Raw genomic sequence first — 54,740 nt, 5'->3', positions numbered from 1 at the left:
CGCGGGGGCTCAGGGCCAGGCCGTCGGTCTCGCCGTCGATGACAAGGGTGGCGGTCCGGGGCCGCTGGAGGCGCGCGAGCGTGCGCAGCAGCGTCGACTTCCCGCTGCCGTTCGGACCGACCAGCACGGTCACCTCGCCCGGGCGCAGCGTCATCGCGGCGTCGTGGACGACGTCGACGCCTTCGTACGCCACGGTGACACCCGTGGCCGACAGTTCATGACCCTGGGGGCGCGTGGCCTCGGCGGTCTCTTCACCAACATGCACGCGTCAGAGGTTAGCCTAACCTAACCGTTCCGCGAAACGGGGGGTGGCATCTCGTCGCCTCGCCTTAGCAAGTCGAAATTCGGCCAGGCTCAGGCGTTTTCCGCGTCCTTGGGGTGGTGGCGGGCGATGTTCCGTTCCAGGAGCCGGGTCGAGGCGGCGACTCCGATGCCGCGGACGGGGTCGACGGACGGCAACCTGCCGTCGGCCCGCTTCAGTTCGGTGAGCGCGGCCTCCATCGCCTCGTGCGCGGCGAAGAGGCAGGGCGTGCTGTAGATGGCGACGTCCATGCCGAGATCAGTGAGTTCGGCGAGCGAGAGCCGCGGGGACTTGCCGCCGGCGATCTGGTTGAACAGCAGGGGTTTGCCGTCGACCACCTCGCGGATCCGGCGGATGCCCTCCACGTCGCGTACGCCGTCCACCAGGACCACGTCAGCGTCGGTGGCCGCCAGACACCTGGCGCGCTCCATGATGTCGGCCTCGTCCGTCGCGTCGGTCCGGGCCACCACGACCATGTCCCTGCGGGTCCGCAGCACCATTTCCAGCTTGGTCAGGTACTCGTCGAGCGGCAGCACCTGCTTGCCGTCCGCGTGCCCGCAGCGGCGGGGCCGCTTCTGGTCCTCCAGGATCACTCCGGAAGCCCCGATCCGCTCCAGGCTCTCCACCACGTGACAGGCCACTTCGGGATCGGCGTACCCGTCGTCGATGTCCACGAGCAGGTGGTGCCCCGGGAACGCGCCCCGCAGCCGCTGCGTGAACGCCACCATGTCCGGCCAGGCGATGAAGCCGATGTCGGGCAGCCCGTAGTACGAGGCCGCGAAGCCGAAGCCGGACACGAACATCCCGTCGTAGTGACCGGCGGCGACGGACGCGGAGTACATGTCGTACACGCCGATCAGAGGAGTCGTGCCCGGCGTGGCGATCCGGTCCCGCAACTTCGTTCCGTGCTTCAACGCCTGGCTCCTGATCGTGGGGGAGATTCGCGTGGGGGCTTCAGGTGGAGGGATTCAGGTGGGGGATGCCGGGACAGGATCATCTCGGCGTCGAGAGCGGAACTCCCCGACCCGCGCTACTCTCACCCTCCCGGTGCAGCACATTCACCACAGAAACGTCACTGCCGGACAGGTACGGCGGCCGTACACTCGGCCACATGGGCCACACGGGTTGCACGAGGCAGGGCCGGCGGTCGGCCGCCTCTGAACCGCGCCCCGGCGCCGGACGGCCGGTTGCCGCGGCGGGCCTCCGGACGCCCGGGGCCCGGCGTATCGCCCTGCACGACCACGGCTAGCGAATCTCGCACCGGCTCGCCGCTCCTCCGGTGGCGTGCGCCGGATCTTCTCCCTCGGGTCCATCGGCGCCGGACGCTCTCCGTTTCCGGACGTCACCTCTCGCCCCCAGCTGCGACCGCACGCGCGGGCCGCGCCACTTCGAAGGGATCATCGTGAAGCTGAACGAGTTGTTGGCCGGACACCCACACCACGCACTGCGGGGCGACCCGGGAGCGACCGCGATCACCGGTGGTGTGACTTTCGATGTCGACCGGGTGCTGCCTGGTTCCGTTTTCGTCGCCGTACCCGGTCACCAGGAGGGCGGGCCGGGTTCCGTGGCCGACGCGTTCGCCCGCGGGGCCGCCGCCGTCATCGTCGAGGGGGATGATCCGACGCTGCCTGCGATGCCGTGGCCCGCGGACGGGTGTGTCGTGCGGGTGGCGGACACGCGACGGGCGGCCGCGGTGGTGGCCGCCCGGTACTTCGGCGAACCGGGGCGGCGGATGGACATGGTGGCGATCACCGGCACCAACGGCAAGACGTCCGTCTCGTACATGATCGAATCCGCCCTGCGGATCTCCGCCGGAGCGAAGGTGGGGGTCATCGGGACGGCCGGCAGCCGGATCGGCGACGAACAGATCCGCATGCCGCACTCGGTGCTCTCCACGCCGGAATCGCCCGACCTCCAGTACCTGTTGGGATACATGCGCGACCACGCGGCCAGCAGTGTGGTCCTGGAGGCCACCTCCATGGCCCTGCTGACACACCGGGTGGACCGGACGTTCATCGACGTCGGCGTGTTCACCAATCTGACGCAGGATCACCTGGACGACCACGGGACGATGGCCGACTACCGGGATGCCAAACTCCGGCTCTTCCAGGGCTTGTGCCGGCACGCGGTGGTCAACGCCGACGACCCGGTGGGGGCCGGGATCGCGGCCATGATGCCCGGCGCGGTGACCACTTACGCTCTCGACGCACCGGCGGACTACCGCGCGACCGACCTCGTGGTGAGTGCCTCGGGTACGCGGTTCACCCTGCACCACGAGGGGCGGGCGTATCCGGCGGCGATACCGTTCCCGGGCCGGTACTCGGTGGCCAACTCCCTTGCGACGCTCGCCGCCTGCCACGTACTGGGGCACGACCTGGACGCCCTCGTCGGCGCGCTCGCACAGCTTCCGCCCGTCCCCGGGCGGTTCGAACGCTTCGAGACCCCTGAGGGCGCCACCGTGATCGTGGACTACGCCCACTCCCCCGACTCCCTGGACAAGGTTCTGACCACCATCCGCGGCTACGCACCCGGCCGGGTGATCACTGTCTTCGGCTGCGGCGGCGACCGAGACACCACGAAGCGGGCCGAGATGGGGAGCATCGCGGGCACCCACTCGGATCTGTGCGTCCTGACCTGCGACAACCCTCGCTTCGAGGACCCTGAGGCGATCTTGGACCAGATCACCCCGGGCCTCGCGGCCACCGGCACGCCGTTCGAGCGGCTCGCCGACCGTCGTGAGGCGATCGCCTTCGCGCTGTCCTCGGCCGGTCCCGGGGACACCGTCCTCATAGCCGGCAAGGGCAGCGAACCGCACCAGGCCGTCCGCGGTGAACTGCTCCCGTTCAGCGACATGGAGACCGCGCGGGAACTCGTCCTCGCGCAAGCAGCCGTCCGCCCTTCCGTGCTTCGACCTGTCGATTCGCTGAGCGGGTGAGCGTGATGGCCGGGGGCGGCACGGAGCCGTCTCGGTTCCAGCCGCGCATCCATTCCTCGGTGCCCTCGCACTCGTCGTCGGTGATCATCACGAAGTTCCGCCCGGCGTGGCGGGCCTGATCCAGCAGCGCCGGGGCGCACGCCATGGCCGCGCCGCGCGGCCGAACACCGCACTCTGCTCGGGCAGGCCGAGGCCGGCGGGCTCGGAGGGGGCCACGCGGGAGAGGTCGCCGAGTGTGACGCCGACCAGTTCCCCTTGGTGTTCTCGACCTTGCGGGCGCGCTCACCCTCGGCCATCTGACGGAAGCGGCCGATCAGCTCCGCCCACTGGGCGAGGCGACTGGTGCGCAGCCGTTCGGCGAACCGGGCGCGCCGGTCGAACGGCCTCCGCTCCAGCTCGCCGGGGCCGTGTCCCCAGGCCCGCATCAGCGCGGCCTCCCCGCACACGGCCGCGGCCGCCTTCGCCGTCGCCTTGCGCACGCCGGCGCCGAGTTCGGGGGCCGCCGCCGTGAGGATCCGCGCGGCGGATTCGGCGGACTCGGCGGCAGTCATGAACCCATTACCCGGTGGCCGCGTGACGAGCCGCTGGCTGGGGTCGGCGTGATCTGGCGCGGTGGTGAGCAGGTGAGGAGTCGTGGTGATCACGTGGCGGAGGGTGACCGAGGGAGACCTCGGGTTGGTGCGGCAGTGGCTCATGCAACCGCACGTGGCCCGCTGGTGGAGCCACGACACCTCCGTGGAGGCGGTCGCGCGGGACTTCGGGCCGGCGACGCGCGGCGAGGAGCCGTCCGAGGATCTTCTGGTCATGCTGGACGGCGCGCCCGTCGCTCTGGTCCAACGGTGTCGATTCGCGGACTACCCCAACTACCTGGCGGAGATGACCGACCAGGTCGAACTCCCCGAAACGGCGGTCACGATCGACTACCTGCTCGGCGACCCCGCACGGGTGGGGCAGGGACTTGGCCCCCGCATCATCCGGGAGATCGTGGCGGCCACATGGACCGACCACGCGGACGCGTCCGCCGTCGTCGTCCCGGTCCACGCGGCGAACCGCGCGTCATGGCGGGCCCTGGAGAAGGCCGGACTGCTCAGGATCGGTACCGCCGAACTGACCCCTGACAATCCGGACGACGACCGCACCCATTACGTCTACCGCATCGACAGACCCGTCAGCGAAACCCGAAACGACAGCCCTGGCTGACCAGGGTTTCGTGACGAACCACCGGTCGGCCCGTTGGGCACCCACGTCACGTTCACGTTGCCGATCCCGGCTGGCGGCCGGTCGCAGACAGGCGGAGGTCCCCGGCCCAGCTCTCACAACGGACGCCGCCGGTGGGGAAGGAGAGCTCCAGGGCGACGCGACCGGCGTTCGACACGTGGTCTTCCCGCACCGCCAGAACACTCTCCCCGATGTGGTCCGCGAACGGTGTCTCCTGCCGGCTCGCTCCCACCGTGACGAGCCCCGAGTCGCCCATGTCGTAGCCCGCGTGCGGCTCCGACTCCTCTGCGATCAGGCACCAATCCGATCCGGTCGTGATGCGAACGGCGACACCTCGGCCATCGATCAGCCACACCTCCAGCGGGCCCGCCGGGTCATCGCCGGGGTATACGTGCCACGACGCGACGACCTTCACGACCCGGCGGCCCACCAAGCTCTGCCCGCTCACCCCGGCACCGTGAAGCGGGCACGCGCTCGACTCGTCAGACGCCATCGGCCGACAGTACCGCCCATTGACATCGAGGTTCACGGCGGAGGAGCAGCGCCTGCACGGCGAGACACAGGTGCGTGCGCCATCAGCGGGACATAGCCCCCGGGCGTACGCCCACGGGCTACCGCCCAGCCCGCAGATGTGGCCGCCCGGCCGATGCCCTGGTCGCCCTGTGCGCGGCAGATTCGGACCGTGATCGAAGTACATGAACTGACCAAGCGCTATGGCGACACCACCGCGGTGAACGCCCTGAGTTTCACGGTGCGCCCGGGGCGCGTGACAGGCTTCCTCGGACCGAACGGCGCCGGCAAGACCACCACGCTGCGCATGCTGCTCGGCCTGGTGAGTCCCACCGGCGGTAGCGCCACCATCGGAGGACGGCCGTTCCGCGACCGACCGCGCGGCCTGCGCCACGTCGGCGTGCTGCTCGACGCGGGCGACGTACACGTCGGACGCAGCGGATGGGACCACCTGGCCGCACTCGCCCGCGGCAACGGAATCCCGCGTCACCGGGTCGCCGAGGTCCTGGCCGAGGTAGGCCTCACCGAGGCGGCGCGGCGACGCGTGTCCGGCTACTCGCTCGGCATGAGGCAGCGGCTCGGCATCGCCGCCGCGCTGCTCGGCGACCCGCCGGTCCTCCTCTTCGACGAGCCGCTCAACGGGCTTGACCCGGAAGGTGTGTCGTGGATGCGCGGGCTCTTCCGGCGGCTCGCCGGCGAGGGGCGCACGGTCTTCGTCTCCAGCCACCAGATGGGCGAGATGGAGGACACCGCCGAGCACCTCGTCGTGATCGGCCGCGGGGAGCTGATCGCCGCCGAAAGCGTCGCCCGGTTCGCGGCCCGTGCGTCCCGGCCCGACGTGTCCGTGCGGACGCCCGACGCCGCCGGGCTCGCGACCGTCCTGACCGACGAGGGTGCCGCGGTCCTTGCGGACGGCGAGGGGCTGCTCACCGTCACCGGCCTGCCGGCGGCCCGCATCGGCGAACTGGCATGCGCCCACCGGATCCCGCTGCACGAACTCGCCTCCGGTGGCCGCTCCTTGGAGAAGGCGTTCATGGAACTCACCGCCGACCGCGTGGACTACCTCACAGGGGCGTCCCGCAGCCCAACAGAGAAGCACGAGGAGCACGGGCAGCTCCTCGCGGAAGGAACACGATGAGTACGCCCACCGCGGAGGCCCGGGGCCAAGCGGGCACCACCACGCCCCGCGCCCGCTTCACCGACCTCCTCGCCGCCGAGTGGATCAAACTCCGCTCGCTGCGTTCCACGTACTGGGTGCTCGGCGGTGGCGCCCTCGTCGTGATCGCGATCAATGCGAACTCCGCCTGGTCCAACGCCCGTCGGCTCGCGGGCATGCCCCAGCCTCCGGCCGGGACCGAGCGGCACTTCCGGTTCGACCCGCTGCACACCGCCTTCGTCGAACCGGCCTGGCAGCTCTGGATGGTCATCGCGGCCACTGTGGGGGCGCTCTGCGTCTTCGGCGAGTACACCAGCGGCCTGGTCCGTACGACGTTCACGGCCGTGCCGGACCGCCGTGCGGTGATCGCGGCGAAGACGGCCGTTGTCGCGGCGGTGCTGTGCGCGCTCGGCGTGGTCGTCGCGGGGGTTTCTTTCGGTATGACGCAGGCGCTGCTCCGCGAGGAGGGCGGCCTGTCGGTCGGCGACCCCGGAGCGGTGCGCGCCATCGCGGCCTCCGCGCTGCTCGCTCCGGTGTGCGCGCTGGTCGGCATGGCGCTCGGCGCGGCCATTCGCCATGCCGCGGGCACGGTCGTGGCGGTGGTCGGCACACTTCTGCTGCTGCCTGCGGTCTTGCAGGGCGACACATACCGGTGGGTCAAGGAGATCGGCAACGCGATGCTGCTCTCCGCCTGGCGGCGCCTGGTGGAGAACCCTGCCGTGCCGGGCTCGGCGGAGAAGTATCCGGTGACGCCCGCCGAGGCGTGGACGGTCTTCGCGGTGTGGCCGCTGGTGGCGGTGGCCGTGACGGTGACCGTGGTGTGCCGCCGGGACGTGTGAGCGGCGCCCGCGACAGGCGGAGGTGGACCTGATACGTTCCCTTTCAGTACTCAAGCCTCCCCGGCCGGGCTCCGCCTCCGCGTCCGCCAGGGAGGCTTTTTCATGTCCACAACGAGGGAGACTGATGACCGACGTATCCGCGCGCCTGGCCGATGTGACCGACCAACCCGTGCTGGAGCGCCTCTGGTTGCTCTTCGGGCATGACATGTCGGAGTTCAGCGGCGCTCTGCCCAACCCCGACGGGACCTTCCGGAGTGATCGGCTGCAAGCCGCCTTTGCGCAGGCCGACTGGGCGCCCTACCTCTTGTCCAGTGGCCCCTCCCCCGTCGGTCTCGCTCTCGTCCGCGACCTGACTGCTCCGACACGCGTCCTGAACAGCTTCTTCGTTGTTCGTGGGGCACGCCGGACGGGGATCGGACTGCGCGCCGTTCAAGAGGTCGTGTCGAAACACCCGGGGCCGTGGGAAGTCGCCTTCCAGGATCGCAACGTCGCCGCGGTCGGATTCTGGCGGCGCGTTGCCATCGAGATCGCCGGTGACGCGTGGACCGAGGAACGCAGGCCCGTTCCGGGGCGTCCAGACCTGCCGCCCGATACCTGGATCACGTTCGACGCCCCGGCCGAGGCACATCCGCTGGGGTAATGGCGCCGAGATTTTCCTGACGGGTCGTACCGGTGGGGCGGATCAGTGGCGACCGCGAGTTGAACCCGACCTCCCGGACCGGCACGCCAACGCGAGCGCAGCCCTTGGTCGCTAGTCGATGCCTTCCAGGAACGGGATGAGCTCGTCGATGAAGGGCTCGTTCCGGTCGCCGACCACCATGTGCCCGGCGTCGCCCACATCGACGTACCGCGCGTCGGGGACCTTGTCGCAGAACTCCACGGCGATGTCCTCGCGCACCACGTCGCTGAGCCCGCCGCGGATGAGCAGGATCGGCACGTCGGCGTGGCGGGCGGCGTCGAGAAGACGCTCCGCCATGCCGGGCGGGTCGGTCCGGCCCTCGAAGCCGGCCAGCATCCGGGGGTCCCAGTGCCAGACCCAGCGATCACCGTGGCGTCGCAGATTGTTCCGCAGCCGCTCCGGGTCGTACGGTCGCGTGCGGTGCGGAAGGTAGGCGGCGACCGCGGCGACCGCCTCCTCGACGCTCGCGAAGCCGTCCGGTCGATGGCGCATGAACTCGACGATCCGGCGTACCCCGCGCGGATCCGGCCGGTGGGCGACGTCGACGAGCACCAGAGCGCGAATCGCCGCCCGGGGTGCCTCTCCGGCGGCGAGCAGCGAGCTCAGACCGCCGAGCGAGGCCCCTACGAGCACCGGCCGGTCGCCGAGTTCGGCGACGAGTGCCCGCACGTCATCGGCGAACAGGTCGAGGTCGTAGTCACCGTCGGCTGACCACTGGCTGGTGCCGTGCCCGCGCAGGTCCGGAGCGATGACCCGCCATCCCAGCTCGGCCAGCCGAGGGCCGGTCTGGTCCCAGGCGTGTCGTGTCTGGCCGCCGCCGTGCAGCAGAAGGAGAGGGGGCGAGGACGCTGCACCCCACGTGTTTGCCGCGAGCCGGATCCCGCCCCCGCCCGCGAAGCTTCGGGGCCGTGAGAGTGCGTCGGCCGTCATGACGTGCCTCGTGTCCGCAGCGGTGCCAGCAGTCGGTCTCGGTGGGGGTCGGCGGCCGCCGCGGCGAGCACGACGTCCAGTGCGAACAGAGCGCGCGCGAGGAACCGGTCGTCGTCGATCAGGGCAGCGACCCACTGGTGCAGGGCGCCCACGCACGAGGTGCCGACGGCGGCGGCCAACGCGTCAGTGCGGATGTCGGCGCGCAGGATGCCCTGTGTCTGCGCCTCGGCCATCGCGCGGCGAAGCTGGGTGAGCGGACTGCGGTCGAGTACGAGGCCGCTCTTCGCCCACTCACGCACCAGGCGCCGCGACACGACCGGGTCCTCTACGAACAGTCGTACGGTCGATCGGACGACCTCCCGTGGATCACCGGCCCCCAGTAGGGCCAGGCGGCGTTCGAGTTCGTCCATGAACCCGGCGGCGAGCGCCTCCCAGATCTTCTCGCGCGGTCCGATCAGGTTGTACACGGTGGCCGGGGCGACCTCCGCTCGCTCGGCGATCCGCTCGGTACTGAGCACCGACTCCGGGCTGTCCCGCAGGAGTTCCCGGGTCGCGTCGAGGATCCGAGCTCGCCGCTGGGCCTTGTGCTGCTCACGTAGTCCCCCTTCGGCCGTCTGCATCGCACGCACCCCACCCTTCGCCGAACTTTAGAGAGCACACTAAATTTAGAGGGCAGTACAGGGAATGGGCAAGGGCACGTTCAGCCCGCCTGTGCGTGCCCCGTGAAGAAGCTGACGAGGCTGTGCGGGGCGTTGTCGTCGAGGCACAGCTCGTGGACGCGGAAAGCCTCGGCGGCAGCGGCGGCGCTGCGCGGGAACAGGGCGTTCTCGTACGCGGTGAGTGCGGCTTCGACGTCGCCCGGGTGCGCGGCGAGGGCCTTGCCCAGCTCCGCGCCGTCGTACATGGCGAGGTTCGCTCCCTCGCCCGACGGGGCCATCAGGTGGGCCGCGTCGCCGAGCAGCGTCACGCCGGGCACGCGGTCCCAACGGTGGTCGACCGGCAGGGCGTGGATGGCGCGTGGAACCGGGGCGGTCTCGCCGTCCGTGAGCAGGGCGGTGAGTTCCGGGGCCCAGTCGTGGAACTCCGCGGCGACACGGGCCGTGGCCGCGCCCGCGTCGGAGAAATCGATGGCGTCCATCCACTCCTGCGGCTTGGTGAGTGTCACGTAGGCGTGCAGGACGCCGTCCGGCTCACGGTGGGCGGATATCCCCTGACCGGGGGCGAGCGCGAAGAGCGAGCCGTCACCGACGGCCCGGGCGCAGGCCGGGTGGCGGGTGTCCGCGTCGAACAGGTAGGCCTCGATCAAGGACGTCCCGACATACTCGGGCCTGGCGTCGGACAGCAGGGGGCGGACCCGGGACCATGCGCCGTCCGCGCCGACCAGCAGGCCGGTCGTCACGGTCGTCCCGTCCGCGAACGTCACCTCATGCCGGCCATCCCCGAGGGTGCGGGCCGCGGCGACCTTGTGCCCCCAACGAACCGTGCCGGCGGGCAGCGAGTCGAGCAGGATCTGCCGGAGGGCTCCGCGGGGCACCTCCGGCCGCCCGCCGGTGCCGTCGTCACGCTCTTCCAGCAGGACCTTTCCCTTCTTGTCGAGGACGCGGGACGCCTCGGCGCCCTGGTGGACGATGCCGAGGAATTCCTCGAACAACCCGGCCGCCCGGAGCGCGAGCTGCCCATTGTGGACGTGGATGTCGAGCAGGCCGCCCTGGGTGCGAGCCGATGGTGACGTCTCCGCTTCGTAGACCGTCGCCTCGATGCCGTGTACGTGAAGGACGCGTGCGAGCGTCAGGCCCGCGAGCCCTCCGCCGATGATCGTGACCGGAGTGGTCATGGTCTTTTCCTTTCTGATCGCGGACCGGTGGGCGAACACGGAGCAGCCTCAGGGCACCGGGCACCGGGCACCGGGCACCGGGCACCGGGCACCGGGCACCGGATCGCTCAGCAGGACACCCGCCTGGAACGCCGTTCCAGACACCACACTGGAACGGCGTTCCAGAGATTGTCAAGATGGAACGGCGTTCCACAGCGTCTAAAGTGAAGGCATGGCAACCAGCCCGAGCCGTCCCGAACGACGACAGGAACCGCTCTCACGGGAGCGCATCGTCAGCGCCGCCGTGGAACTCCTCGACACGGCGGGCGAGGGCGGACTCACCTTCCGCGCCCTGGCCAAGCACCTCGCCACCGGCCCCGGAGCGATCTACTGGCACATCACGGGCAGGAGCGAACTCCTCGGCGCCGCCATCGACGCCGTCATGACCACCACCATCCCCGGTGACGACACCGACGCGACGCCGCAGGAAGCGATCCGCGCCTTGGCACTCGGCGTGTTCGATGCCATCGATACCCACCCCTGGGTCGGTACACAGCTCGCCCGCACCCCGTCGCAGTCACCGATGCTGCGAGTCTTCGAACGCATCGGACGCCAGATCCAGGCGCTCGGCGTGCCCGCGGCCGCCCAATTCACCGCCGCGTCCGCGTTGATGAGCTACATCCTCGGAGTGGCGGGCCAGAACGCCGCCAACACCCGGGCGCTCCAGCGGGACACGGACCGGACCGAGTTCCTCGACTCCGTGGCGGCCGCATGGGCGGAACTCGACCCCGACGAGTACGCGTTCACCCGGAGCGTCGCCGGTCAACTGCGCGAGCACGACGACCGGGAGGAGTTCCTCGCCGGCATCGACCTCATCCTGTCCGGGATCACCGCGCGTCGGCAGTCGGCCGGTTGACCCGGCGCTGTCGCCGTGGTCAGCCAGGGTTCGACTCCAACCGCGAGGGCTTACGCTCAACTCCCGCTGCCGGAGGGTATTTCGACGCCGGCGTCCGGGATGTCATGCCGCGTGTACGCCCACAACGCGAGGCCCAGACAGCTGAACGCGGCGCCCAGCACGCAGACGGCGCCCCAACCGGCCACCGCGTAGAGGGAGGTCGCGGCGATGGCGCCGGTGGCGCTGCCGAGCGAGTAGAAGACCATGTATCCGCCGATCAGCCGGCTGCCCGCGTCCGGGTGCAGCGCGTAGATCAGGGTCTGGTTGGTGACATGGACCGCCTGCACGGCGAGGTCGAGAAGGATCACCCCGACGAACAGCGCCCAGAGCGAGCTGCGGGTGAACGCCAAGGGCAGCCACGAGGCGGCGAGCAGCGCCAGGGCGATGCCGGTGGTCCGCCGGGAATGCCCGCGGTCGTTCAGGCGGCCCGCCAGGGTCGCGGCCAGCGCGCCGACGACACCGATCAGACCCAGCGCTCCGATCTCGCTGTGGGACAGGGAGTACGGGGCCTCACTGAGCGGCAGCGCGACGCTGCTCCACAGGGTGCTGAAAGCAGCGAAGATCAGCAGTCCGAACGCGGCCCGGAGCCGCAGCAGTCGTTCCCGTGCGAAGAGAGTGAGAGTGGAGCGCAGGAGCTGTCCGTAGCGCAGGGTGGCCGGTGAAGCGTCGGTGCGGTGTGGCAGTACGCGGTACAGGACCAGGGCGAGCAGAGCGGTGAGCGTGGCCGAGGCGAGGTAGACGGAACGCCAGCCAGCGAGATCCGCCATGAGCCCTGATGCGGTACGGGCGAGCAGGATTCCGATGACCACGCCGCTGGTGACCAGACCGACGACCCGTCCGCGCCCGGCGGGAGGGGCGAGCGAGGCCGCGAAGGCCACCAACGTCTGCGTGACGACCGCGAGAAGCCCGGTCGCGGCCATGCCCACGAGCAGGATCGCCGCCGTGTGGGCGGTGGCTACGACGGTCAACGCCACCACCAGGAGCAGCAATTGGGCGACGACGAGCCGTCTGCGGTCGGCCATGTCGCCCAGCGGTACGAGGAAGAAGAGGCCCAGCCCGTATCCGACATGCGTAAGGGTGACCACGCTGCCGACGAGTGCCGGGCTCATGGCGAGGTCGTGGCCCATGGTCACCAGGAGCGGCTGGGAGAAGTAGACGTTCGCCACCGCGGCCCCGCAGGCGACGGCGAACAGGATGACGACACCACGGGTCAGGGCTGACGACGCGGCACTCTCTTCGCTGCGGACGTCGCCCCTGGTCCGCCCTGTCCGCCCTGTCTGCCCTCTCCGTCCCGTCTCTCCTGTCCGTCCCGTCTCTCCTGTCCGCCCTGTCCGTCCCGTCCGTCCCGTCCGTCCTGTTGCAGCCTCGCCGTTGCCGGACATCAGCCCTCCTCCGCACTTCTGGTTTCATCTTGCTACCACTGCGGTGACGGTAACTTTTTTGGTAGCATGTTGCAACCAATGTTGGGAGTGAGGGAAGCCATGGTGACCAGGACGCGCTTCGACGACAGCGAATGTCCCGTCGCCCGGTCGGTGGACGCGATCGGCGACTGGTGGTCCCTGTTGATCGTGCGGGACGCCTTCGACGGAAGCCGGCGCTTCGGGGAGTTCCAGCGGAGCCTTGGCGTGGCGAAGAACATCCTCACCGCCCGGCTGCGCACCCTTGTCGCCGGCGGTGTGCTCGAATCCGTCCCCGCCTCGGACGGCAGCGCCTATCGCGAGTACGTACTGACCGCGAAGGGCAAGGCGCTCTTCCCCGTCATCGTGGCGCTGCGACAGTGGGGCGAGCAGAACTTCTTCGCTCCCGGCGAGCCGCACTCGGAGTTGGTCGACCGCCGGCGGGGACAGCGCCTCCGCCCCCTGGAAGTGCTGTCCGCGGACGGGCGACAGCTCGACCCCGACGACACCACCGTCCACAAGCTGCCCACCGACTGATCCGAGCGGACCCCGGGTGCTGATGCGCGGGCGAGAGCCGAGGCGCTCGGGCCACCCCGAATGAGTGCGAGCGAGCGCTCGCAGACCGACCGTGCTGAACCCACAAGCGGGCGCGAACCGTCCTCACCACAACGGCAGTACGATCGCCGTCCGTTGTGGCGTCCGGGCATGGGCCGGACACCACCGCACGGCCGACCCGGGAGACGCGCCATGAGCTCGCACGAGCACTGCCCGTATCAGGACGGCAGGGTAGTCATCGACCCCGCCTTCAAGGCTGAGGCGCCCGCGCGGTACGCCCGGCTCCGGGAGCTCGGCCCCATCCATCCGGCGGAGTTCCACCTCGGGCTGAAGGGCTGGGTGGTCGTCGGATACGAGCTGGCCCGGGTGGCGTTGACGCATCCCGCCCTGCTCAAGGACTCCACGCCCGCCGCCGAGGCCCTGGCCGCCGCCGGCTACGTCCTCCATCGGCCCTCGGTCGGACTCGGCGCCCAGATGATGGAGGCCGACCCGCCCGAGCACACCCGTCTGCGCCGTCTGGCGGCGGCCGCCTTCACCCCACGTCGTACGGCCGACATGGCACCGCGCATCGAGCAGATCGCCCACGACCTGATCGACGCGATGCCGCCGTCGGGTGAACTCGACCTCGTCGAGGCGTTCGACGCCCCGCTGCCCGCCACCGTCATCGCCGAACTCCTCGGCATTCCGCAGCAGCACCAGCGGGACTTCAGCCGCTGGTCGGGACAGGCGCTCCAGGTGGCCTCCCCCGAGCACCGTCCGGCCCTGGCCGCTCTGCACGGGCTGCTGGCCGAGCTGGTCGCGGACAAACGCCGCCGCCCTCAGGACGACCTGCTGTCCGCTCTGGTCGCCGTACGCGATCAGGAGGATGGCCGGCTCTCCGAGGAGGAGTTGGTCGGCACGGCCATGATGCTGGTCGTCGCGGGCCATGAGAGCACGGTGAACCTCCTGGGCAACTCCGTACTGGCTCTGCTTCAACACCCGGATCAGCTGCGGCTGTTGCGCGAGCGGCCCGAGCTGCTGCCCGGAGCGGTGGAGGAGTTCCTGCACCACGACACCTCCGTAGAGCGCTCGACGAGTCGCTACGCGGCGCGGGACCTCGAACTGGGCGGGGTGTCGATCCCTCGCGGCAGCATGATCTCCGTCGCTCTCGGCTCGGCCGGGCAGGACGCGCCGCAGCTGGACGGCGACGCCCCGGCGGTCCTCGACGTGACCCGGCCGGGCGCCCGTCACCTGGCCTTCGGGCACGGCATCCACTACTGCCTGGGCGCGCCGCTCGCCCGGCTGGAGACGGCCATCGCCCTGCGCATCCTGTTGTCCCGCGTCCGCGAACTGGAACTGGCCGTCCCGCTGGACTCGCTCGAATGGATCGGTTCCGGCATCATCCGTGGCGTGCTGTCCCTTCCGGTGCGCTACCGCGTCGGCTGACGGCGGCCGGTCTCAGGCCGCCCCGCCGACCCTTTTTGAGGTACCGGTAAAAGAAGGAGAGGTGTGGCTCAGAGCGGGTCGAGGATCATGAGGACCTCGTCGCGGTAGTCGTCCACGGACAAGCGGAGGGCGCCGGGCCAGCGGCCGACTTCTCGCCAGCCGAGGCGCCCATAGAAGGCCTCGAGACCCGCACCGCCCCGCGCTGCGAGGCGAAGCTGCCGCAGACCCATCTCGTCGCGGGCGATTCTGCGGGCCTCGCTCATGAGAGAAGCCCCGAATCCGAGGCCCCGGACGGACGGTCGGGTCTGTACGTGATGGAGCGTGCCCCAATGGGCGATCAGCTCGGAAGCGTCGCGTCTGATGTTGAGCCAGCCGACCAGCTCGCCGTCAGAGACCGCGGTGAGCAGGCGGTTGGTGGCGGGGGCCAGGGTGCCGAGGATCGCGTCGACGGCGGGAGCCGCATGCGTCTCGTCGATGGGAGGGAAAGGAAAGCCCGCCGCTCCTCCGGTGTTGGTGACCTCGACCCAGCAGGCGGCGAGCTTCTGCCGCGTCGCGGGGGTGACCTCGCCGGGTGAGGTGAACTGCTGAACAGGGTGGACGGCGATCGACATCCCGGGATCCTTGCACGCGGGCCTGAGCACGCGTGGATCGGGTTGCCGTAGGTGTGCGCCCGCGTTCACCTCATGCGGTCGAGGAAGCCGAGCACCCGGTGGTTGACCTGCGTCGCGGGCTGTTCGTCGTAGGACGGCAGGCTGCTGTCGGTGAACAGGTGCCTGTCGCCGGGGTAGAGGAACAGCTCGGCATCCGACGCCGTTGCGACGACCGCGCGGGCGGCGTCCACATCGCCCTCTCCGGCGAAGAACGGATCCGCGTCCATACCGTGAATCTGAACCGGGACGTCCGGGGGCCACTCGGCGCCGAACTCCGAGGCCGGGACGCATGCCTCTAGCAGCACTGCCCCCTTTGCGCCGGGGCGAGTCTGGGCCAGCTTCTGCGCCGGCAGGACGCCGAGCGAGAAGCCGACATAGATGAGGTCCGCAGGCAACCCCCCGGCGGCGGCGACTCCGCGCGCGATGATCGTGTCGAACCCGGCGCTCTCGGCATAGGCGGCGCCCTCCGCGAGGCTGTCGAATACCTGCCCCTCGTACAGATCCGGGACGTGGACGGTGTGTCCGGCCCGTCGCAACTGCTCGGCGAAAGCACGGACACCGGCGGTCAGCCCCTGCCCGTGGTGGAAGACCAGCACCTCAGCCATGTCGCTCCCCTCGTACCGCGGTGCCCGGGTGGCGCCGCGGCACGAGTATGGACCGCGGCACTGCCATCCACGGGCCCGGCCGGACAGGGACAGGCCGGGCCGGTGGTCTCGGTTCGGTGGTCACGACGCCGTACGCACTCCGGTCCGCACCGGCCGGGGACACTCACACGTGAGGCCGCCGCCGAGCCACGTATGAGGCCTCGACACCCTGCCCGTGTCGGCGAACTGCATCGGACGGCGCGGAAGAGCGCTGCCGCCGTGGCCAGTTCGTCGAAGACCGGGGTGTCGTCAGACTGTCAGCGGCACGCTCGGCCACCTTCCGCAGAGCCTTCCCTGGCCGGTGACCTCATGGTCGCCGAAGTGCTCGGCGTCGCCGCCGTGATCCGCGCGCCGTCCCCCTCGGCCTCGCCGCCCAGTTGCTCAGGCGCCGTATGAACGAAGACGTGGGAGTAGAAACGTACGGACGAAGTCGTTCTTCCCCAACGGGTGAGAGGTCGCCAGTGCCTACATACAGAGGCACATTTGCGCCTATGGTGATGAGCGAACACGGTCGACGGCCATCTGGCGTCGGCACTCATCCGCGCGGGACCTCAGGCCTGGATCCCACGCGCATCGTCCATAGCAAAAGGAGTGAACGTTTGTGAGCAGCCAATCAGCCGCCACCCTCCGGTCGCGGTACGTGGAACAAGCCGCGTCGGACCTGGAGGCGAACCGGAGGCGCCAGGAGGAGCTGGCGAAGAAGATCGAGCTGCTGAAGCAGGAGGAAGCCCTGCTGTCGGACATTCTCGACCTCGCCGAGCGGTACGAGGGTTTCACGGACGCCTCGCGGCTGCTCCCGGAGCAGGCGCAGGGTGAGCCGGTGGTCGCGAAAGCGAAGCATCGCGGCAAGGCCGGTGCGCCCAAGCAGCGGTCGGCATCGGGCAAGAGCAAGTCGGCTCCCGCCGGGACCAGGGCGAAGAGCGGCGGCGCGAAGGGGAAGTCGCGCGAGCCTCTCCTCGGGGACCTGCTGATGGCCCTGCTCAAGGGCCATGAGGAACCGCGCCTGGCAAAGGAATTGCGGGACGAGCTCCTGGAGAAGCATCCGACCCGTGATCCGTCACCGCAGGTGGTTCGGAACACACTGGAGGCCCTGGTCGCCAAGGGGCGCGTCCAGCGTCACAAGCAGCAGCGGTCGGTCATGTACACCTTGACGCAGTCGGACAACGCCGGCTGACGACGGACGGACGTCGCTGAGAAACGTGGCGAAACAGCCAGGCGGCCTCGGCGAGGAGTGGAGCGCCGGGTGCGATAGCGTCACGACCTTGACGCTCAACTCTTGTGCCGCCGCCCCGGACTCCGCCCCGGACTCCGCACCGGACTCCGCCGAGGGCGCCCAGGCAGCAGCCGGGCAAGGACGCACCGGTCGGCGGGTCGTCGACCTCATCGTCCTGCTGATACCTCTCCTCGCATTCGCCGCCCCAGTGGTACTGGGCCGGGCCGAGCTGATCAGTGAGGGGTTCCTCTTCCTCAACATGTTCTCGCTGATCGTCAGTCCGATGGTGGCCTTCTACGCCCACATGGGCTGGCACGCCCGCACGCACGACGGCGACCTGCTCTCCGCCCGCACTCTCACCGGACGACGCACCATCAACCTCGGCCGGCTCACCAAGGTCGGCCGCCTCGAAGTGCCGGGACAGACGCGGAACGACGACCGGTTGGTCCTGACGGACGCGCACGGCGTGCGGGTCATCCTGCACAGACTCCAAGGCGGCGACGAGACCGTCGACGCGCTGGTCCGCCGCGCGCTCATGAGGCGGCGGCAGGGCGCCGGAGTGGTCGTCTCCGATCGCGCCGCCGAGCGCCTGGACCTGCGGGCGGAACTGGCCCGCCCGCACGGCCGTCTTCAGGCCGGCCGCAAGATTCGCGAAGGCCTCATCGGATTCCTGCCGCTGCTGGGTGTACTCGTACTGGCCCCCGCATCCATCGGTCTCGTGATCCTGGCCTGGATACTCTCCGCCGCGGATTGAGCCCCTTCTCCGCAAAGGGCAGTTCCGCGAGCGCGACTCTGCGGACGAACCCCCCTCGGGCCGTCGCCACCCCCGGCAGGATGGACATGTATCTCAGCCGGCGCCTGGAACATTCTGCGCGGTGCCGGGGAGCGGGGTGGTGTCGAGGTAACGCACCTCGTAGGTGCACTCGGTGAACTTCCAGCCTTCCGGGGTGCGTTGGTAGCGGTCGTGGTAGATGCCATGGTTCTGGTGGGAGCTGCCGTCGCGCATGCGTCCGAACTCCGTCATGTAGGCGCGGCCGGTCGCGGTGTCGTCGTCGTGGACGCGGATCGCGCCGGGGTGTGTGGTCTGGACGAAGTACTCCCAGAGGCTTTGGAACCGCTCGGCGCCGGCCCGGATCTCCTCGCGGCCGATGATCTCGACCTTGGTGTCGGGGAACCGCGGTACGCCGTCGGGCGTGAACAGTGAGGCGACGTGGTCGTAGTCGCGCATCATGGCCGCGTCGCTGAATTCGCCGCGCAGCGCCTCGATCTCGAAGCGGTCGGCGATGTTCTCGAGATGGCTCATCGGCTTCTTCCCTTCCCCCTGTATGTCTTGGACGTCTTGGGCGTCGTGTCTGTTGCCGCTTACGTTTGTCGTCAGGACAGCTGGCCGGCCTCGTAGTCGCCCCCGGGGCGCCGCACGATGACGTTGAGGCGGTTGAAGGCGTTGATGACCGCGATGACGGAGACCAGGTCCGCGAGCTGGTCCTCGTCGTAGTGCTTCGCGGCGTTCGCCCAGGCCTCGTCGCTGACACCGCCCGGGGTGTCGGCCAGGCGAGTGCCCTGCTCGGTCAGTTCCAGGGCGGCGCGCTCGGCGTCGGTGAACACCGTCGCTTCGCGCCAGGTGGCGACCAGGTTGATGCGTGCCGCGCTCTCCCCCGCCGCGGCGGCTTCCTTGGTGTGCATATCGAGGCACAGACCGCAGCCGTTGATCTGGCTCGCGCGGATCCGCATCAGTTCCTGGGTGGTGACGGACACGGGCGAATCCAGAAGGGTCCGGCCGGCGGAGACGAGGTGCTTCAAGAACTTCCCCGCCGAGGGGTTGCCGAGGTAGTCGAGGCGGGCTTCCATGCTGATCTCCTCTGTTGCGCCTGCTGTGACACCTCACCGACGACGCGGCCCCGCGAGATGTGAGGGCTACCCAGGTGTGACGTGCGTCTCTCTCGGCGTGCCGGATGCAGCCGTAGGTCTCACAATCCGGGGCGCTGTCTCGTCGTACTGGTGAAAGCAGTCGTACGAGCCGGTGCACGCGCCGTCGTACGAGTGAAGGCAGACGCGACCATGGGAGTCGGCGGCACCATGACCACCCGAACCAGCAGCACCCCGTCCGAGGCGGATCACGACGACCCGGGCCTGGACGCGATCATGAGTGAGCGGCGCCAGCTGATCAATCTCGCGTACCGGCTCCTGGGTTCGCTGGCCGACGCGGAGGATGTCGTGCAGGAGACGTACGCACGCTGGTACGCCATGTCCCCGCGGCAGCGGGACGGGATCGAGTCTCCTGGCGCCTGGCTGACGAAGGTCTCCGGCCGGATCTGCCTCGACCTGCTCGGCTCGGCGCGGGCCAAGCGCGAGAGTTACGTGGGTGAGTGGGTCCCCGAGCCGCTGCCGGACCATACGGAGTGGATCGGCGGACGGTCGGGCGGCGCGCATGCTGATCCGGCCGACCGGGTCACGCTCGACGAGTCGATCACCATGGCGTTTCTGGTCGTTCTGGAATCGATGACTCCACCCGAGCGGGTGGCGTTCATCCTTCACGACGTCTTCCGGTACCCCTTCGCCGAGGTGGCGGAGGTGGTGGGGCGTACTCCCGCGGCATGCCGACAGCTGGCTTCTTCCGCCCGTCGCCGCGTCCACGCCTCGCAGGAGTTCGCGACGCCCAAGGCCAGGCAGGCCGACATCGTCAGGGACTTCAAGGAGGCCTGGGAGGCCAAGGACGTCGAAGCCCTTGTGGGTCTTCTCGATCCGGATGCCACGGCGATCGGTGACGGCGGCGGCCTCGTCAGTGCCGCGCTCCACCCGGTGGAGGGCGGCGACCGGATCGCGCACGGTCTGGTCCATGTCTTCGACCATGCGGCGTCGGCCGTGACGTTCCTGGAACGCACGGTCAACGGTCAACCCGGGCTCGTGGCGCAGCAGGACGGTGTGACCATCTCGGTGATCGCGTTCGATGTCGCGGGGGATCGGATCAAGCGCATCTGGGCGGTACGGAATCCCGAGAAACTCCGGCCGTGGACGACGTGTTGACGTCCGACGGTCATATGAGGGGTCGCCCGTCCTCTCCCCTTCTCCCCCTCTCCCTCATCACACGCCTGATCAGAAAGCTGGAGCGAGCGAACACATGCGTCTACGGATCGTCACGATCAACGTCCAGAACAACGAGGGTGACCCCAGGCGTCTGGGCCTGATCAACCAGGAGTTGCACCGACTGGCCCCCGACCTCGTCGCGCTTCAGGAAGTCGTCGACGGGGGCAGCCCACGGCACCTCGACGAGCTGGTCGCGGGGACCGGACTGCACTGCACCCACCAGTCGGAAGTGATGTCCTACGCACCGCCGTTCGTCGACCGCTACGGCGGCAACGCGGTCGCCACCCGGTGGCCCCACAAGGTCGTGGAAGTCCTCGATCTGCGCCTGGCCGGCGCGGGTGACGTGCCCTGGTGCACACTCGCGGTCAGGGTTCCCCTGCCGGGCGAAGGCGAGCTGCTGTTCATCTCCGCCACCGCGTCATGGCGGTTGGACGCCGAAGCCGTCCGTGAGCAGCAGGCCGTCGCGCTCGGCGATCTGGACGCCCGGCACCGCACCGACCTCCCCACGATCATCGCCGGTGACTTCAACGCAGGACCCGACGCGGCCAGCATCCGTTATCTCACGGGGCGCCAGTCGCTCGCGGGGCGCAGCGTGCACTACCACGACGCCTGGGAGGTCGCGGGTGACGGGCCGGGGTACACCTGGAGGGTCGAGAACGAGAACGCCGCCGCCCTGCTCGACCAGATCGTGCGCCAGCCGGGGCACCGGCGCCGACTCGACTACGTGTTCACCGGCTCCTGGCACGCGCATCCCAAGGCGCGGTGTGAGATCCGTGCCGCGCGTCTCGCCTTCGACCGGCCTGTCGACGGGGTCTGGCCCAGTGACCACTACGGGGTCGTGGTCGATGTCGAGGTCGGGAGGGACGGGTCGGTCCCGTCGACACAAAGCTGATACATAGCTGATTCACGGTCGCGTGCCCGTGGAAGCACGGCCCTGACCAGCTGGAAGCGGCCCTCCCCGAGTCTGTTCACGTGCGTACCCGATGTCCGGAGTACGTGTATGTGACTCAGGGAGGCAGCTGCCGTGTTCACACGTGATGACGGACACCACGTACACCGGGCCGGGGGTGATCGGGCCGAAGACCGGTTCGCGCGCCCCGCGGGCGGCAAGGAGCGCGTCGGACGTCAGCTTGTCTGCGGCGCCGTCCTGGCCCGGCGCGCGGGCCCGTTGCCGACCGTGGTGGGCGGCCGGGCGGCCCTGGAGAGCAGCGGGCGGCTCCCGGACGCCCTCCGGCGGAAGCTGCCCGGCGTGCTCGCGTCACGGGCTGGCGGCGGCGGACGGGGCGGCTCGGCATGAGTACGCAGACCCGAACCGGAAGCGGATGCGAGAGCGGTAGCGACACCTGCGGCCTCAGCACGTGGCGGCACCACACATCGCGCCGACGCACCGGGCAGCCAGGCACCTGGCGGCACGGCACTTGGCGGCGCGGTCGGCTGATCGCCACCGTCGCCGCCCTCAGCGCGCTGGTCATGGCCCTGCACGCCCACGTGCCGAACGGATACGGCAGCCCCGGCAGCCTGCTGCAGACACTGTTGCCGTGGACGGGCCTGAGCGCGGTGGTCCTGCTGGTGCTCGCGGTGCTCCGCCGCTCCGCGCTCGCGGCCGTCGCCGTCCTCGTCCCCGCCCTCACCTGGTGCTCCCTCTTCGCGGGCACACTCGTCGACAAACGCTCGGACGGCGGGGACCTGACGGTGGTCAGCCACAACGTGAACGAGGAGAACCCCCACCCGGGCAGGACCGCGCGGCAGCTGGCCGCCTCGGGCGCCGACGTGCTGGCCCTGGAGGAACTCCCCCGCGACTGCGCCGGGGCGTACGAGCGCGAGCTGGCCTCCGCCTACCGCTACTCCGCCGTGCGCGGCGGCGTCGGCCTGTGGAGCAAGTACCCGCTCACGGCCGTGAAACCGGTGCACATCATGCCCTGGACGCGGGCGCTGCGTGCCACGGTCGAGACCCCCGAGGGCCGCGTGGCGCTCTACGCCGCCCACCTCGCGTCGGTACGGGTCCATCCGAGCACCGGTTTCGCCACCGCGCGCCGCAACGAGGCGGCGGCGAAACTCGCCGGTGCCCTGCGGGCGGAACGGTTGCCCCGCGTCGTCGTCGTGGGCGACTTCAACGGATCGACCGACGACAGGGCCTTGCGGCCCCTGACCGCCGGGCTGCGGTCGGCGCAGGACGAGGCGGGTGACGGCTTCGGTTTCACCTGGCCCGCAGCCCTGCCGGTGGTCCGCATCGACCAAATCCTGGTGAGAGGGGTGGCGGCGGCTTCTTCGTGGACCCTTCCGGCGACCGCCAGTGATCATCGGCCGGTCGCGGCCACATTGAGCCTGTGAGGCCGCCGGCAGGGAGGCGGGGGGAAGCGGACCGGCACATGACTACGATTCGGTCATCAACCATGACCAATGCTCGGATAAAGGTGAGCTGTTGTCTGCATCCCCTGTCCCGGCCCACACACCGAATCCGGCCCCGGGTCCGGCCCCGGTCAGCGTGTTGGTCGTCGAGGACGACGCGGCCATCCGACGCTCCGTCCAACTGGCGCTGGAGCGCTACGGGTACGAGGTTTCCGTCGCCGGTGACGGACTCGACGGCCTGGAGGCGTTCCGCGAAGGGCGCCACGACCTGCTGATCCTGGACGTGATGCTGCCGGGCCTGGACGGCATCGGCCTGTGCCGGCGCATCCGGGAGAAGAGTCTCGTGCCCGTGCTGATGATGTCCGCCCGCGGCGACTCCCTCGACGTCGTGGCCGGCCTGGAGGCCGGAGCCGATGACTACGTGATCAAGCCCGTCGACATCGGGATCATGGTCGCCCGCATCCGCACCCTGCTGCGGCGCGCCACCTTCGGTGCGGACCGCTCCGCCGCGGCCTCCTCGGAGGCCCCAGATCCGGACACCGCGTCCCACCTCCTCGACTTCGGCGACCTGACCATCGACACCCGCGGCCTGGACGTGCACAGGGCGGGCGCGCTCGTCCCGCTGACGCCCACCGAACTGCGCCTGCTCCTGGCGTTCGCCGAGCACCCCGGCACCGTTCTCGACCGGCGACGCCTGTTGCGCGACGTCTGGGACTACGGCTGGGAGGGCGACACCCGCGTCGTCGACCTGGCCGTCGTACGGCTGCGCAAGAAGATCGGTGCGCACCGCATCGAAACCGTGCGCGGCTTCGGCTACAAGCTCGTCCGGGCCTGAGACGGTGGCCAGGAGGTTCCGCGGCCTCCGCGCTCTGCGCTGGAAGATCGCCGCCCTGACGGCGGCCGCCTGCTGTGCGGTCGCCGCCGTGATCGGCCTGCTCGTCCATGACGCGACCGCCGAGCGCAATCTGCGGGCGGGACGCGATCGGGCCTACGCCCAGCTGCACGCCGCCGAGCAGGAGTACGCCCGCACGGGCGAACGGCCGGCCGCCGCCGAGCTCATGGCCCGCGACGAAGTACCCGAACCGCTCGCCCGCGATCTCGCCGCCCACGACGCACCCGGCGCCTATGCCGACTGGTACGACAAGAAGGACCCGAACTGGTACTGGATGTGGGCGGCCGTCCGCACCGGCGACCAGGTCCTGGCGGTCCGCACCGACATGAGCGGCGAAGTGCGCGGCCTGCAGCTCCTCGACCGCAGCATCGTCAAGGCCGTCCTCGCGGCCCTCACCGTGGTCATCCCCCTCGCCGCCCTCGCCACCGAGCCGATGAACCGCCGGCTGCGCCACGGCGCCCGCACCGCCCGCAAGATCGCCGAAGGTGACCTGGACGCCCGTGTCGGCCGGCGCGGCCGGGCCCGCGACGAGATCACCGAGATGTCCGCCGCCATGGACAGCATGGCCGGCGCGCTCCATCAGCGGCTGGAGACGGAGAAGCGCTTCACCGCCGACGTCGCCCACGAGCTGCGCACCCCGCTGATGGGCCTGGTCACCGCCGGCGGGCTGCTCCCCCAGGACGACGAGGTCGCCGACCTGGTCCGCGACCAGATCCACACCCTGCGCACCCTGACCGAGGATCTTCTGGAGATCTCCCGCCTCGATGCCGGGGCCGAACGGGCCAGGTTCGACGACGTCCCCCTCGGCGAACTGGTCACCGATGTGGTCCGCCGCGGCGGAACCAGCACCGACGTACACATCGAGGACACCGGCGCGCCGCGCACCGTGCGCACCGACCCCCGCCGGGTCGAGCGGATCCTGGGCAACCTCGTCACCAACGCCCACCGCCACGGCGGGGCTCCCGTCCAGGTCACCGTGACCGGCACACGTATCACCGTCCGCGACCACGGCCCCGGCTTCCCCGAAGACCTGCTGACGCACGGCCCCCGGCGCTTCCACACCGCGGCCGCCGAACGCGGGCACGGCCACGGGCTCGGCCTGACCATCGCCCTCGGGCAAGCCGCGGTGCTCGGAGCACAGCTGACGCTCTCCAACGCTCCCGATCAGGGAGCCGTGGCCACCCTGGAACTGGCCACCGCCCCCGCCCGGTCAGTCCGTGGCCCCGGGTGCTGACCCGGGGCCTGATCGGCAAAGGTCAGACCGCGGCGGGGAAGCGGTCCCATACGCGGTGCTCGCCGAGCAGTCGGGTCACCTGCTCCAGAGCGCTCACTCCGTCGCTCGCGAGCGCCACGCCCGGTGCCGTGTCGGTGATCCCGGCCGCTTCGAGCGCCGTCTCCGCGCCGCCCCAGCCGCCGATCGCCTTGCCGTGGCGGAACGCCTCCGACACCATCAGCACGACTCGCGGGTCGGCGGCGGCGGCCCCGGGGCCTGACGGCTCGCCGGCCTTGGCGTCCCTGGCCCCGTAGGCGTCGGCCCCGGGCGCCGGGGTGCCCGCGAGCAGCAGGGCGTCGAATTCGACCGACCGCGCGTTGGCGAACGTACGCTGTACGTCGAGCGCGTCCTTCCCGGAGCCGAGTCGGCCGCCGGTGGGTGCGATGATCAGCGGGACCATGCCCGCGTCGAGCACGGCGGCGCGTACGGAACCGACTCCTTCGAGATCGGCCTCGGGACCGGCGACGATGCCGACGATGCGGCCCTCCACGGGCCAGGTCCGGCCGATCTGGGAGAGCGCGGGGCTCGGCGCCACGTCGGCCAGGGGCACCGTCGCCTCGGGCGCGGGCAGGCCGAGTCCGTCGGCGACCTGTTGGCAGAGTTCCGGGTCGATGTTGGCCAGCACCTTCAACGCCCGTTCCTTGATGGCCTGTTCGTAGCACTTGCTCAGTTCGAAGGTGTAGGCGGCGATGATGTGCTCCCGTTCGACGGGCGTCATGGAGAGCCAGAAGAGCCGGGGCTGGCTGAAGTGGTCGGAGAAGGACTCGGAGGCCTCGCGGACCTTCTTCGCCGCCGGTACGTCGACAGGGACCTCGATGTACGCGCCGTTGTCCGCTCCCGCCAGGAACGGGCAGCCTCCGTCGAGGGAGTTCGGCCGGTAGGGCGCGGTCCCCGCGTGGACGGCGGTCTGGTGCATCCCGTCGCGGAACATGTCGTTGACCGGCGCGTGGGTGCGGTTGATGGGGATCTGCGCGAAGTTGGGGCCGCCGAGCCGGCTGATCTGGGTGTCCAGGTAGGAGAAGAGGCGGCCGGTGAGCAGCGGGTCGTCGGTGATGTCGATGCCGGGGACGAGGTGACCGGGGTGGAAGGCGACCTGCTCGGTCTCGGCGAAGAAGTTGGTCGGGTTGGCGTTCAGGGTGAGCAGTCCGATGGGCTGCACGGGCGCCAGTTCCTCGGGCACGATGTTCGTCGGGTCCAGCAGGTCGATGCCCTGGAAGGTCTGCTCGGCGTTGTCGGGGAACACCTGGATGCCGAGCTCCCACTGCGGGAAGGCCCCGGCCTCGATGGCGTCGGCGAGGTCGCGGCGGTGGAAGTCGGGATCCATGCCATTGGTGATCTGCGCTTCTTCCCAGGTCAGGGAGTGCACGCCGAGCTTCGGCTTCCAGTGGAACTTGACGAGCGTGGTGGCGCCCTCGCTGTTGACGAGCCGGAAGGTGTGGACCCCGAAGCCCTCCATCATGCGGTAGGAGCGCGGGATCCCCCGGTCCGACATGTTCCACAGGGTGTGGTGCGCCGCTTCCGTATGCAGGGTCACGAAGTCCCAGAAGGTGTCGTGCGCGCTCTGGGCCTGCGGGATCTCCCGGTCGGGGTGCGGTTTCCCCGCGTGGATGATGTCGGGGAACTTGATGGCGTCCTGGATGAAGAAGACCGGAATGTTGTTGCCGACGAGGTCGAAGGTGCCTTCCTCGGTGTAGAACTTCGTGGCGAATCCTCGCGTGTCGCGCACCGTGTCCGACGAGCCGCGCGACCCGAGGACCGTGGAGAACCGCACAAACACCGGCGTCTCGGCGTCCTTGGCCAGGAACGCCGCCTTGGTGACCTTCGCGGCCGTCCCGTATCCCTTGAAGATGCCGTGCGCCGCCGCGCCGCGGGCGTGCACCACCCGCTCGGGAATGCGTTCATGATCGAAATGGGTGATCTTCTCGCGCAGGTGGTGGTCCTGGAGCAGCACCGGGCCGCGCGCACCGGCCTTGAGCGAGTGGTCGGTCTCGTACAGGCGGGCGCCTTGCGCCGTGGTCAGATAGGCGCCGCTCTGGGCGCGCGCGGAGGCCGGGGCCCCGGTGGGCTTGCCCGTCGGAGAGACCGCTTCGGGGGCCTCCTGGTCGTGCTTCGGGGGCAGGGGCTCGTGCGGCGTGGTCGGCTCGTCGACCGACGGCGGCTGCGGGGTCGGCGCTCCCGGGATGTCGTTGCGGTTCTCGTCACTCATGGGTGCTCCAGTTGTGAGGGAGGGGGGTGTCACAGCCATGGCCTCAGGAGGTCGAGCCCAAACAGGCATACGTCCGTCCAGGGGTGCCGTGCTCCGGTGGCACGGCACGGGTGACGGCTGCCTCGCTCGCCCTGCGGCTGCCGCCCCGTGTGCCCGAAGGCCACGGGGCGAAACGGAAGAACTCCTTGCCGCTACGGAAGAACTCCTTGCTGCTGAAGAACTCCTTGGCGCCGCGGAAGAGCCGTCGGCCGCTCAGGCGGCCAGGCCGGAGTCCGCCTGGGAGACCACCCCGGTGAGCTGGGCGCGGGCCGAGACGAGGGCCGCGTCGAGGGTGCGCGTACCGGTGGACACGCAGAGCGTGTACGTGACGTCGTCCAGCCGGCGGCGGACCTCGGCGGAATCTTCCTGGGCCTGCCGGGCGCGCAGCGTCGCGTGGGTCTCGAGCAGGTCGTGCACGAAGGAGGGGTGGGGCCTGAGCACGTCGTGATCCTTCCGTCCGGGGCGAGGAATCGCTGTTCTGGTGCGGGATTCGCCGTTTGGCGGTCCCCTTGTGCCCTCTCGGACGGGCGGTAATCATAGAATTTTCGGACGGCTTCGCAGGAGTGTCAGGCGCGTATACCGACGAGTTTCTGTCGGCGGTCGCGGGGCAACCGGTAGGTAGACAACAGCCTGTTGAGCACCGTGCGGCAATTAATCAATTGCGAGCCGAGATGCGATGTCATGGAGGTCAGACATGCTGAAGGCCATTGCAGACGTTTTCCGCGCCATCGGTGGCGCCATCGCCACCGTGGTGACGCTTCCGTTCCGTGCCATCGCGCGGCTCTTCGGCGGCGCTTCCGATACCGCCCACGGCCATCACTGAGGTGGCTCGCCGCACCGCTGTCGCCGAGCAGCCATAAGGCGCATACTTGAATTCAGTCAGAGGGTTCGGAGGGTCCAATGATCGCACTCGGAATCATCCTGCTCGTCATCGGCCTCGTGGCCGGTATCTCCATCCTGTGGACGATCGGCCTCATCTTGGTCATCATCGGTGCGGCCCTGTGGGTTCTCGGCTCCGTCGGCCACGCTGTGGGTGGCCGACGGCACTATTGGTAGCGACGCCGGAACGGGTCGGCCACCGACCTCGGCAGTCGGCGGCGAACTAGGCGCCGCGGACCGCGGGTGAAATCAGTGACCCGCGTCCGCGGCGAGGTCAGCGCGGGCCAGTTCGAGGCACTCGCCCCCGAATCCCGCGTAGGAGGCGAGCACTTCGGTGCCCGCCTCCACCATTGCGTCGAGCAGCTGCGGGCGGTCGGTCAGGGCCGTTTCCAGCATGCGGCGGTCCAGCGCGATGTGGCCGACGTCCACGACGACGTGCTCGTCGAGGAAGGTGAACCGCGTGGGGTCGTCGTCCATGGTGCGCCTGCAATTGGCGACGAGGTCGACGGCGAAGCCCGCCGAGAGCTGCTCCATCTCATAGAGCGCGGCGACGGTGCACACCGGCTCGTCGCCTCCGCTGAGACGCTCGAACAGCGCGTTGTAGCGTGCGGCGGAGACGAGCGCGGCCGCGTTCTTCAGGATGTCCTCGGTGTCCAGGACGACGCCGCCCTTGGCGCCCAGGAAAGAGGCGGTGGAGCGGGCGTCGTCGACCATCAGGAGGTCGTGACCCGTCTCGCCCCGGGCGTGCTTGACGAGCCCTTCGCCGAGGGAGTCGTGGCCCGCTGCGCGTGCGCGGGTGCCGGCGGTCTCGATGACGCGCTGCATGTCGCGCGTGACGTGGACGCCGTGCAGGCAGTAGCGGTAGTGCCACTGAAGGAACAGCGCGGGTCGATGTGCGGTGAGCTTCCGAGGGTCGGCCAGGTGGGTGTGGCCCGCCGAGTGTGCGCGCCGCCCCTGACGGGCAGCTGACGCGCGGCCGGATCGGACGAGATCCGGGTACGGCGTCGGTGAGGCGGTCAGAGGCTGGTCAGAGGCTGGCGAGCAGGTCGTCGAGCGGGGCCGGTACGCGCTCGGGCGGGAGAGCCTCGACGAGGACGCGGCCGTAGCGGATCTTGCGGCCCTTCTTCGTGCCGAGGAAGCGCCGCAGCTGCTGCCGGGAAGTGCGCTCGCGCTGCGCGGGCTGGTTCAGGAAGGTCCGCAGGGCGCGCAGGTCGCCCTCCGCCTCGACGAGCTCCGCCACCCGTGTCACGCCCAGCGCGCGGATCAGCTCGTCCTCCAGGTCCGCCGCGCAGACGAAGAACTTCTCCCCCGCCGCGCTGGCCCGCTCCAGGCCGCGGACGTAGTAGGGACGCTCCGCCTCGTCGCACAGGCCGGTGAGGCGCAGGCCGAGGCCGGTCGGCCCGAGGAGGCCGGCGAAGCGGCCGACGCTCATCGCGCCGCCCATCGGCAGGACGCAGATCCCTTCGGCCGCCAGGTCGCGGCCCCGGCTCGCGGCCAGCGCGTCGACCGCCGCCGCGTCGCTCGGCCCTTCGAGCAGGACCACTGCCCGTACGGGCAGCGTCGCGGCCAGCTCCCGTGCCCGGTCGTCGGCGCCTCCGGCCGCCCACGCGATGATCGCCTCACGGAACGCCCCCATGTCGGTCATGACCGCGAGTCTCCGCGCTTTCGGGCCGCCGCGGTAGGGAATTTCCGCCGGTAGGCCGTTCGGCTGTGCGTGGTCGCGTCGAAGCACCGCGTCACGTGGACCAAGGGGTGACGGCGACGAGCTACGGTCATGCCTGCTCGGCCCGATCGGTGCCGCGCGGTACCCTCCATGCCGCTCCGCAGGGGGCGTTGGGTGTCGGTGTCCCCAACTCCCGACGAAAATGGGGCATGTTGTCGCACTTCCCACACGCCGGGTCCTGAGCATACGTACGGGCACGCACGGGACGCCAACTCGCCGCCCCACGAGTCTTCTTGGCGCGGCACAGATGCCCGCCCCCACCCGAAGACCGGATGCACGCAACCCCATCCCGAACCGCGCGGAGGCCCGACTCACGTACCGCGAAAGGCGTGGCTGACGCCGCGACTGACGGTATGTACACCCTTACTCGACTGCACACGATTTGAACTAAGCGGACAAGGCAGGCGAATTGCCCTAAACTAGTCCGAGGGTGGGCGTCACTGGACATAGTGACGACGACTTTCTCCTTCGAGGAGGCATAATGCTTGCTCAGCACACAGCGATTCTCGTCACTCCGACGGATGTCACGGCACTCGGCACGACAATGGTGGAGCCGGAGACCGACCTGAGTGACGCGCCGACGTACAGCCCGCAGGCTCAGGGCCAGCTTCTGGCGCTGCTGCTTCTTTCGCCGAAGGAGCCGAAGGAGCCGAAGGACAAGTGAGCCCCGATCAGTCGCAGACCGCTTACGCTGCGTCGGCGGCCGACCTGGCTCTTCGTGCCCTCGATGCCCTCCGTGGCATCGGGGGCACGGCCATGGTCGCGGAGCACGTCGAGAGCGCCGACGACCCCAAGGCGGCCCTCGCCGCCATCCGCGTCGTCGGCGCCGACCTCTTCGCCCCCTGTCTGCTGGGCGACACGGTCTTCTCTCCGCAGGACGCTGCGGCGGTCACGCAGTCCTTCGCGGTGTTCCCGCCCGCGGTGAGCACGCCTCCCCCGCCACCGGAAGGTGCCGCCGAGCCCTGGCTCGTCGCCTGGCGGGACTGGGCCACGGCCACGCTGCTCGCCCGCTTCACCGACCCGGCCGCGACCGCCGAGCCGGTCGACGTGCTCGGCACGGACGACGCGCCCGGTCCCCAGTTGGGCGGGGGTGTGCTCGCGCCGCAGCCCGCCGGGGCCCCCGCGCTCTCCGAGCCGGAGCACGGTCCGGCCACCGCAAGCGCCCACGCAGCGGGCATCGATACGGGCTGGCAGCGCTGGTCCGTCCGTATGGGGCAGCTCTCACCCCTCGCCCTGCCGGGGCTCGAAGGGGCGGTCCAGGACGCCGCACGCGCCGCCCCGCTCGCCCTCGCGCGCGGCGCCGTCCGGGCCGTGCTGCGCCGTGACTTCCCCACCGCCGCCCGGATCGTGCGCTGGCTCGCACTGCTGAGCGCCGAGGGTGTGTCCGTCCCCTTCGACCCCGCGCCCCTGGTCGAACACCTCCGCCTGCACGGCGGCGGACCGCGGCTCGCGCTCGACGTCGCGATCGCCGCCCGTCTGCTCGCCCTGAACCTGGAGACCCCATGACGGCGTCCGTGACGCAGAACGCGCATCAGGTGAGCACCAAGGCCGTGGCCTGGCTCCACACGCACCGCGAGCTCGGCGCGCTGCCCGCCGACACCACCGCCGACCTCGGCGACCCGGACAGCGTCTACAAACCGCTCGGCGAGACCGCCCTCGCCGCCTCGCTCGTGTTGCGCGAGTCGGCCGCTGGCAGCACCACGCTGGGCATGGCCCGAGAGCTCATGGAGTTCTGCTGGCGACAGTTCGGGAACGGCGACATGCTCTACGAGCGGCTGCTGCGGCACTCGATGACGACCGACCCCATGGAGACATACGCGCCCTTCGCCCGCAGCGGCCTCCGCCACGAACCGCTGGAGCGGCTGCTCGCCCACACCAGCGCCCTGCGTTCGTTCCGGGGCGTCGAGATCCTGCCCAACCGCAGGCTCGCCGTCGCGAACGTGGCCCGTGTCGTGGGCCTCGACGAGGGAGGCCACGGCTACGACTGGGAGACCTTGACCCGCGCCACCTGGCTCGGCGGCACTCCCGAGCCCTGGCTCATCGACTGGATGGCCGGCTACTGCGCCACCCACGCCGTCTTCCACCTCACGGACTGGGGCGGCAACCCCACGGGCCTGCCCGATGACCTCACCGAGTACGTGTCGATGTGGCTGCCCGTGTGGATAGACATCTGGGCCGAGATCGAACAGTGGGACCTGGTCATCGAGCTGATGATCGTCGGCTGCTGTCTCAAGGACCCGTACTGCGACCCCGCGGACTGGGAGCGGCTGGCCCGGGTGCAGCACGCGGACGGCCTCGTGCCCCGTGACGGCGGACCCGTCGCCGACGATCCCGAGCGGCGCTTCGCGGAGCACCAGCACACCGCCGTCGTGGCAGCGGTCGCGGGAACCCTCGCGGTCTCCCGCACGCTGGGCGAGGCGGCGGGCGCGCGGTGAGACCCCGTGCTCTCCGGCGCGCCGCCCACTACCGGGCGGAGCCTGTGACAGCCCAAGGCAGCCCCACCTGGGCCGCCGACACCCTCGCGGCCCTGCGCGGGGCCGCGCCCGGCGCGAGCACCGTGGCGCTCGCCGTCCGGCGCGGCCCCGAGCACGTCGTCCTCGCCACCGGCGAGACCGCGCTGCGCGGCGGCACGCCCGCCGACGCCGACACCCGCTTCGAGATCGGGTCGCTCACCAAGACGTTCACCGCGCTGCTCCTGGCCGAGATGGTCGCGCGCGGCGAGGTCGCGTACACCGATCCCCTCAGCCGCTTCCTGCCCCGCTCCGCGCTCCCGCACCTGCGGGGCTCCCCCATCACCCTCCTCCACCTCGCCACCCACACCTCGGGCCTGCCCCGGCTGCCCCCCGGCTTTCTGCGCAGCGGCGTGCCCACCTGGTTCAGCAATCCGTACGCGGGCTTCTCCCCCGAGGCGCTGCTCGACGCCCTCGCCCGCACCCGGCCGCGGGCCGCGCCGGGCATGCGGGTGCGCTACTCCAACTACGGGGTCGGGCTGCTCGGTGAGCTGCTGGTCCGCGCCGCCCACGGTCCCGGCGGCGCCTTCGCCCCGCTGCTCGCCGAACGCGTGCTCGACCCGCTCGGCCTGACCCGCACCAGCTGCGCCGCCGACCAGCCGCAGGCCACCGGTTACTGGCACGGCAGGGCGCGCCCCAGCTGGCAGATGGCCACCATGGCGGGTGCGGGGGCCGTGCGGTCCAGCGCCCGGGACCTGCTGACGGTCCTGGACTGCCTCTGCGCCCCCGGGGCCGTACCACCGGGTGTTCCCGGGACGCTGCGGGCCGCGCTCACCGACGTCACCGTGCCCCGCATCGCGCTGCCGGGCGCCGGCACGCGGATCGCCCTGGTCTGGAACATCAGGCCCCGCCCCGGCCACGACCTCTACCACCACTCCGGCGGCACCCGGGGCTTCACCTGCTTCGCGGGTTTCAGTCCCCAGACGCGGATCGCCTTCGCCGCCCTGGCGAACACGAGCCCGTCGCTGTCCGGCGGCTTCATCCAGCGGGCGTACCTGGAACTGTGGACGCTGGCCCAGCGCGGAAGCCTCCCCCTGTGAAGTCAGCCGGTCCCGGGCGACGCCCGAGCGCCGCGGGGGTGTCCGGCGTCCCGGCTCCGGGCGGCGGATGAAATCATCGGGGGATGTCTGATTTGATCATTGCCGCCTGTGACGGAGCGGCCAAGAAGAATCCCGGGCCCGCGGCCTGGGCCTGGGTCGTCGCCGACGCCGAGGGTCGCCCTCAGCGCTGGGAGGCCGGTCCGCTCGGCCACTCGACGAACAACGTGGCCGAACTGACCGCGCTGGCCGAACTGTTGGAGTCCACGGACCCGGCGGTGCCGCTCGAAGTGCGGATGGACAGTCAGTACGCGATGAACGCGGTCACCAAGTGGATCGCCTCCTGGAAGCGCAACGGCTGGCTGACCGCCGCGAAGAAGCCGGTCGCCAACAAGGACATCGTCGTACGCATCGACGCGCTGTTGCAGGGGCGCGCCGTGACGTTCCGGCACGTCGCCGCCCACCAGGTGGACGGCGACCACCTCAACGCGATCGCCGACGTCGCGGCCAGCGACGCCGCGACGACCCAGCAGCCCGCCGGCACCGCCCACGGCGCGCCGGAGATCCCCGAGCCGCGCGCGGAGCGGATGACCGCCTCCCCCGCGAGCCGCGCCCCCAAGAAGACCGCCGCCCGCGCGAAGAAGAGCGGCCCGGGCCCCGTGATCAAGGCCAAGTTCCCCGGCCGCTGCCATTGCGGGCAGCCGTACGCCGCCGGGGAGAAGATCGCGAAGAACGCGCACGGCTGGGGTCACGTGGAGTGCCGGGACGCCGGCGACTGAGCCGCCGGGTTTGTGCAACAGTTCGGCAACCGACACTTCCCGGCCACTTCGGGGGCGTTAAACCTGTCGCTTTTCGGGCAGGGGTTCCCCTCGTACGGCCATCGCGCAGAAGAAGACCGGAGGAGGGGAGGCTCATGCCGGCGCAACGGACACGGCTGCATGACGGGCCGCCTGGGACGACCACCTTCGACAAGGAGCCCGGCGCCGTCACCGACGCGCGGGACCTGACCCGGGATTTCCTCGCGGGGCTGGTCCCGGCAGTGGGTGAGCAGACCGCCGCGAGCGTCGAACTCATCGTCTCCGAGCTCGTCACGAACGTGGTGCGCCATGCCCGTGGCGCCCTGTGCTCGCTCCGGCTCCAGGCGCTGCCCGACGTCATCACGATCACGGTGTCCGACGCCGATCCGCGGCCGCCCCGGGAGCGGACCCCCGATCTCGCGGGGGGAACGGGCGGGTTCGGCTGGCCCATGGTGCGGAATCTGGCCACAGCCGTGAGTGTCACGCTCGGTTCGACCGGCAAGACCGTCCGCGCGGAGCTGGCGAGGTAGCTCCGCGGGGGTGGGGCTGACCCCAGGGACGATTCGGGGGCGGACCGCAGTGAGCCGGGGGTGGCGCCGCGCCTAGCGTGCGGTGCATGAGAATCAACGTGTGTTTACGCGTCGTCGTCGCCGCCGCGGCGATGCTGGCCGTCGGGGCGGGGACGCTGCCCGCGGCGGCCTCGTCCACGGCCGAGCCGCTCGGCCGGTACTACGACCAGGCCGTCGACTGGCAGGACTGCTCCCTCGGCCCCGATGACACCGCCGGACAGAAGCTCGACGCCGCGGGCGCCCGGTGTGCCGACATCACCGTGCCCCTCGACTACTCCGATCCGGGCGGCCGGACCATCACCGTCGCCATCTCCCGCCTGCGCGCCACCGATCCCGCGCACCGTGTCGGCGCGATGCTGCTCAACAACGGCGGCCCCGGCGGGCCGAGCCTCGAAATGCCGCCCGGCATGGCCCGGTTCATGGGCAAGACCGCCGGCAAGTTCGACCTGATCGGCGTGGATCCGCGGTTCGTCGGCCGTTCCACGCCGCTGGACTGCGGCTGGGACGTCGGCTCGACAATCTTCTCGGCGGGCCGGGACCGGGCGGGCTTCAAGCGGTCGGTCACCCGTGGGCGCGACCTCGCCGAGCGGTGCCGGCGCACCAACGGTGACGTACTGCCGTACGTCACCACCCGTAACACCGCCCGTGACATGGATGTCGTCAGGGCCGTGCTGGGCGAGAAGCGGATCTCGTACTTCGGTTTCTCCTACGGCAGTTACCTCGGCCAGGTCTTCACCGAGCTGTTCCCCGGCCGCACCGACCGCATGGTGCTCGACGGAGTCATCGACCCCGCCAGGTACAGCCAGACGCTCCTGGCGGACTCCACCTCGGCCAACGAACGGGCCCTCGGCGACTGGGCGGCCTGGGCCTCGGCGCGCCACGAGACGTACGGCCTCGGCCGCACCCCTGAGGCCGTGCTGGCCACGGTGGACCGGATCGAGGAGGCCGCGGCCGAGAAGCCCCTGCGGGTCGGGAAGTTCCGCGTCGACGAATACTTCCTGCCGATCGTCTTCTTCGGGGGTCTCGGGAGCGACCTCGACGCGGCCCGGGCCGAGCTGGCCACCGCGACCCGCACCCTCGCGCGGGCGGCCGACCGTGAGCGAGTGACGCCGAAGCCCTGGCTGGCGGGGATGCTTGCGTCCACGACGACCGAGGCAGGGTCGCACCAGGGCAGTGCGCAGGCGGCCATACTCTGCGGGGACGTCGCGACCCGGCGCGGGACCGAGAGCTACTGGCGCGCCATTCAGGCCGACCGGGGCACGGCTCCCTTCTCGAGTCCCCTGACGCACAACATCACGGCGTGCGAGTTCTGGGACCGCCCCGCCGAGGCGCCGACCGTGGTCGACAACGACGTGCCCGCGCTCCTGGTCAACGCCACGGGTGACACCCGGACCACGTACTCCGGGGCGCGGCAGGTGCGGAAGCAGTGGTCGCGCTCCCGGCTGATCACCGTGCCCGGGGCCAATCAGCACGGTGTCTACGGCGACTACGGCAACGCCTGCGTGGACGGGCAGGTGAACGACTACCTGGCCACGGGCAAGCTGCCCAGGCGCGACCGGATATGCGACGCCCGGTAACCGGGTGAATCGCGTGAGTGGCCGCTCCCTGTCCCACCAAGGCGCGGCCGCTCAGCTCACAGGTGGCGCCGCCCACTGACCATCGGCGGCGCCCGTCAGGTTGTCACCCCTGCACCGGACGCCTGCCCGCCCCCGGGACGCCCACACGTGCTGCCGGCCGTTTTCCGCCGCCGGTGACCGTCCGGCGGAACCGGGAAAGCCGTTCGCCGCCCGGGTGGGCGCGTGCGCAGGCCCTTGCCAGTGGCCTGCGCTAACTTCCTCGGAGTCCGATACATCCGGCATATCCGGTCCATGACCCTGCTCCCGGGAGGATGCATGACCTCGCGCCTCAACCCCTACATCTCCTTCGCCGGTGACGCCCGGCAGGCGCTGGAGTTCTACAAGGAGGTGTTCGGCGGCACCCTGGCGCTGAACACCTATGCCGAGTTCGGCCAGCAGGACAGCCCGCTGGCCGACAAGATCATGCACGGCATGCTGGAGACCCCTGGCGGCTTCACCCTGATGTGCGCCGACACCCCGTCGGACGACCACAGGCCGGGCAACAACATCTCGGTGAGCCTGAGCGGCGACGACGACGCCGAACTGCGCGGGTACTGGGAGAAGCTGTCCGCCGGGGCCTCGGTGAGCGTGCCGCTGGAGAAGCAGATGTGGGGCGACGTCTTCGGCATGTGTACGGACCGCTTCGGCATCACCTGGATGGTCGACATCACCGGTCAGGGCGGCTGACGACCCGCATTGCCGCCGGCGTCAGACCGAGCCCAGGTCCGAGGAGTACCAGTGCTCCGGGCGCAGGTGGTAGACCGCCTGTTCGCCGTGCTCCCTGGCGGCGAACTCCACGTACGCGTCCACCTTGTCGGCCGGGAGGTAGCGGGCGGCCAGCTCCCGCAGTCGCTCGGCGGTGGCGTCCTCGGTGCGTACCACGGGGCCTTCGACGGAGACGTAGCGGACGGTGGGCTCCACGCGGTCGACCATCAGGGAGAAGCGGCCCGCGGCGGCGATCAGGCGGCCCTTCTTGGAGTCGCGGCCGGTCATCACCCACAGCTCGCCGCCGGGGGCGTACTGGTACCAGATCGGAAGAGTGAGTGGCGCCCGTCCTTCGCCCGCGGCCACGGCCAGCGCACCGATGTGGGGTTCGGCCAGGAACTGTTCGCGCTCTTCCACGCTGAGGGGCATGCGGTTCTCCTTTTCGGCGGTCGGGGCCACTGCTCACCCATGCTTCTCCCCCAGTTTCGCCGAGGCGCCGGGTGCGGGCATCCGGCCCTCTCCGCATGCCGGAACGTGTGTCCTGCCCCAGGCTGGATAAGCGGTCACCGCACGGACCACGGAGGACGAGGGAGCAGAGTCTCATGGGAACCGAAGCGTTCCACTCGGAAGTGCCCCTGACGGTGAACGGCAGGCCCTGCCGCGTCACCGTCGACCACCGCTCGACGCTGCTGGACGTCCTGCGCGAGCAGCTGGGTCTGACCGGCGCCAAGAAGGGCTGCGACCACGGCCAGTGCGGTGCCTGCACCGTCCTCGTCGACGGGCGCCGGGCGAACAGCTGTCTGCTGCTCGCCGTGGCGCAGGAGGGGTGCGACGTCACGACCGTCGAAGGTCTGCGCCCGGCCGACGGTGCACAAACGCATCCTCTCCAGCGGGCCTTCGTGGAGCGTGACGCCTTCCAGTGCGGATACTGCACCCCGGGGCAGATCTGTTCGGCCGTGGGCGCCGTCGCGGAGGCCGAGGCGGGCCATCCCTCGCACGTCACGGACCCGCAGGCGCCCGCGGGCTCCCCCGTGGAACTGACCAGGGACGAGATCCGGGAGCGTCTCAGCGGCAACCTGTGCCGCTGCGGCGCCTATCCGCACATCGTCGAAGCCGTGGAGGACGTGACCCGGTGAAGCCCTTCATGTACGTACGCGCCCACAGCGTCGATGAGGCGGCCGCGGCGCACGCGGGCAGGACCACCTCCCGCTACCTCGGCGGCGGCACGAATCTCGTCGACCTGATGAAGCTGGGCGTGGAGAGCCCCCGGACACTGATCGACGTGAGCGCCCTGCCCCTGGACGCGGTCGAGGAGCTGCGCGACGGGTCCGTGCGCGTCGGGGCGACGGTGCGCAACAGCGACCTCGCCGCCCACCCGCTGGTGCGCGAGCGCTATCCGGTGCTGTCCCAGGCGCTGCTCGCGGGCGCGTCGGGCCAGCTGCGCAACATGGCGACCACGGGCGGCAACCTCCTCCAGCGCACCCGCTGCCCCTACTTCCAGGACCTCGGCAAGCCGTGCAACAAGCGTGAGCCGGGCACCGGCTGCGGGGCCCGGGACGGTGTCCACCGCGACCACGCGGTCCTCGGTCACTCGCCGCAGTGCATCGCCACGCACCCCTCCGACATGGCGGTCGCGCTCGCCGCGCTCGACGCCCAGGTGGAGCTGTACGGGCCGGGCGGCCGGCGGAGCGTCCCCGCGGCGGAGTTCCACCGGCTGCCCGGCGGCCGTCCCGACCTGGACACCGAGATCACGCACGGCGAACTGATCACCGGCGTCCTGCTCCCGCCGGTGACCGCGGGTCTGCCCTCCGCCTACCGCAAGGCCCGTGACCGCGCCTCGTACGCGTTCGCGCTCGCCTCCGTGGCCGTGGTCCTGGACGTCGAGGATTCCGTCGTACGGGAGGTGCGGATCGCGTTCGGCGGCCTGGCGCACCGGCCCTGGCGCGCGCGGCGGGCCGAGCGGGCGCTGCTGGGCGGCGCGCCGAGCGAGGAGGCGTTCCGGCAGGCCGTCGAGGCCGAACTCGACGCGGCCGAGCCGCTGCGGGACAACGCGTTCAAGGTGCCGCTGGCCCGCAATCTCGCGTGTGACGTCCTGCGGCGCCTGGCCGGCAGACCCCCGGCTTCCTGACTCGGCCCCCGCCCCTCCTCCGCCCTCCAGGGAGAACACCTCATGCCGGACACCACCAGCGTCAGCGCTCTCGGGGCACCCGCCGAGCGCAGGGAAGGCCCCGCCAAGGTCACCGGGGCCGCCCGGTACGCCGCCGAGCACACACCCGACGGATGCGCGTACGCCTGGCCGGTCCCCGCCACGGTGGCGCGCGGTGAGATCACCGCCATCGACGACACGGCGGCCCTCGCCCTGCCCGGAGTCATCGACGTCCTCAGCCATCTGAACGCGCCGCGCCTGGTCGAGCCGGAGGACGCGACCCTCGCCGTGCTCCAGGACGCGCATGTGCCCCACCGCGGCTGGTACGTCGCCCTGGTGGTCGCCGAGACGCTGGAGGCGGCCCGCGAAGGCGCCGCCGCCGTCGAGGTCACCTACGCCGAGGAGCCGCACGACGTCACGCTGACCGCCGGCCACGCCGACGCGTACGTGCCCGAGGACTCCGACGGCACCTCGGGCGAGCACGTCCGCGGTGACGCCGACGACGCGTTCTCCTCCGCGCCCGCCCAGGTCGACGTCGTCTACCGCGTACCGCCGTTGCACAACCACCCCATGGAGCCGCACGCGGCGACCGCCCGCTGGGACGACGGGCGGCTGACCGTGTACGACTCCAGCCAGGGCGCGACCACCGTGCGCGATGCCCTGGCGGGCATGTTCGCGCTGCCCGAGGAGCGGATCACGGTCGTCTCCGAACACGTCGGCGGCGGCTTCGGTTCCAAGGGCACACCCCGGCCGCACGTCGTACTCGCCGCCATGGCCGCGCGCACGACCGGGCGCCCCGTGAAACTCTCCCTGCCCAGGCGGCAGTTGGCGACCGTGGTGGGCCACCGCTCGCCGACGATCCAGCGGCTGCGGCTTGGCGCGCGGCCGGACGGCACGCTGGTCTCCGTGATCCACGAGGTGACCTCGCACACCTCGCGCGTCAAGGAGTTCGTCGAGACGGCGGCCGCCGCCACCCGCGTCATGTACCCCTCGCCGCACGCCCGCACGACGCACCGGGTCGTGCCGCTCGACGTGCCGAGCCCCTCCTGGATGCGGGCGCCCGGTGAGGCGCCCGGCATGTACGCGCTCGAGTCGGCGATGGACGAGCTCGCCGTCCGTCTCGACCTCGACCCCGTCGAGCTGCGGCTGCGCAACGACACCCGCGAGGAACCCGACAGCTCCAAGCCCTTCAGCAGCCGGCACCTCGCCGAGTGCCTGCGCGAAGGAGCCCGCCGTTTCGGCTGGTCGACGCGCGATCCGCGGCCCCGCTCGCGCGCCGAGGGACCCGTCCTGATCGGCAGCGGCGTCGCCTGCGCCACGTATCCCGTGCTCGCCGCGCCGTCCCGGGCGAGCGCGCACGCCTACCCGGACGGCAGCTTCGTGGTCCGCGTCAACGCCACCGACATCGGTACGGGTGCGCGCACCGTCCTCGCGCAGGTCGCCGCGGACGCGCTCGGCGTGCCGGTGGAGCGGGTGCGGGCCGACATCGGCAGCAGCGACCTGCCGAACGCGCCGCTGGCCGGCGGCTCCTCCGGCACCGCCTCTTGGGGCTGGGCCGTCCACGAGGCGTGTACGCGGCTGGCCGAGCGCCTCTCGGGGCAGCACGGGCAGCAGTTGCCACCGGAGGGAGTGGGCGCCAGCGCCGACACTGCGGGCACCGCGGACGCGGACAGCGATTACGCGCGCCACGCGTTCGGCGCGCATTTCGCCGAGGTCGGTGTCGACATGGTGACCGGCGAGGTGCGTGTGCGCCGCCTGCTGGGTGTGTACGCGGCCGGGCGCATCCTCAACGCCCGTACGGCGCGCTCCCAGTTCATCGGCGGGATGACCATGGGGCTGGGGATGGCGCTCACCGAACACAGCACGATGGACAAGGCGTTCGGTGACTTCGCGGAGTCCGACCTCGCCTCCTACCACGTGCCTGCCCACGCGGACGTGCCCGCGATCGAGGCGCACTGGATCGACGAGGACGACCCCCACCTGAACCCCATGGGCAGCAAGGGGATCGGTGAGATCGGCGTCGTCGGGACGCCCGCGGCGATCGGCAACGCGGTGCACCACGCGACGGGCGTACGGCTGCGCGAACTGCCGCTCACGCCGGACCGGGTGCTCGCGGCCGCCGAAGGGGCCCTGTAGCGGCCGCGCGTCGGCGCGTCGTCAGGAGGTGGCTCTCCCCCGGCTCTCGCGGGTCCAGGCCAGCAGCTCCTCCGCCGTCCAGGTGGTCACGACGCGCTCGGCGGGGACACCGCACTCCTCGGCCCGTGCGCACCCGAAGATCTGCCAGTCCAGCTGGCCCGGGGCGTGCGCGTCGGTGTCCACGGAGAACAGGGCCCCCGCGTCCACGGCGCGGCGCAGCAGCCTGCGCGGCGGATCGAGGCGCTCGGGACGGCTGTTGATCTCCACCGCCGTGCCCGCCGCCGCACACGCGGCGAACACCTCGTCGGCGTCGAACGTCGACTCGGGCCTGCCGCGTCCGGTGACGAGCCGGCCGGTGCAGTGGCCGAGGATGTCGGCCCGGGGGTCGCTGACGGCGGCGACCATGCGGCGGGTCATCGCGGCGGCGTCCATGCGCAGTTTGGAGTGCACGGAGACGACGACCACGTCCAGTCGGTCGAGCAGTTCCGGTTCCTGGTCGAGGGAGCCGTCGTCGAGGATGTCGCACTCGATGCCGGTGAGCAGCCGGAAGGGCGCCCAGCGGGTGTTGAGGTCGGCCACGACGTCCAGTTGCTCGCGCAGCCGCTCCGGGGAGAGTCCGCGGGCGATGGTGAGCCTCGGCGAGTGGTCGGTGAGCACCGCCCACTCGTGGCCGAGCGCCTGTGCGGCCCGGCCCATCTCCTCGATGGGGCTGCCGCCGTCGGACCAGTCGGAGTGCAGGTGGCAGTCGCCGCGCAGCAGCGCCCGCAGCTCGGCGCCGCCTTCGGCGAGCGGGTCCCCCGCCTCGCCTTCGAGCCGTTCGAGATAGCCGGGCACGCCACCGGCGAGCGCCTCGCGGACGACGTCGGCGGTCTTCGGCCCGACCCCCTTGAGCGACTCCAGCGTCCCGTCGGCGGCGCGCCGCGCGGCCTCGCCGTCGGGCAGGGCCCCGATGACCGCCGCCGCGGTGCGGAAGGCCCGCACACGGTAGGTCGGGGCGCGGCCGCGCTCCAGCAGAAAGGCGATCCGTTCCAGCGCCTCCACGGGCTCCATCGGCACCTCCGGCCGCCGGTCTCCTCCACCGGCGTACGCGTCCTACCAGCGTCGCCGATGACGGGCCGCGCGGCACGGCGAGCGTGGCGCGCGGCCCGGCGTCGGGGGAAGCGCGTACGCCTGAAGGGCTGCTCTCAGGCGGTGGGCTCTTGCGGCTGCGGGTCTTCGGTGGGTGAGGCGTCGGCTTCGGCCGAGCCGCGTCGGCCGGTGCCCGCCTCGTCCGTGTCGGGCACGTCCTCGTCCGCGTCGTCGCCGCTGTTGCCTGTGGTGGACGCCTTCTCGTCCACCTCCCAGGGGTCCGGCTCGTCGGAGGCCTGCTGGTCCGGCAGGTCCCTGGGCACGGGAGGGCCGTTCTGGCCCGGCGACGGGGGGTTGCGCTCGTCCATGGGGTCCATGAGTGGTGCTCCGTTTCCTCGGTGTTCTCTGTGCTCGGGGCGGGTCCTCGGTGGGTGCGGCGGGGCCTACTCGACGACGACCCGCACCGTGTTCAGTTCGCTGTCCTTGGCGTCGGGGAGGTTCATCCCGGCCGCCACACCCGTGCGGAGATAGCGCAGGACAGGCTCGGTGAGCCGCTCGCCGGGCAGTGCCGTGGGGATGCCGGGCGGATACGGGGTCATCATCTCCGCGGCGATGCGGCCCACCGCCTCGGTCACCGGCACGTCCTCGGTGACGCCGAAGAACGCGTCGCGGGGGTGGATCGCCTGCTCCATGCGCAGCTCGTCGGCGGAGGGGACCTCCACCGGCGGTGCGGGGCGCAGGCGCGGGGCGGCGTGGGCCAGCTCGCGTAGGGCCGTGAGCAGCCTGCCGGTCGTCTCGCGGTCGTCGCCGTGGGTGATCTGGGCGCTGATCCTGCGGTGGTCGCTGAGGTGCACGTCCAGACAGTGGTGCTCGCGCAGCCAGTCCGCCGCCCGGTATCCGCTGGTGCCCAGGCCGCTGACCTCGATGACGACCGGCAGGGGGTCGAAGTCCGCGGCGAGTCCGGGTCCGCAGAAGTCGACGCGGTCGTTGACGTGCAGGCCGTCGATCTCCTCGATCGCCGCGCGCGCCTCGGCCGCGAGGTCCAGGGCCCGGCCCATCAGCTCGTGGCCGTGCAGGACCATCTGGCGCCGCCAGCCGTCGAGACCGGCGTAGATCAGGACGGAAGGGCTGGTGGTGCCGAGGAGGTCCGCGCAGTTCTCCAGGTCCTCCGGGTCGATCAGGTCGCCCTGGAGGTGGAAGACGGAGCCCTGTTCCAGACCGCTGCCCATCTTGTGGATGCTCGTGACGCAGACGTCGGCGCCCGCGTCCATCGCCCAGGAGGGCAGGTCGGGGTGGAACGGCAGGTGCGCGCCCCACGCCTCGTCCACGACGAGCGGCCGCGACCGACGGTGGCAGACGTCCGCGACGCTCCTCAGGTCGGCGCAGGCACCGTACGGAGTCGGGCTGGTGACCAGCGCGCCCTTCGCGTCGGGATGGGCGGCGAACGCCGCCTCGAAGGCCTCGGCTCCGGGCGCGTGGGCGAGATGGCGTTTCTCGTCCCACGTCGGCTCGACCCACACCGGCTGGATCCCGGACAGGATCAGCCCGGAGATGACGGACTTGTGCGCGTCCCTGCCGACGAGCAGTTTCGACCCCGGGCCCGCGATAGACAGCATGGCCGCCTTGACCGAGAGCGAACTGCCGCACGTGGAGAAGAAGGTGTGCTCGGCGTGCACGGCGTCCGCCATCAAGTGCTCGGCCCGTTCCAGGACCCCGCCCCGGGTGCGCCGGTCGTCGAGGCCTCCCGAGGCCAGCAGGTCGCCGTGGAACACCGCGTCGCCGAGCACCTCCCGCACGGCCGGATCGGCGCCGCGGGCTTGTTTGTGGCCCGGCGGGGTGAAGCCGATCCGGCCCTTGTCGCGGTATTCGGCGAGAGCTTCCAGTACGGGGGCGCGGGTGTGATCAGGCGACATGGGACACGCGTTCCCTGGAGGCACGCCGTCCAATCCGGGCGTCCGTCAACCGGGCGTAGCGGTCGCCGACCAGGCGGGTCACGCGGCGTGTGCGTGCTCGGCGCCGTCGTTCCCGGCGTCGGCCTCGGCGCGCACGCGGGCGCAGCTGCGGCTGATCAGTCGCGAGACGTGCATCTGCGAGATGCCGAGTTCCTCGGCGATCCGGCTCTGCGTCATGTCCTCGAAGAAGCGCAGGTACAAGATGGTCCGCTCACGTTCCGGCAGCTGCCGCAGGCCTGCCTTGGCCGCCTCGCGGTCGGTGATGCAGTCGTACGCGGGGTCGGGCGCCCCGAGCGTGTCGGCGAGGCTGAAGCCGTCGGGGTCGGCGGAGGAGATCTCGGCGTCCAGCGACAGGGCGCTGTACCCCTCCATGGCCTCCATGCCGTCCTTGACCTCGTCCTCGGTGAGCCCGGCGTGCTCGGCGATCTCGGTGATGCCGGGCTCGGAACCGCTGCCGGGCCGTTCGAGCAGCTCGCGGCGCGCGACACGGACCTTGTTCCGCAGTTCCTGGACGCGCCGGGGCACACGCACGTCCCACATGCGGTCGCGGAAGTGCCGCCGCAGTTCACCCGTGATGGTGGGCACGGCGTAGCTCTCGAAGGCGCCGCGTCCGGGCTCGTACCGGTTGACCGCCTTCACCAGGCCCATCGCGGCGACCTGCTGGAGATCCTCGAGGCTCTCCCCCTTGTTGCGGAAGCGGCCGGCGATCCGGTGCGCCATGGGCAGCCAGGCCTCGACGAGTCCTTCGCACAGGATTTCGCGCTCGGGCCCGTCCTCAAGAGTGGCGAGGCGGGCGAATTCCTCGGCGGTGTCAGGTGCGTCGTTGTGGGGGTGCCGGGTCGCCGTACGACGACGGGCGGAGTAAGCAGTCAGGTCGGTAAGCATCAGAAATTCGCTCCTCAACGGTGCCGAACAGTGACCGCGAGAATCGGAGGCGCCCCGGTGACAGGCATCCACCGGGAGGCAACACACCGCTCCCGCGAACGCGCCTCCGGTCCGAAGCACGTTATCCGCCTGCCCTTCGAACCTGTGGCCAAACAGCCTTCTCGCAAAGCGGCTCGGGGAGTATCTCCGTGCTCATGGGGCACACGCCCCGCGGGGAGCGAAGCGTCGGAACGGCACGTGGACGCAGGCCTCGCCGACCGGCCGCATTGGGGTGCGGCCGGTCGGTCTCCTTCTCTCCCGTCAGACTCTTCCGTCAGGTCATGCCGTGCCGGCGGGGACCTCGGCGTCCAACTGGTGCAGCAGGTCTGCCGGGTTCGCGTACACGGCCGAGGCGCCGGCCTCCTCCAGATCACCGCGGGGAATGCCTCCCGAGAGCAGCGCGATGCTCCGTACGCCCGCCCGGGACGCCGCCCGCATGTCCCATACGGTGTCGCCGATGAACAGGGCCTCGTCCGGACCGCATCCCGCGATGTCCAGGGCGTGCCGCACGGGGTCGGGGGCCGGTTTGCCCGAGGACACGTCGTCGGCGCTCGCGATGCCGACGATCACGTCGTCCGCGTCGATGGCCCGGCGCAGTGCGCCCAGTTCCCCGCCGCCCGCCGAGGTCGCGAGGACGACGCGCCATCCGCGGCCGTCGAAGGCGTGCAGCAGCTCGCGGGCGCCCTCCAGCGCGGGCAGCCGGTCGAAGTACGTGGCGTACAGGGTGCTGTGCGCGGCGCTGATCTCGTCGTCGAGGCCGCGGTCGCGTTCGTCGCCGAGGAGGTGGGCGATGAGGTCGGTCGAGCCGAGGCCGATGGCGTGGTGGATGTCGTGCATGGCGACGTTCTCGCCGGCTTGGCGGAACGCCTCCCACCAGGTGGTCACATGGAGGTGATTGGTGTCGGCGAGGGTTCCGTCGACATCGAACAGCGCGGCACGCGCCATGGCTTCACACCGTTCTTTCCGGGGTGTCGGTTCTTTCCGGGGTGTCGGTCGGGGCGGTCATCGGGGCGGCTCATCGAGGGAGTTCATCGGGGCTCATCAGGGCGGGTGCGCGTACGTCCGTGATGACGAAGCCGCTGCGGGGCCTGGTCGGCACCCGGTGCAGCGGGATCCGCAGATCCTGTTCGGGCACCCGGTAGTCGAGCCGCGCGAGGCGCGGCAGCAGCGTGGTCAGCACCGCCAGGGTGACGTCCTCGCCCGGGCAGCGGTGCCCGGCGGAGGCATCGCCGCCGCCCTGGGGGACGAGTTCGTCGCGGCCCGGTTCGCGGCCGACGAACCGCTCGGGGTCGAACGTGTACGGCGCCTCCCACAGCCCCGGGTCGTGGTTCTGCCCGTAGAGGTCGAGCAGGATCATGGAGCCTTCGGCGATGCGCTCGCCGTGCCAGTCCAGGTCGCTCGGGGCGAGGCCGGCGACGAAGGGCGCGAAGGGGTAGAAGCGCCGCACCTCATGGGCGAACGCGCGGGCATAGCCCTCGCCCTCGGTGGCCAGCCGCTCGCGCAGGTCCGGGTGCCGGTGCAGCGCGTGCGCGCCGAAGACCGCGAACCAGGTGACGGCGACGGTCGGGCGCAGGACGTTGAGGAGTTCGACGGCGGCCGTGCGGGGGTCGAGCAGCCGCCCGTCGGCCTCCCGGTGGGCGGCCACGGTCTCGGCCACGGACGGCGGGTGCGAGGCCTCGTGGCCGGGCGACCGGATGTCCTCGATCAGGCGGGCGAGCCGCTCCTCCTGCCGCTTGCGGGCGCGCCGCGCCTTCCAGTGGCGGGGTCCCGCGGTGGCGAATCCGTCGACCATGGCCACGAGGTCGTGTGCGGTCCGGTGCGCTTCGTCGTCCGGGTGCCGGTCCTCAGGATGCTCGGCGTGCAGGTGCTCACCGTCGGGATGCCCGGCGCCCGGGTGCCGCGTCAGGGGGACGCCCGCCCAGGCGCAGACGGCTCGCGTGATCAGGAGGCTCACCTCGTCGAAGAGCGTCACGTGGGACCGGTCGGCCCACTCCTTGCCGGCCCGCTCCCATTCTTCGGCGACCCGCTCCGCCAACGCGGTGACCGCGGTGGCGTCCTTGAGCGCCGACACGAACATGGCCTTGCGCCCACGGTGCTCCTCCCCGTCCAGGGTGTGCACCGCGCCCTTGCCGAAGAGCGTACTCAGGACGGGCTCGGGCAGAGCCGCGCGGCGGCGCACGTGCTTCTCGTCGTAGAAGAAGGGGACGGCCTCCGGACCGCGCAGCGCGATGGCGGGCTTGCCCATCAGACGGGTGCGCACGGGCCCCGGCCCCTTGCGGCGGGTGAGGTCGGGGAGCCACGCGTAGCCCTGGGCGAGGAGCGGCAGCGTGTGGTCCAGCATGAGGTCCTCCTGGTGGAAAAGACGCAGGCCGTCGGCATGTGGGGGCGGTGGCCCTCCTCGAATCCTGACCGAACCAGGACCCGCATGCATTTCCCCGGCCGGCGCACGACTCGGTCACGTGCCCGCCGGTCGCCTCTCGGTGATCAACGGGTCACGGGGATCCGTGTGCCCCGAAGTCACCCTGACAAATCTGCCCTTTCCGTCCGCATCCCGGTCCTTTCCGCACCGCCCATTCCGCGCTCATCCGGGCCTGGTGGGCCTGGTGGGCCTGGTGGGCCGCCCGCGGTCGGCGGTGGGACACGTGTACGGCTCCGGTAATCTGGATCTTTTCCCGCAGGAGGAGTTGCACCAGTGGAGTTCCGGCTGCTCGGAGCGGTTTCCGTGGCCACTGAGGTCGGTGTGTTGCCGCTCGGTCCCGCCAAGCGGCGCAGCCTGCTCGCCGCGCTGTTGCTGCGGCCCAACCATCCCGTTCCGGTGGAGCAGTTGACGGCCGCGCTGTGGGACCAGGAGCCGCCGGCGCGGGCCCGTGGTGTCATCCAGGGCCATGTGTCGCGGCTGCGGGTGCTGCTCGCGGGCGCCGAGGCCGAGATGTTCGGCGTCGAACTCGTCACCCAGGGCACGGCGTACGTCCTGCGGATGCCGGAGTCGCTGCTGGACGCCCACCGCTTCGAGGAGCTGGTGACGCTGGCCCGCGGTCAGCGGGTGCCCGCCGACGCCGTGGCCATGTATCAGGAGGCGTTGTCGCTGTGGCAGGGGCCCGCGCTGACCGGCGCGTATCCCAGTCAGCCGCTGCAAGCCGCCGCCCAGGCGCTGGAGGAGCTGCGGCTGGCCTCCGTGGAGTCGCTGGCCGGGGCCTACGCGCGCATGGGCGAGCACGCGCGGGCCGCCGCCGTGCTGCGGGCGGAAGCCGGCGTCCATCCGCTGCGTGAGTCGCTGTCGGCAGCGCTGATGAGGGCGCTGCAGCGGGCGGGGCGGCGGACCGAGGCGCTCGACTGGTTCCACCGCACCCGGCGGCTGCTCGCCGACGAGCTGGGCGTCGACCCCGGCCGGGAGCTGGCCGACGCCTACGCGGCCGCGTTGCGCGGGACGGGCGAGGAGGAGGATCCGGGTGGCCCGGGTTCGGGTTCGGGTTCGGGCTCGGGTTCGGGCTCGGGCTCGGGTTCGGGTGAGATCGACGGTGAGCGCATGGAGGCTGCGGTGAGGAGCGCCATGGCGGCGGCTCCTCCTCCCCCGGTGGCCACCGCGCCGCCGGTCGACCTGCTGCCTCGTATGCCCCGAGGTTTCCACGGGCGGGGCGGGGAGCTGACCGCGCTGTCCCGGGCCGCCGCCGGTGAAGCGCCCGTCTGTCTGGTCACCGGGCCCGCGGGCGTCGGCAAGACGGCGCTGGTGACGCACTGGGCGCACCGCAACCGCGAGCAGTTTCCCGGCGGTCTGCTCTACGCCGACCTGCGCGGCTTCAGCGAGACCGGAGAGCCGGCCCTGCTGGAGGTGCTGCGTGAGTTCCTGCTGGCGCTGGGGGTCGCGCCGCGCCGGATACCGGAGTCGGCCGGCGCCGCGTCCGCGCTGTTCCGCTCCCTGTGCGCCGAGCGGCAGTTGCTGGTCGTCCTCGACAACGCGCGGGCGTCCGAGCAGGTCAGGGAGTTGCTGCCGGGCGGTGCCCGCTGCGTCACCGTCGTCACGAGCCGGTACCGGCTGCGCGGCCTGATCGCCTCCGACGCCGCGCGTCCCGTACCCGTCGACGTGCTCGAACCGGAGGACAGCACCGCCCTGCTCGCCGCGGTGCTCGGCCCGGAGCGGGTGCTCGCGGAGGAGGTGGCCGCGCGGCGCCTCGCCGAGTTGTGCGGTGGGCTTCCGCTCGCACTGCGGGTGGCCGCCGCGCGGCTCGCGGACCAGCCGGAGTCACCGCTGAGCGCGATGTGCGCCGAACTGTCCGACGAATCCCGTCGGTTGAGCCTCCTGGACGTGGAGGACACCGGCGTGGGCGCCGCGCTGCGGCTCACGGTGCGCCGTCTCCCGGCGGACACGGCGCGGCAGTTCGCCCACCTCGGGCGCCATCCGGGCGTGTACGTCGACCGGTACGCGGCGGCCGCCCTCGCCGACACCGACCCGGCGACCGCCGAGGCTGCGCTGGACAAGCTCACCGCCGCGCACCTCGTCGTGCGGGCGGGGCCGGACCGCTGGACGCTGCACGATCTCGTACGGCTGTACGCGCGTGACCTGGATGCCGGGGCGGAGGCCCTGCCGCGCGTGCTCGACCTGACCGTGGCGACCGCGCTGGCCGCCGCCGACGCGGCCGAGCCCGGCGACGAGTCCTGCTTCACCCTGCCCGCGGACTTCCGCCCGCCGCGGGCCCTGCGGGAGTTCGCCGACCGTGAGCGGGCCATGGCCTGGTACGCGGCCGAGCGCGACGACCTGACACTGGCGGCCGCCGCGGCGGACTCCGCGGGGCTGCACGGCAGGACGTGGCGGATCGTCCTCGGGATGTGGCCGCAGATCGTATGGCGGGTGCGGGACGGGTGGACTCCCCTGCTCCGTACGGCGTTGGAGGCGGCGCGGGCCGACGGTGACCCGCGCGCCGAGTCGCGGGTCCTGGCCCTGCTGGGGTGGGTGCTGACCGAGGAGGGCCGCGTCGACGAGGCGCTGGTCCACCTGGAGGCCGCGCCGGTGCTCGCCGCGCGGGCACGGGACACGCGCGGCGAGGCGACCGCGCTGATCAACCTGTCGCTCGCCCAGGCGGCGCTCGGCAGCCCGGACGAGGCGGCCGAGGGGTGCGCGCTGGCGGCGGAGCTCGCGCACAGCGTCGGCGACCGGCACACCGAGCGCCTCGCCCTGTGCCATCTCGCCCGGCATCGGCTGGACGCCAGGGAGTGGCAGGCGGCCCACGAGACGGCCGTCGCCGCGCTGGACCTCGAAGGCCCTTCGGAGGCGTCGGCGGCGGCCCGCGTGCTGCTGCTCACCGCGATCGGGGAGGCCCTGCTGGGCATGGGCGACGAGACCGAGGGGATCCGCCGCCTGGAGAGCGCGGCGCTGGAGGCGGAGACGTGCGGCTACGACGACGGCGCGGTACGGGCCCTCGGCGCGTTGCTCCGCGTCTCGGCGGACGCGGGGCTCCAGGCGCGGTACGACACGGCGATGGTACGGCTCATGGCCCGCACGTGACGGCTCGCCGCCGGGGCCGGGCGGTGCCCTGCCGGCGGCGGAAGCGGTGCGGTCCGGTCGGGGTGGCGCGGGCGGAGATCCGGCTCCTGGCCGACCGCTGCCGCCCGGTCACGCGGTGCGTCCGGAGGTGAGGCCGGGCGGCGCGCACGGCAGGTTCGGAGGTCCGGCCGGACGGCATGCACGGTGGCCCCGGACGCTCGGCGAGCGGCATGCACGGGGGGAGGTCCGACTGTACGGCCGGGCGGCATGCACGGTGAGCCCTGAGGTACGGCCAGGCTGCACGCACGGTGGCCCCGGACGTTTGGCGGGCGGCATGCACGGGGCCCTGAGGTACGGCCGGACGGCATGCACGGGGGCCCTGAGGTACGGCCGAACGGCGCGCACGGTGAGCCCTGAGGTACGGCCTGGCGACATGCGCGGTGGGCCCGGACGCTCGGCCGGGCGACGTGGACGGTGGGCCCGGTTGTATAGGACCCGCCCGCCGCACTGCCGGCCCGCAACATGTGGCTCTGCGGCGTGCGCCCGCCATGCCCGCGTATGCCGGCTCCGCGATCGGCGGTGCCGTACTTCGCACGCCTTGCCCGACGTACCCGGGTGGCGCTCCCCTCAGGCCTCGTGCGAGCCGCGGGGGGCGTTCTCCGTGAGCTGCCGGTTCACCTCTCGGGTCTGCTCGGCCAGGTCGCGGGTCCTCGCCTCCGCCTCGTCGGCGCGGGCGTTGATGCGGGCGATGTCCTCCTCGATGACCTTCAGGGCCAGCTCGGCCGCGGCCCCCGCCTCCTGCGGGGGCAGGTCCTCGGGGAGGTCCGCCAGCGCGCTCCTGACCGCGGGGATGCCGCCGCGGTCGTGGATCTCTTTCCAGAACTCGTAGTCCATGGCCTCATCCTGGCCGATCGGCCGCCCTCGGCGCGAAACGGTGCCCCGGGGCCGGATCAGGACGCGGGCTCCGCGGGCACGTTCCCGCGGGGCGGGGTGCTGAAGTCGAGTACGTCCTGCGCCGTCTGCTGGGTCTCCTCCGCGGCCTTGCGAGCCGTGGCGAGGACGTCGCCGTGCTCCTGGACGAGGGTTTCATAGATCGGCGCCTGGGCGGCGTCATTGGCCGGCATGACCTGCGACTCCTTGTTCGGTGACGGTGTGGTTCGGGTCGGCCGTGGGTGGCCGACCCGCGACCTTACGCGAACTCGGTGCGCGATGGGCACCCGACCCCGATCATGAGTTCGGGCCTTGTGACCACTTTCACAGGACGAGGAAACAGGACGAAGAAATTGAGTTGTCCGTTTCGGGGGCCGCCGTGAGGATGGGCCGGGAAGATCGACGACGTGACGAGGCACCCCATGTTCACCACCGTCCCCACCACGGCGGGCCCGGTACGCACCTTCCGCGTGGCGGGCGAGGTCACCGCGTTCTCGGGCATCCCCTACGCGGCTCCGCCCTTCGGTCCGCGCCGACTGCGGCCGCCCGAGGCGCCGGAGCCGTGGGCGGGGGTGAGGGACGCGTTCAGCCCCGGTCCGCCCGCGCCCCAGCCGGGCTATCTCCCCGCAATGGCCGGCCTGCTGGCGGACGCGGGAGAGCCGGGCGAGGACTGCCTCAGCGTCAACGTATGGACGCCGGCACCGGGCCGTACCGGAGGGCGGCTGCCGGTCATGGTCTGGATCCACGGCGGCGCGTTCCGCAACGGGGCCGGTTCCCTGCCCACCTATGACGGGACACGCCTCGCCGCCGACGGCGTCGTGTGCGTCACCCTCAACTACCGCCTCGGCGCGGAAGGTTTCCTGCTGCTGCCCGACGGCACGGCCAACCTCGGTCTCCTGGACCAGATCGCCGCGCTGGAATGGGTGCGGGACAACATCGCCGGGTTCGGCGGCGACCCGGACAACGTCACCGTCTTCGGCCAGTCCGCGGGCGCCATCAGCATCACGGCGCTGATGACCATGCCGCGGGCCCGCGGGCTGTTCCGCCGTGCGATCACGCAGAGCGGGGCCGGGCACCACAGCCATCCAAAGAGCGTCGCACGGCGCGTCACCGAGCGGCTGGCCGCCCTCGCCGGGGCCGAGCCGACGCGCGAGGGGCTGGCCGCCGTACCGCCCGAGCGGCTCGTCGCCGCCGACAGCGCGCTCGGCCGGGAGATCGCGCGGGCCGAGGACCCCGGGCTGTGGGGCGAGTCGGCGGGCGGCGGCACCACGGTGCTGCCCGTGGTGGACGGGGCCACCCTGCCCGAGCGGCCCATCGACGCCCTCGCCGGCGGGACCGGCGCGGACATCGATCTCCTCACGGGTACGACCACCGAGGAGTTCCGTCTCTTCCTCGTCCCCCTGGGGATCGCGCCGCGCGTCACGGACGGCGTGCTGCACGGCCTCCTCGCCGGGCTCGGCCTCGACGACCCCGCCAAGGCCCGCGCCGTCTACGCGGCCACACGTCCGGACGCCGCCCCCGGCGACCTGCTCTCCGCGGCCATGACCGACCACGCCTATCGCATCCCCGCACTCCGGGTGGCCGAGGCCCGGGCGGCGCTCGGTGCGCGGACCTACGTGTACGAGTTCGCGTGGCCCACGCCCGCCCTGGACGGCGCTCTGGGCGCCTGCCACCTGGCGGACGTCGGCTTCGTCTTCGGCAACCTCTGTGACCCGCTCCTCGGCCCCGACGCCCCGCAGGACCTCTCCCGTCGGATGCGCGAGGCGTGGATCTCGTTCGCCGGGACCGGGCGCCCGGACGCCCCGGGCTGCGCCCTGCCGCCCTGGCCCGCCTACGGCGAGCGGCGGTCCGTCATGCGGCTGGGCGATGACGCGCCCGCCGTACACGAGGATCCGGCGGCCGACACGCGCCGCCTCTGGGAGGGTCTGCGGCTCCCCCTGCCCGACAAGTAGCGGGGTGCCCCAACCCCCTTACGCCGAGGGTTCTTTCGGGGGCCGCATACGTCGGCGCGCGCGTGAGGTGCCGCCCCGGTCGGGTACCCGTGGCGGGACGCTAGGAGGAGTCCATGCCACTCACGTTCCGCAAGAGTTTCCGGATACTTCCCGGGGTGCGTCTGAACATCAACAAGCGCTCCTGGTCCCTCACCACCGGCGGCCACCACGGCCCCCGCCGGACCCACAGCAGCACGGGCCGGCGTACGACCTCGATGGATCTGCCCGGCCCCTTCGGCTGGCGCCGTACGACGCGGCGGGGCGGGCGCAGGTGACGTACGGCGTCCGACGTACGTCATTAATCGATTTCGCGACAGAGGCAGCCCTGTTACGGTCGTCCGCATGAAGCGCGCCGCGATGAGGACGACGACGCCGGAGAGTGTCCCGGCGCGCTGACCGATGTCTCAGTCCGAAGCCCCGGGGCAGGTGCCCCGGGGCTTCGGCATGGGGTCACTTGCCCGCTTTCCGCGAGGAGACCACCATGCACGACCACCGCAGACTCGGCCGCGAACTCGGCCTGTTCGGCACCGATCCGCTGATCGGCGCGGGCCTGCCGTACTGGCTGCCGGACGGCGCCGCCGTTCGGCACGCGCTGGAGGAGTACATCCGGGACACCGAACGGCGGGCCGGATACCGGCACGTGTACTCGCCGGTGCTCGGCAAGCGGGAGTTGTATGAGATCTCCGGGCACTGGTCGCACTACAGCGACGACATGTTCCCGCCCATGGACGTGGGCGGCGAGCAGATCGTGCTGCGGCCGAGCCTGTGTCCGCACCATGCGGTGATCTACCGTTCCCGCTCCCACAGCTACCGCGAGCTTCCGCTGCGCATGGCCGAGCTCGGCGGCATGTACCGCGCCGAACTCTCCGGCGTCCTCGGCGGGTTGAACCGGGTACGGAGCATCCACCTCAACGACGCGCACATCTTCTGCACCCTGGACCAGGTCGCCGACGAGGCGCGGGCCGCTCTGGAGATGATCCGCCGCGCGTACGAGGCGCTCGGCATCCGCCCGGCGCGCCTGCGGCTCTCGCTGCCTGGCCCCGGAGGCAAGTACGTCGCCGATCCCGGGAAGTGGCGGCGCTCCACCGCCTTGCTGGCCGAGGTACTCGACGGCTGCGGCCTGGCGTACGAGGCCGTCGAGGGTGAGGCCGCGTTCTACGGTCCCAAGATCGACGTGCAGGTCGCCGACGGGGCGGGCCGGGAGTCGACCCTCTC

The 54,740-nt window shown here is 71.5% G+C and carries 56 protein-coding genes and 2 pseudogenes (2 of these 58 cut by a window edge); 33 read left to right on the top strand and 25 right to left on the bottom strand.

All coding sequences use genetic code 11. The features are described from left to right. Window positions 1-265: pseudogene (locus tag KKZ08_RS37730) on the bottom strand (ABC transporter ATP-binding protein); its annotated part reaches 554 nt to the left of the window's first position; the annotation flags it as partial. A gap of 89 nt (window positions 266-354) precedes the next feature. Next, entirely contained in the window at window positions 355-1,215 is an 861-nt protein-coding gene (locus KKZ08_RS37725) for an isocitrate lyase/PEP mutase family protein (protein ID WP_223778727.1), read from the bottom strand. Between the two features lie 488 nt (window positions 1,216-1,703). Between KKZ08_RS37725 and KKZ08_RS37720 the strand changes: the two genes are divergently transcribed. Further along, window positions 1,704-3,236 carry a UDP-N-acetylmuramoyl-L-alanyl-D-glutamate--2,6-diaminopimelate ligase gene (locus KKZ08_RS37720; protein ID WP_223778726.1) on the top strand — a complete coding sequence of 511 codons (1,533 nt, stop codon included), beginning with the start codon at window positions 1,704-1,706 and terminating at the stop codon, window positions 3,234-3,236. Window positions 3,237-3,270: 34 nt separating this feature from the next. Here the strand turns inward: KKZ08_RS37720 and KKZ08_RS37715 are convergent. After that, window positions 3,271-3,781 (bottom strand): annotated as a pseudogene (locus KKZ08_RS37715) (hypothetical protein); the annotation flags it as partial. Between the two features lie 91 nt (window positions 3,782-3,872). On the opposite strand from KKZ08_RS37715, the gene KKZ08_RS37710 reads away from it, so the two are divergent. Then, window positions 3,873-4,436, top strand: coding sequence for a GNAT family N-acetyltransferase (locus tag KKZ08_RS37710; RefSeq protein WP_223778725.1), 564 nt, complete (start codon window positions 3,873-3,875; stop codon window positions 4,434-4,436). Between the two features lie 52 nt (window positions 4,437-4,488). Here KKZ08_RS37710 and KKZ08_RS37705 read toward each other — a convergent pair whose 3' ends face one another. Then, on the bottom strand, window positions 4,489-4,902 hold the full coding sequence (locus tag KKZ08_RS37705) for a hypothetical protein (protein ID WP_223778724.1): 414 nt from the start codon (window positions 4,900-4,902) through the stop codon (window positions 4,489-4,491). A 234-nt stretch (window positions 4,903-5,136) separates the two neighbouring features. On the opposite strand from KKZ08_RS37705, the gene KKZ08_RS37700 reads away from it, so the two are divergent. The 3 genes from KKZ08_RS37700 (at window position 5,137) to KKZ08_RS37690 (ending at window position 7,599) form a co-directional block, all read left to right on the top strand. Next, window positions 5,137-6,102, top strand: a complete 966-nt coding sequence (locus tag KKZ08_RS37700) for an ATP-binding cassette domain-containing protein (protein ID WP_223778723.1) — start codon at window positions 5,137-5,139, stop codon at window positions 6,100-6,102. Then, window positions 6,099-6,959, top strand: coding sequence for an ABC transporter permease (locus KKZ08_RS37695; RefSeq protein ID WP_223778722.1), 861 nt, complete (start codon window positions 6,099-6,101; stop codon window positions 6,957-6,959). Before KKZ08_RS37700 ends, KKZ08_RS37695 begins: the two co-directional genes overlap by 4 nt. Window positions 6,960-7,083: 124 nt before the next feature. Then, on the top strand, window positions 7,084-7,599 hold the full coding sequence (locus KKZ08_RS37690; protein ID WP_223778721.1) for a GNAT family N-acetyltransferase: 516 nt from the start codon (window positions 7,084-7,086) through the stop codon (window positions 7,597-7,599). A 111-nt stretch (window positions 7,600-7,710) separates the two neighbouring features. On the opposite strand, the gene KKZ08_RS37685 is transcribed toward KKZ08_RS37690, so the two are convergent. The 3 genes from KKZ08_RS37685 to KKZ08_RS37675 form a co-directional block, all read right to left on the bottom strand. Next, window positions 7,711-8,568, bottom strand: a complete 858-nt coding sequence (locus KKZ08_RS37685) for an alpha/beta hydrolase (protein ID WP_223778720.1) — start codon at window positions 8,566-8,568, stop codon at window positions 7,711-7,713. Continuing rightward, window positions 8,565-9,188 (bottom strand): TetR/AcrR family transcriptional regulator, encoded by a 624-nt coding sequence (locus KKZ08_RS37680; RefSeq protein WP_223778719.1) that lies wholly within the window; start codon window positions 9,186-9,188, stop codon window positions 8,565-8,567. Before KKZ08_RS37680 ends, KKZ08_RS37685 begins: the two co-directional genes overlap by 4 nt. A gap of 80 nt (window positions 9,189-9,268) precedes the next feature. After that, complete coding sequence (locus KKZ08_RS37675) at window positions 9,269-10,402, bottom strand: NAD(P)/FAD-dependent oxidoreductase (protein WP_223778718.1); 1,134 nt, start codon at window positions 10,400-10,402, stop codon at window positions 9,269-9,271. A 211-nt stretch (window positions 10,403-10,613) separates the two neighbouring features. Here KKZ08_RS37675 and KKZ08_RS37670 point away from each other — a divergent pair, with 211 nt between their 5' ends. Further along, entirely contained in the window at window positions 10,614-11,297 is a 684-nt protein-coding gene (locus KKZ08_RS37670) for a TetR/AcrR family transcriptional regulator (RefSeq protein WP_223778717.1), read from the top strand. 56 nt (window positions 11,298-11,353) lie between these two features. Here KKZ08_RS37670 and KKZ08_RS37665 read toward each other — a convergent pair whose 3' ends face one another. After that, window positions 11,354-12,550 carry an MFS transporter gene (locus KKZ08_RS37665; protein ID WP_223779351.1) on the bottom strand — a complete coding sequence of 399 codons (1,197 nt, stop codon included), beginning with the start codon at window positions 12,548-12,550 and terminating at the stop codon, window positions 11,354-11,356. Between the two features lie 267 nt (window positions 12,551-12,817). Between KKZ08_RS37665 and KKZ08_RS37660 the strand changes: the two genes are divergently transcribed. Both KKZ08_RS37660 and KKZ08_RS37655 read left to right on the top strand, forming a co-directional pair. Continuing rightward, window positions 12,818-13,270, top strand: a complete 453-nt coding sequence (locus KKZ08_RS37660; protein WP_223778716.1) for a helix-turn-helix domain-containing protein — start codon at window positions 12,818-12,820, stop codon at window positions 13,268-13,270. Window positions 13,271-13,480: 210 nt separating this feature from the next. Next, window positions 13,481-14,713 (top strand): cytochrome P450, encoded by a 1,233-nt coding sequence (locus KKZ08_RS37655; protein ID WP_223778715.1) that lies wholly within the window; start codon window positions 13,481-13,483, stop codon window positions 14,711-14,713. A gap of 68 nt (window positions 14,714-14,781) precedes the next feature. Here the strand turns inward: KKZ08_RS37655 and KKZ08_RS37650 are convergent, their stop codons facing one another. Together KKZ08_RS37650 and KKZ08_RS37645 are read right to left on the bottom strand one after the other, a co-directional pair. Further along, window positions 14,782-15,324 (bottom strand): GNAT family N-acetyltransferase, encoded by a 543-nt coding sequence (locus KKZ08_RS37650; protein ID WP_223778714.1) that lies wholly within the window; start codon window positions 15,322-15,324, stop codon window positions 14,782-14,784. Window positions 15,325-15,389: 65 nt separating this feature from the next. Then, window positions 15,390-15,968: a dienelactone hydrolase family protein gene (locus KKZ08_RS37645; protein ID WP_223778713.1), complete on the bottom strand. Its 579-nt coding sequence runs from the start codon at window positions 15,966-15,968 to the stop codon at window positions 15,390-15,392. A 640-nt stretch (window positions 15,969-16,608) separates the two neighbouring features. Between KKZ08_RS37645 and KKZ08_RS37640 the strand changes: the two genes are divergently transcribed. Both KKZ08_RS37640 and KKZ08_RS37635 read left to right on the top strand, forming a co-directional pair. After that, window positions 16,609-17,181, top strand: coding sequence for a BlaI/MecI/CopY family transcriptional regulator (locus KKZ08_RS37640; protein WP_223778712.1), 573 nt, complete (start codon window positions 16,609-16,611; stop codon window positions 17,179-17,181). 88 nt (window positions 17,182-17,269) lie between these two features. Beyond that, window positions 17,270-17,974, top strand: coding sequence for a hypothetical protein (locus KKZ08_RS37635; protein ID WP_223778711.1), 705 nt, complete (start codon window positions 17,270-17,272; stop codon window positions 17,972-17,974). Window positions 17,975-18,067: 93 nt separating this feature from the next. On the opposite strand, the gene KKZ08_RS37630 is transcribed toward KKZ08_RS37635, so the two are convergent. Together KKZ08_RS37630 and KKZ08_RS37625 are read right to left on the bottom strand one after the other, a co-directional pair. Next, window positions 18,068-18,523 carry a nuclear transport factor 2 family protein gene (locus tag KKZ08_RS37630; protein ID WP_223778710.1) on the bottom strand — a complete coding sequence of 152 codons (456 nt, stop codon included), beginning with the start codon at window positions 18,521-18,523 and terminating at the stop codon, window positions 18,068-18,070. Between the two features lie 71 nt (window positions 18,524-18,594). Beyond that, window positions 18,595-19,068, bottom strand: a complete 474-nt coding sequence (locus tag KKZ08_RS37625; RefSeq protein WP_223778709.1) for a carboxymuconolactone decarboxylase family protein — start codon at window positions 19,066-19,068, stop codon at window positions 18,595-18,597. Between the two features lie 228 nt (window positions 19,069-19,296). Here KKZ08_RS37625 and sigJ point away from each other — a divergent pair, with 228 nt between their 5' ends. The 6 genes from sigJ to KKZ08_RS37595 all read left to right on the top strand — a co-directional run bounded on the left by sigJ (window position 19,297) and on the right by KKZ08_RS37595 (window position 24,779). Then, entirely contained in the window at window positions 19,297-20,244 is a 948-nt protein-coding gene (gene sigJ / locus KKZ08_RS37620) for an RNA polymerase sigma factor SigJ (RefSeq protein ID WP_223778708.1), read from the top strand. 94 nt (window positions 20,245-20,338) lie between these two features. Further along, window positions 20,339-21,196, top strand: coding sequence for an endonuclease/exonuclease/phosphatase family protein (locus KKZ08_RS37615; protein WP_223778707.1), 858 nt, complete (start codon window positions 20,339-20,341; stop codon window positions 21,194-21,196). 132 nt (window positions 21,197-21,328) lie between these two features. Further along, window positions 21,329-21,601 carry a hypothetical protein gene (locus KKZ08_RS37610; RefSeq protein ID WP_223778706.1) on the top strand — a complete coding sequence of 91 codons (273 nt, stop codon included), beginning with the start codon at window positions 21,329-21,331 and terminating at the stop codon, window positions 21,599-21,601. Next, window positions 21,598-22,635, top strand: a complete 1,038-nt coding sequence (locus KKZ08_RS37605; RefSeq protein ID WP_223778705.1) for an endonuclease/exonuclease/phosphatase family protein — start codon at window positions 21,598-21,600, stop codon at window positions 22,633-22,635. The genes KKZ08_RS37610 and KKZ08_RS37605 overlap by 4 nt, the downstream gene beginning before the upstream one ends. 91 nt (window positions 22,636-22,726) lie before the next feature. Then, complete coding sequence (gene cseB, locus KKZ08_RS37600; protein WP_276573917.1) at window positions 22,727-23,488, top strand: two-component system response regulator CseB; 762 nt, start codon at window positions 22,727-22,729, stop codon at window positions 23,486-23,488. 4 nt (window positions 23,489-23,492) lie between these two features. After that, on the top strand, window positions 23,493-24,779 hold the full coding sequence (locus KKZ08_RS37595; RefSeq protein ID WP_223778704.1) for a HAMP domain-containing sensor histidine kinase: 1,287 nt from the start codon (window positions 23,493-23,495) through the stop codon (window positions 24,777-24,779). Between the two features lie 22 nt (window positions 24,780-24,801). Here KKZ08_RS37595 and KKZ08_RS37590 read toward each other — a convergent pair whose 3' ends face one another. Together KKZ08_RS37590 and KKZ08_RS37585 are read right to left on the bottom strand one after the other, a co-directional pair. Beyond that, window positions 24,802-27,024 carry a catalase gene (locus tag KKZ08_RS37590; protein WP_223778703.1) on the bottom strand — a complete coding sequence of 741 codons (2,223 nt, stop codon included), beginning with the start codon at window positions 27,022-27,024 and terminating at the stop codon, window positions 24,802-24,804. A 252-nt stretch (window positions 27,025-27,276) separates the two neighbouring features. Then, window positions 27,277-27,504 (bottom strand): DUF5133 domain-containing protein, encoded by a 228-nt coding sequence (locus tag KKZ08_RS37585; protein ID WP_223778702.1) that lies wholly within the window; start codon window positions 27,502-27,504, stop codon window positions 27,277-27,279. 253 nt (window positions 27,505-27,757) lie between these two features. Here KKZ08_RS37585 and KKZ08_RS38820 point away from each other — a divergent pair, with 253 nt between their 5' ends. Further along, window positions 27,758-27,886 (top strand): LPFR motif small protein, encoded by a 129-nt coding sequence (locus KKZ08_RS38820; protein WP_263303391.1) that lies wholly within the window; start codon window positions 27,758-27,760, stop codon window positions 27,884-27,886. 77 nt (window positions 27,887-27,963) lie between these two features. Beyond that, the gene (locus KKZ08_RS37580; RefSeq protein WP_205035160.1) at window positions 27,964-28,119 is read left to right on the top strand and encodes a DUF6131 family protein; all 156 of its coding nucleotides are present in this window, start codon (window positions 27,964-27,966) and stop codon (window positions 28,117-28,119) included. Between the two features lie 72 nt (window positions 28,120-28,191). Here KKZ08_RS37580 and KKZ08_RS37575 read toward each other — a convergent pair whose 3' ends face one another. Next, window positions 28,192-28,767: an iron-containing redox enzyme family protein gene (locus KKZ08_RS37575; protein WP_223778701.1), complete on the bottom strand. Its 576-nt coding sequence runs from the start codon at window positions 28,765-28,767 to the stop codon at window positions 28,192-28,194. Between the two features lie 202 nt (window positions 28,768-28,969). Next, window positions 28,970-29,587: a TOPRIM nucleotidyl transferase/hydrolase domain-containing protein gene (locus tag KKZ08_RS37570; RefSeq protein ID WP_223778700.1), complete on the bottom strand. Its 618-nt coding sequence runs from the start codon at window positions 29,585-29,587 to the stop codon at window positions 28,970-28,972. A gap of 559 nt (window positions 29,588-30,146) precedes the next feature. Here KKZ08_RS37570 and KKZ08_RS37565 point away from each other — a divergent pair. From KKZ08_RS37565 to KKZ08_RS37530, 8 genes are all read left to right on the top strand, one after another. Further along, a complete protein-coding gene (locus KKZ08_RS37565; protein WP_223778699.1) occupies window positions 30,147-30,329 on the top strand; it encodes a hypothetical protein in 183 nt (60 codons plus the stop codon). Further along, a complete protein-coding gene (locus KKZ08_RS37560; RefSeq protein ID WP_223778698.1) occupies window positions 30,326-31,171 on the top strand; it encodes a hypothetical protein in 846 nt (281 codons plus the stop codon). The genes KKZ08_RS37565 and KKZ08_RS37560 overlap by 4 nt, the downstream gene beginning before the upstream one ends. Next, window positions 31,168-32,100, top strand: a complete 933-nt coding sequence (locus KKZ08_RS37555) for a hypothetical protein (RefSeq protein WP_223778697.1) — start codon at window positions 31,168-31,170, stop codon at window positions 32,098-32,100. The genes KKZ08_RS37560 and KKZ08_RS37555 overlap by 4 nt, the downstream gene beginning before the upstream one ends. A gap of 44 nt (window positions 32,101-32,144) precedes the next feature. Continuing rightward, a complete protein-coding gene (locus tag KKZ08_RS37550) occupies window positions 32,145-33,215 on the top strand; it encodes a serine hydrolase domain-containing protein (RefSeq protein WP_223778696.1) in 1,071 nt (356 codons plus the stop codon). 83 nt (window positions 33,216-33,298) lie between these two features. Continuing rightward, on the top strand, window positions 33,299-33,991 hold the full coding sequence (locus KKZ08_RS37545) for a ribonuclease H (RefSeq protein ID WP_223778695.1): 693 nt from the start codon (window positions 33,299-33,301) through the stop codon (window positions 33,989-33,991). A gap of 134 nt (window positions 33,992-34,125) precedes the next feature. Further along, window positions 34,126-34,539 carry an ATP-binding protein gene (locus KKZ08_RS37540; RefSeq protein WP_223778694.1) on the top strand — a complete coding sequence of 138 codons (414 nt, stop codon included), beginning with the start codon at window positions 34,126-34,128 and terminating at the stop codon, window positions 34,537-34,539. 86 nt (window positions 34,540-34,625) lie between these two features. Beyond that, window positions 34,626-36,155, top strand: a complete 1,530-nt coding sequence (locus KKZ08_RS37535; protein WP_223778693.1) for an alpha/beta hydrolase — start codon at window positions 34,626-34,628, stop codon at window positions 36,153-36,155. Window positions 36,156-36,470: 315 nt separating this feature from the next. Further along, the gene (locus KKZ08_RS37530; protein ID WP_223778692.1) at window positions 36,471-36,881 is read left to right on the top strand and encodes a VOC family protein; all 411 of its coding nucleotides are present in this window, start codon (window positions 36,471-36,473) and stop codon (window positions 36,879-36,881) included. Window positions 36,882-36,902: 21 nt separating this feature from the next. Here KKZ08_RS37530 and KKZ08_RS37525 read toward each other — a convergent pair whose 3' ends face one another. After that, on the bottom strand, window positions 36,903-37,328 hold the full coding sequence (locus tag KKZ08_RS37525) for a pyridoxamine 5'-phosphate oxidase family protein (RefSeq protein WP_223778691.1): 426 nt from the start codon (window positions 37,326-37,328) through the stop codon (window positions 36,903-36,905). Window positions 37,329-37,501: 173 nt separating this feature from the next. Here KKZ08_RS37525 and KKZ08_RS37520 point away from each other — a divergent pair, with 173 nt between their 5' ends. From KKZ08_RS37520 to KKZ08_RS37510, 3 genes are read left to right on the top strand one after another with little or no spacing between them, the layout of a single operon-like run. After that, complete coding sequence (locus tag KKZ08_RS37520; RefSeq protein ID WP_223778690.1) at window positions 37,502-38,035, top strand: 2Fe-2S iron-sulfur cluster-binding protein; 534 nt, start codon at window positions 37,502-37,504, stop codon at window positions 38,033-38,035. Next, window positions 38,032-39,027 carry a xanthine dehydrogenase family protein subunit M gene (locus KKZ08_RS37515; RefSeq protein WP_223778689.1) on the top strand — a complete coding sequence of 332 codons (996 nt, stop codon included), beginning with the start codon at window positions 38,032-38,034 and terminating at the stop codon, window positions 39,025-39,027. The genes KKZ08_RS37520 and KKZ08_RS37515 overlap by 4 nt, the downstream gene beginning before the upstream one ends. Window positions 39,028-39,069: 42 nt before the next feature. Further along, a complete protein-coding gene (locus KKZ08_RS37510; RefSeq protein WP_223778688.1) occupies window positions 39,070-41,181 on the top strand; it encodes a xanthine dehydrogenase family protein molybdopterin-binding subunit in 2,112 nt (703 codons plus the stop codon). A gap of 21 nt (window positions 41,182-41,202) precedes the next feature. On the opposite strand, the gene KKZ08_RS37505 is transcribed toward KKZ08_RS37510, so the two are convergent. The 6 genes from KKZ08_RS37505 to KKZ08_RS37480 form a co-directional block, all read right to left on the bottom strand. Next, window positions 41,203-42,231 (bottom strand): PHP domain-containing protein, encoded by a 1,029-nt coding sequence (locus KKZ08_RS37505; RefSeq protein WP_223778687.1) that lies wholly within the window; start codon window positions 42,229-42,231, stop codon window positions 41,203-41,205. Window positions 42,232-42,365: 134 nt separating this feature from the next. Continuing rightward, window positions 42,366-42,626, bottom strand: a complete 261-nt coding sequence (locus KKZ08_RS37500; RefSeq protein ID WP_320588850.1) for a hypothetical protein — start codon at window positions 42,624-42,626, stop codon at window positions 42,366-42,368. A 66-nt stretch (window positions 42,627-42,692) separates the two neighbouring features. Continuing rightward, window positions 42,693-44,162: an aminotransferase class I/II-fold pyridoxal phosphate-dependent enzyme gene (locus KKZ08_RS37495; protein ID WP_223778686.1), complete on the bottom strand. Its 1,470-nt coding sequence runs from the start codon at window positions 44,160-44,162 to the stop codon at window positions 42,693-42,695. Between the two features lie 78 nt (window positions 44,163-44,240). Next, on the bottom strand, window positions 44,241-45,086 hold the full coding sequence (locus KKZ08_RS37490; RefSeq protein WP_223778685.1) for a SigB/SigF/SigG family RNA polymerase sigma factor: 846 nt from the start codon (window positions 45,084-45,086) through the stop codon (window positions 44,241-44,243). A gap of 318 nt (window positions 45,087-45,404) precedes the next feature. Beyond that, window positions 45,405-46,070, bottom strand: a complete 666-nt coding sequence (locus KKZ08_RS37485; RefSeq protein ID WP_223778684.1) for an HAD family hydrolase — start codon at window positions 46,068-46,070, stop codon at window positions 45,405-45,407. A 70-nt stretch (window positions 46,071-46,140) separates the two neighbouring features. Then, complete coding sequence (locus KKZ08_RS37480) at window positions 46,141-47,466, bottom strand: cytochrome P450 (protein WP_223778683.1); 1,326 nt, start codon at window positions 47,464-47,466, stop codon at window positions 46,141-46,143. Between the two features lie 351 nt (window positions 47,467-47,817). Here KKZ08_RS37480 and KKZ08_RS37475 point away from each other — a divergent pair, with 351 nt between their 5' ends. Next, on the top strand, window positions 47,818-50,625 hold the full coding sequence (locus KKZ08_RS37475) for a BTAD domain-containing putative transcriptional regulator (RefSeq protein WP_223778682.1): 2,808 nt from the start codon (window positions 47,818-47,820) through the stop codon (window positions 50,623-50,625). 606 nt (window positions 50,626-51,231) lie between these two features. Here the strand turns inward: KKZ08_RS37475 and KKZ08_RS37470 are convergent. Continuing rightward, window positions 51,232-51,498, bottom strand: a complete 267-nt coding sequence (locus KKZ08_RS37470) for a hypothetical protein (protein WP_223778681.1) — start codon at window positions 51,496-51,498, stop codon at window positions 51,232-51,234. A gap of 56 nt (window positions 51,499-51,554) precedes the next feature. Next, window positions 51,555-51,728 (bottom strand): hypothetical protein, encoded by a 174-nt coding sequence (locus tag KKZ08_RS37465; RefSeq protein ID WP_223778680.1) that lies wholly within the window; start codon window positions 51,726-51,728, stop codon window positions 51,555-51,557. 213 nt (window positions 51,729-51,941) lie between these two features. On the opposite strand from KKZ08_RS37465, the gene KKZ08_RS37460 reads away from it, so the two are divergent. The 3 genes from KKZ08_RS37460 to thrS form a co-directional block, all read left to right on the top strand. Further along, window positions 51,942-53,486, top strand: coding sequence for a carboxylesterase family protein (locus KKZ08_RS37460; protein ID WP_223778679.1), 1,545 nt, complete (start codon window positions 51,942-51,944; stop codon window positions 53,484-53,486). A gap of 113 nt (window positions 53,487-53,599) precedes the next feature. Then, window positions 53,600-53,800: a DUF4236 domain-containing protein gene (locus KKZ08_RS37455; protein WP_223778678.1), complete on the top strand. Its 201-nt coding sequence runs from the start codon at window positions 53,600-53,602 to the stop codon at window positions 53,798-53,800. Between the two features lie 179 nt (window positions 53,801-53,979). Next, window positions 53,980-54,740, top strand: partial view of a threonine--tRNA ligase gene (gene thrS, locus KKZ08_RS37450; protein WP_346657909.1) — the 5' portion only. The gene runs 499 nt beyond the window's last position; only the first 761 of its 1,260 coding nucleotides appear in the window; it begins with the start codon at window positions 53,980-53,982; its stop codon lies off the right edge, out of view.

This window comes from Streptomyces sp. 135 (assembly GCF_020026305.1).
In the GTDB taxonomy this organism is placed as follows: Bacteria; Actinomycetota; Actinomycetes; order Streptomycetales; family Streptomycetaceae; genus Streptomyces.
The sequence above is the reverse complement of the archived record's forward strand: the minus strand, read 5'-3'. Positions and strand labels throughout refer to the sequence as shown.

What these genes read in the sequence shown, in the direction of transcription:
- KKZ08_RS37480 (WP_223778683.1), bottom strand. Translation starts at nt 47,466, where the DNA reads ATGCTGGACCACACGCTGCCGCTCCTCGCCCAGGGCTACGCGTGGCTC.
- KKZ08_RS37675 (WP_223778718.1), bottom strand. Translation starts at nt 10,402, where the DNA reads ATGACCACTCCGGTCACGATCATCGGCGGAGGGCTCGCGGGCCTGACG.
- KKZ08_RS37625 (WP_223778709.1), bottom strand. Translation starts at nt 19,068, where the DNA reads ATGGAAGCCCGCCTCGACTACCTCGGCAACCCCTCGGCGGGGAAGTTC.
- KKZ08_RS37520 (WP_223778690.1), top strand. Translation starts at nt 37,502, where the DNA reads ATGGGAACCGAAGCGTTCCACTCGGAAGTGCCCCTGACGGTGAACGGC.
- KKZ08_RS37505 (WP_223778687.1), bottom strand. Translation starts at nt 42,231, where the DNA reads ATGGAGCCCGTGGAGGCGCTGGAACGGATCGCCTTTCTGCTGGAGCGC.
- KKZ08_RS37545 (WP_223778695.1), top strand. Translation starts at nt 33,299, where the DNA reads ATGTCTGATTTGATCATTGCCGCCTGTGACGGAGCGGCCAAGAAGAAT.
- KKZ08_RS37695 (WP_223778722.1), top strand. Translation starts at nt 6,099, where the DNA reads ATGAGTACGCCCACCGCGGAGGCCCGGGGCCAAGCGGGCACCACCACG.
- KKZ08_RS37690 (WP_223778721.1), top strand. Translation starts at nt 7,084, where the DNA reads ATGACCGACGTATCCGCGCGCCTGGCCGATGTGACCGACCAACCCGTG.
- KKZ08_RS37455 (WP_223778678.1), top strand. Translation starts at nt 53,600, where the DNA reads ATGCCACTCACGTTCCGCAAGAGTTTCCGGATACTTCCCGGGGTGCGT.
- KKZ08_RS37465 (WP_223778680.1), bottom strand. Translation starts at nt 51,728, where the DNA reads ATGCCGGCCAATGACGCCGCCCAGGCGCCGATCTATGAAACCCTCGTC.
- KKZ08_RS37615 (WP_223778707.1), top strand. Translation starts at nt 20,339, where the DNA reads ATGCGTCTACGGATCGTCACGATCAACGTCCAGAACAACGAGGGTGAC.
- KKZ08_RS37470 (WP_223778681.1), bottom strand. Translation starts at nt 51,498, where the DNA reads ATGGACTACGAGTTCTGGAAAGAGATCCACGACCGCGGCGGCATCCCC.
- KKZ08_RS37575 (WP_223778701.1), bottom strand. Translation starts at nt 28,767, where the DNA reads ATGCAGCGCGTCATCGAGACCGCCGGCACCCGCGCACGCGCAGCGGGC.
- KKZ08_RS37685 (WP_223778720.1), bottom strand. Translation starts at nt 8,568, where the DNA reads ATGACGGCCGACGCACTCTCACGGCCCCGAAGCTTCGCGGGCGGGGGC.
- KKZ08_RS37530 (WP_223778692.1), top strand. Translation starts at nt 36,471, where the DNA reads ATGACCTCGCGCCTCAACCCCTACATCTCCTTCGCCGGTGACGCCCGG.
- KKZ08_RS37660 (WP_223778716.1), top strand. Translation starts at nt 12,818, where the DNA reads ATGGTGACCAGGACGCGCTTCGACGACAGCGAATGTCCCGTCGCCCGG.
- KKZ08_RS37645 (WP_223778713.1), bottom strand. Translation starts at nt 15,968, where the DNA reads ATGGCTGAGGTGCTGGTCTTCCACCACGGGCAGGGGCTGACCGCCGGT.
- KKZ08_RS37650 (WP_223778714.1), bottom strand. Translation starts at nt 15,324, where the DNA reads ATGTCGATCGCCGTCCACCCTGTTCAGCAGTTCACCTCACCCGGCGAG.
- KKZ08_RS37525 (WP_223778691.1), bottom strand. Translation starts at nt 37,328, where the DNA reads ATGCCCCTCAGCGTGGAAGAGCGCGAACAGTTCCTGGCCGAACCCCAC.
- KKZ08_RS37670 (WP_223778717.1), top strand. Translation starts at nt 10,614, where the DNA reads ATGGCAACCAGCCCGAGCCGTCCCGAACGACGACAGGAACCGCTCTCA.
- KKZ08_RS37540 (WP_223778694.1), top strand. Translation starts at nt 34,126, where the DNA reads ATGCCGGCGCAACGGACACGGCTGCATGACGGGCCGCCTGGGACGACC.
- KKZ08_RS37500 (WP_320588850.1), bottom strand. Translation starts at nt 42,626, where the DNA reads ATGGACCCCATGGACGAGCGCAACCCCCCGTCGCCGGGCCAGAACGGC.
- KKZ08_RS37490 (WP_223778685.1), bottom strand. Translation starts at nt 45,086, where the DNA reads ATGCTTACCGACCTGACTGCTTACTCCGCCCGTCGTCGTACGGCGACC.
- sigJ (WP_223778708.1), top strand. Translation starts at nt 19,297, where the DNA reads ATGACCACCCGAACCAGCAGCACCCCGTCCGAGGCGGATCACGACGAC.
- KKZ08_RS38820 (WP_263303391.1), top strand. Translation starts at nt 27,758, where the DNA reads ATGCTGAAGGCCATTGCAGACGTTTTCCGCGCCATCGGTGGCGCCATC.
- KKZ08_RS37605 (WP_223778705.1), top strand. Translation starts at nt 21,598, where the DNA reads ATGAGTACGCAGACCCGAACCGGAAGCGGATGCGAGAGCGGTAGCGAC.
- KKZ08_RS37630 (WP_223778710.1), bottom strand. Translation starts at nt 18,523, where the DNA reads ATGAGCCATCTCGAGAACATCGCCGACCGCTTCGAGATCGAGGCGCTG.
- KKZ08_RS37535 (WP_223778693.1), top strand. Translation starts at nt 34,626, where the DNA reads ATGAGAATCAACGTGTGTTTACGCGTCGTCGTCGCCGCCGCGGCGATG.
- KKZ08_RS37590 (WP_223778703.1), bottom strand. Translation starts at nt 27,024, where the DNA reads ATGAGTGACGAGAACCGCAACGACATCCCGGGAGCGCCGACCCCGCAG.
- KKZ08_RS37510 (WP_223778688.1), top strand. Translation starts at nt 39,070, where the DNA reads ATGCCGGACACCACCAGCGTCAGCGCTCTCGGGGCACCCGCCGAGCGC.
- KKZ08_RS37580 (WP_205035160.1), top strand. Translation starts at nt 27,964, where the DNA reads ATGATCGCACTCGGAATCATCCTGCTCGTCATCGGCCTCGTGGCCGGT.
- KKZ08_RS37555 (WP_223778697.1), top strand. Translation starts at nt 31,168, where the DNA reads ATGACGGCGTCCGTGACGCAGAACGCGCATCAGGTGAGCACCAAGGCC.
- KKZ08_RS37655 (WP_223778715.1), top strand. Translation starts at nt 13,481, where the DNA reads ATGAGCTCGCACGAGCACTGCCCGTATCAGGACGGCAGGGTAGTCATC.
- KKZ08_RS37570 (WP_223778700.1), bottom strand. Translation starts at nt 29,587, where the DNA reads ATGACCGACATGGGGGCGTTCCGTGAGGCGATCATCGCGTGGGCGGCC.
- KKZ08_RS37485 (WP_223778684.1), bottom strand. Translation starts at nt 46,070, where the DNA reads ATGGCGCGTGCCGCGCTGTTCGATGTCGACGGAACCCTCGCCGACACC.
- KKZ08_RS37565 (WP_223778699.1), top strand. Translation starts at nt 30,147, where the DNA reads ATGCTTGCTCAGCACACAGCGATTCTCGTCACTCCGACGGATGTCACG.
- KKZ08_RS37495 (WP_223778686.1), bottom strand. Translation starts at nt 44,162, where the DNA reads ATGTCGCCTGATCACACCCGCGCCCCCGTACTGGAAGCTCTCGCCGAA.
- KKZ08_RS37680 (WP_223778719.1), bottom strand. Translation starts at nt 9,188, where the DNA reads ATGCAGACGGCCGAAGGGGGACTACGTGAGCAGCACAAGGCCCAGCGG.